Source organism: Anaerococcus sp. Marseille-Q7828, from assembly GCF_949769285.1.
Taxonomy (GTDB): Bacteria; Bacillota; Clostridia; order Tissierellales; family Peptoniphilaceae; genus Anaerococcus.
On record NZ_OX458331.1, the window covers coordinates 173014 to 230684 of the forward strand.

At 34.9% G+C, this 57671-nt stretch carries 58 protein-coding genes, 1 pseudogene, 1 riboswitch and 1 other annotated feature (2 of these 61 only partly in view); of the genes and pseudogenes, 10 read left to right on the forward strand and 49 right to left on the reverse strand.

The features are described 5' to 3' along the window. The 31 genes from QNH69_RS00825 to QNH69_RS00975 form a co-directional block, all read right to left on the reverse strand. Positions 1-580, reverse strand: partial view of an ABC transporter permease gene (locus tag QNH69_RS00825; protein ID WP_282928751.1) — the 5' portion only. 194 nt of this gene lie to the left of the window's left edge; only the first 580 of its 774 coding nucleotides appear in the window; its start codon is at positions 578-580; the stop codon falls past the left edge of the window. Then, complete coding sequence (locus tag QNH69_RS00830; RefSeq protein ID WP_282928752.1) at positions 549-842, reverse strand: thiamine-binding protein; 294 nt, start codon at positions 840-842, stop codon at positions 549-551. Before QNH69_RS00830 ends, QNH69_RS00825 begins: the two co-directional genes overlap by 32 nt. Before the next feature lie 43 nt (positions 843-885). Further along, positions 886-984: riboswitch (TPP riboswitch) on the reverse strand. Positions 985-1033: 49 nt separating this feature from the next. Continuing rightward, on the reverse strand, positions 1034-2824 hold the full coding sequence (gene recQ, locus QNH69_RS00835; protein WP_282928753.1) for a DNA helicase RecQ: 1791 nt from the start codon (positions 2822-2824) through the stop codon (positions 1034-1036). A gap of 33 nt (positions 2825-2857) precedes the next feature. Next, a complete protein-coding gene (locus QNH69_RS00840) occupies positions 2858-4030 on the reverse strand; it encodes a DUF4097 family beta strand repeat-containing protein (RefSeq protein WP_282928754.1) in 1173 nt (390 codons plus the stop codon). Beyond that, positions 4020-4442, reverse strand: coding sequence for a hypothetical protein (locus tag QNH69_RS00845; protein WP_282928755.1), 423 nt, complete (start codon positions 4440-4442; stop codon positions 4020-4022). The genes QNH69_RS00840 and QNH69_RS00845 overlap by 11 nt, the downstream gene beginning before the upstream one ends. Beyond that, a complete protein-coding gene (gene truA / locus QNH69_RS00850; RefSeq protein ID WP_282928756.1) occupies positions 4435-5172 on the reverse strand; it encodes a tRNA pseudouridine(38-40) synthase TruA in 738 nt (245 codons plus the stop codon). The genes QNH69_RS00845 and truA overlap by 8 nt, the downstream gene beginning before the upstream one ends. Further along, entirely contained in the window at positions 5169-5963 is a 795-nt protein-coding gene (locus tag QNH69_RS00855) for an energy-coupling factor transporter transmembrane component T (protein ID WP_282928757.1), read from the reverse strand. Before QNH69_RS00855 ends, truA begins: the two co-directional genes overlap by 4 nt. Beyond that, a complete protein-coding gene (locus QNH69_RS00860) occupies positions 5956-6813 on the reverse strand; it encodes an energy-coupling factor transporter ATPase (protein WP_282928758.1) in 858 nt (285 codons plus the stop codon). Before QNH69_RS00860 ends, QNH69_RS00855 begins: the two co-directional genes overlap by 8 nt. After that, complete coding sequence (locus QNH69_RS00865; protein WP_282928759.1) at positions 6810-7631, reverse strand: energy-coupling factor transporter ATPase; 822 nt, start codon at positions 7629-7631, stop codon at positions 6810-6812. The genes QNH69_RS00860 and QNH69_RS00865 overlap by 4 nt, the downstream gene beginning before the upstream one ends. A gap of 8 nt (positions 7632-7639) precedes the next feature. Beyond that, a complete protein-coding gene (locus QNH69_RS00870; protein WP_349252245.1) occupies positions 7640-9055 on the reverse strand; it encodes a peptidoglycan binding domain-containing protein in 1416 nt (471 codons plus the stop codon). Positions 9056-9067: 12 nt separating this feature from the next. Further along, the gene (locus QNH69_RS00875) at positions 9068-10195 is read right to left on the reverse strand and encodes a class I SAM-dependent RNA methyltransferase (RefSeq protein WP_282928760.1); all 1128 of its coding nucleotides are present in this window, start codon (positions 10193-10195) and stop codon (positions 9068-9070) included. A 95-nt stretch (positions 10196-10290) separates the two neighbouring features. Next, complete coding sequence (locus QNH69_RS00880) at positions 10291-11103, reverse strand: alpha/beta hydrolase (RefSeq protein WP_282928761.1); 813 nt, start codon at positions 11101-11103, stop codon at positions 10291-10293. Further along, positions 11104-12483 (reverse strand): FAD-dependent protein, encoded by a 1380-nt coding sequence (locus QNH69_RS00885; protein WP_282928762.1) that lies wholly within the window; start codon positions 12481-12483, stop codon positions 11104-11106. 118 nt (positions 12484-12601) lie between these two features. Beyond that, positions 12602-14383, reverse strand: a complete 1782-nt coding sequence (locus QNH69_RS00890; protein ID WP_282928763.1) for a G5 domain-containing protein — start codon at positions 14381-14383, stop codon at positions 12602-12604. Between the two features lie 38 nt (positions 14384-14421). Then, a complete protein-coding gene (locus QNH69_RS00895; protein WP_282928764.1) occupies positions 14422-18471 on the reverse strand; it encodes an InlB B-repeat-containing protein in 4050 nt (1349 codons plus the stop codon). A gap of 351 nt (positions 18472-18822) precedes the next feature. Further along, the gene (gene tnpA / locus QNH69_RS00900) at positions 18823-19323 is read right to left on the reverse strand and encodes an IS200/IS605 family transposase (RefSeq protein WP_084593708.1); all 501 of its coding nucleotides are present in this window, start codon (positions 19321-19323) and stop codon (positions 18823-18825) included. Between the two features lie 171 nt (positions 19324-19494). Further along, positions 19495-20040 (reverse strand): TIGR01440 family protein, encoded by a 546-nt coding sequence (locus QNH69_RS00905; protein WP_349252246.1) that lies wholly within the window; start codon positions 20038-20040, stop codon positions 19495-19497. A 161-nt stretch (positions 20041-20201) separates the two neighbouring features. Beyond that, complete coding sequence (locus QNH69_RS00910) at positions 20202-20477, reverse strand: hypothetical protein (RefSeq protein WP_282928766.1); 276 nt, start codon at positions 20475-20477, stop codon at positions 20202-20204. A 90-nt stretch (positions 20478-20567) separates the two neighbouring features. Next, positions 20568-21275, reverse strand: coding sequence for an aldose epimerase (locus QNH69_RS00915; protein ID WP_282928767.1), 708 nt, complete (start codon positions 21273-21275; stop codon positions 20568-20570). A gap of 1 nt (position 21276) precedes the next feature. Further along, positions 21277-21789 carry a ferritin gene (locus tag QNH69_RS00920; RefSeq protein WP_282928768.1) on the reverse strand — a complete coding sequence of 171 codons (513 nt, stop codon included), beginning with the start codon at positions 21787-21789 and terminating at the stop codon, positions 21277-21279. Next, on the reverse strand, positions 21782-22093 hold the full coding sequence (locus tag QNH69_RS00925; RefSeq protein ID WP_282928769.1) for a hypothetical protein: 312 nt from the start codon (positions 22091-22093) through the stop codon (positions 21782-21784). Before QNH69_RS00925 ends, QNH69_RS00920 begins: the two co-directional genes overlap by 8 nt. Before the next feature lie 62 nt (positions 22094-22155). Next, entirely contained in the window at positions 22156-22803 is a 648-nt protein-coding gene (locus QNH69_RS00930; RefSeq protein ID WP_282928770.1) for an epoxyqueuosine reductase QueH, read from the reverse strand. 73 nt (positions 22804-22876) lie between these two features. Beyond that, entirely contained in the window at positions 22877-23269 is a 393-nt protein-coding gene (rpsI, locus tag QNH69_RS00935) for a 30S ribosomal protein S9 (protein WP_282928771.1), read from the reverse strand. Between the two features lie 10 nt (positions 23270-23279). Continuing rightward, positions 23280-23720 (reverse strand): 50S ribosomal protein L13, encoded by a 441-nt coding sequence (rplM, locus tag QNH69_RS00940; protein ID WP_282928772.1) that lies wholly within the window; start codon positions 23718-23720, stop codon positions 23280-23282. A 188-nt stretch (positions 23721-23908) separates the two neighbouring features. Further along, positions 23909-24706 (reverse strand): ABC transporter permease, encoded by a 798-nt coding sequence (locus QNH69_RS00945; RefSeq protein WP_282928773.1) that lies wholly within the window; start codon positions 24704-24706, stop codon positions 23909-23911. Then, the gene (locus QNH69_RS00950; RefSeq protein WP_282928774.1) at positions 24703-25527 is read right to left on the reverse strand and encodes an ABC transporter permease; all 825 of its coding nucleotides are present in this window, start codon (positions 25525-25527) and stop codon (positions 24703-24705) included. Before QNH69_RS00950 ends, QNH69_RS00945 begins: the two co-directional genes overlap by 4 nt. After that, the gene (locus QNH69_RS00955) at positions 25524-26597 is read right to left on the reverse strand and encodes an ABC transporter ATP-binding protein (protein ID WP_282928775.1); all 1074 of its coding nucleotides are present in this window, start codon (positions 26595-26597) and stop codon (positions 25524-25526) included. Before QNH69_RS00955 ends, QNH69_RS00950 begins: the two co-directional genes overlap by 4 nt. A gap of 9 nt (positions 26598-26606) precedes the next feature. Then, the gene (locus QNH69_RS00960) at positions 26607-27641 is read right to left on the reverse strand and encodes a spermidine/putrescine ABC transporter substrate-binding protein (RefSeq protein WP_282928776.1); all 1035 of its coding nucleotides are present in this window, start codon (positions 27639-27641) and stop codon (positions 26607-26609) included. A 1073-nt stretch (positions 27642-28714) separates the two neighbouring features. Continuing rightward, on the reverse strand, positions 28715-30175 hold the full coding sequence (locus QNH69_RS00965; protein ID WP_282928777.1) for a TrkH family potassium uptake protein: 1461 nt from the start codon (positions 30173-30175) through the stop codon (positions 28715-28717). Between the two features lie 2 nt (positions 30176-30177). Further along, positions 30178-31548 carry a Trk system potassium transporter TrkA gene (gene trkA, locus QNH69_RS00970; protein WP_282928778.1) on the reverse strand — a complete coding sequence of 457 codons (1371 nt, stop codon included), beginning with the start codon at positions 31546-31548 and terminating at the stop codon, positions 30178-30180. Between the two features lie 160 nt (positions 31549-31708). Next, positions 31709-32488 carry a hypothetical protein gene (locus QNH69_RS00975; protein ID WP_282928779.1) on the reverse strand — a complete coding sequence of 260 codons (780 nt, stop codon included), beginning with the start codon at positions 32486-32488 and terminating at the stop codon, positions 31709-31711. Positions 32489-32555: 67 nt separating this feature from the next. Between QNH69_RS00975 and QNH69_RS00980 the strand changes: the two genes are divergently transcribed. The 6 genes and pseudogenes from QNH69_RS00980 to QNH69_RS01005 form a co-directional block, all read left to right on the forward strand. Then, positions 32556-32837, forward strand: a complete 282-nt coding sequence (locus tag QNH69_RS00980; protein WP_282928780.1) for a GNAT family N-acetyltransferase — start codon at positions 32556-32558, stop codon at positions 32835-32837. Between the two features lie 244 nt (positions 32838-33081). Continuing rightward, complete coding sequence (locus tag QNH69_RS00985) at positions 33082-34224, forward strand: MFS transporter (RefSeq protein ID WP_282928781.1); 1143 nt, start codon at positions 33082-33084, stop codon at positions 34222-34224. Between the two features lie 90 nt (positions 34225-34314). Continuing rightward, positions 34315-34899 (forward strand): hypothetical protein, encoded by a 585-nt coding sequence (locus QNH69_RS00990; RefSeq protein ID WP_282928782.1) that lies wholly within the window; start codon positions 34315-34317, stop codon positions 34897-34899. A 60-nt stretch (positions 34900-34959) separates the two neighbouring features. Further along, positions 34960-36189, forward strand: coding sequence for a C40 family peptidase (locus tag QNH69_RS00995; protein ID WP_282928783.1), 1230 nt, complete (start codon positions 34960-34962; stop codon positions 36187-36189). Between the two features lie 65 nt (positions 36190-36254). Beyond that, on the forward strand, positions 36255-36794 hold the full coding sequence (locus QNH69_RS01000) for a helix-turn-helix domain-containing protein (RefSeq protein ID WP_282928784.1): 540 nt from the start codon (positions 36255-36257) through the stop codon (positions 36792-36794). Then, positions 36782-37651, forward strand: a pseudogene (locus QNH69_RS01005) (IS3 family transposase); the annotation flags it as partial. The gene QNH69_RS01000 and the pseudogene QNH69_RS01005, both read left to right, overlap by 13 nt. Before the next feature lie 63 nt (positions 37652-37714). On the opposite strand, the gene QNH69_RS01010 reads toward QNH69_RS01005, so the two are convergent. The 4 genes from QNH69_RS01010 to QNH69_RS01025 form a co-directional block, all read right to left on the reverse strand. Then, a complete protein-coding gene (locus QNH69_RS01010) occupies positions 37715-38674 on the reverse strand; it encodes a DUF1002 domain-containing protein (RefSeq protein WP_282928785.1) in 960 nt (319 codons plus the stop codon). 8 nt (positions 38675-38682) lie between these two features. Further along, a complete protein-coding gene (locus QNH69_RS01015; protein WP_282928786.1) occupies positions 38683-39468 on the reverse strand; it encodes an Mrp/NBP35 family ATP-binding protein in 786 nt (261 codons plus the stop codon). Between the two features lie 106 nt (positions 39469-39574). After that, positions 39575-40594, reverse strand: coding sequence for a PTS sugar transporter subunit IIC (locus tag QNH69_RS01020; protein ID WP_282928787.1), 1020 nt, complete (start codon positions 40592-40594; stop codon positions 39575-39577). 70 nt (positions 40595-40664) lie between these two features. Then, positions 40665-41162 carry a transcription repressor NadR gene (locus QNH69_RS01025; RefSeq protein ID WP_282928788.1) on the reverse strand — a complete coding sequence of 166 codons (498 nt, stop codon included), beginning with the start codon at positions 41160-41162 and terminating at the stop codon, positions 40665-40667. A 64-nt stretch (positions 41163-41226) separates the two neighbouring features. Beyond that, positions 41227-41458: a binding site (T-box leader), on the forward strand. A 62-nt stretch (positions 41459-41520) separates the two neighbouring features. Here QNH69_RS01025 and QNH69_RS01030 point away from each other — a divergent pair. From QNH69_RS01030 to murJ, 4 genes are read left to right on the forward strand one after another with little or no spacing between them, the layout of a single operon-like run. Beyond that, positions 41521-43113, forward strand: a complete 1593-nt coding sequence (locus QNH69_RS01030) for an ABC transporter substrate-binding protein/permease (RefSeq protein ID WP_282928789.1) — start codon at positions 41521-41523, stop codon at positions 43111-43113. Next, entirely contained in the window at positions 43094-43828 is a 735-nt protein-coding gene (locus QNH69_RS01035; protein ID WP_282928790.1) for an amino acid ABC transporter ATP-binding protein, read from the forward strand. Before QNH69_RS01030 ends, QNH69_RS01035 begins: the two co-directional genes overlap by 20 nt. A 14-nt stretch (positions 43829-43842) precedes the next feature. After that, positions 43843-44355 (forward strand): hypothetical protein, encoded by a 513-nt coding sequence (locus QNH69_RS01040; protein ID WP_282928791.1) that lies wholly within the window; start codon positions 43843-43845, stop codon positions 44353-44355. Next, positions 44352-45857, forward strand: coding sequence for a murein biosynthesis integral membrane protein MurJ (gene murJ, locus QNH69_RS01045; protein ID WP_282928792.1), 1506 nt, complete (start codon positions 44352-44354; stop codon positions 45855-45857). The genes QNH69_RS01040 and murJ overlap by 4 nt, the downstream gene beginning before the upstream one ends. Before the next feature lie 17 nt (positions 45858-45874). Here the strand turns inward: murJ and QNH69_RS01050 are convergent, their stop codons facing one another. The 14 genes from QNH69_RS01050 to QNH69_RS01115 form a co-directional block, all read right to left on the reverse strand. After that, positions 45875-46207 carry a hypothetical protein gene (locus tag QNH69_RS01050; RefSeq protein ID WP_282928793.1) on the reverse strand — a complete coding sequence of 111 codons (333 nt, stop codon included), beginning with the start codon at positions 46205-46207 and terminating at the stop codon, positions 45875-45877. Between the two features lies 1 nt (position 46208). Then, positions 46209-46499 (reverse strand): DUF2089 family protein, encoded by a 291-nt coding sequence (locus QNH69_RS01055; protein ID WP_282928794.1) that lies wholly within the window; start codon positions 46497-46499, stop codon positions 46209-46211. Between the two features lie 125 nt (positions 46500-46624). Further along, a complete protein-coding gene (locus QNH69_RS01060; RefSeq protein WP_282928795.1) occupies positions 46625-47092 on the reverse strand; it encodes a thioredoxin family protein in 468 nt (155 codons plus the stop codon). Further along, a complete protein-coding gene (gene pepT, locus QNH69_RS01065; protein ID WP_282928796.1) occupies positions 47089-48324 on the reverse strand; it encodes a peptidase T in 1236 nt (411 codons plus the stop codon). Before pepT ends, QNH69_RS01060 begins: the two co-directional genes overlap by 4 nt. Then, positions 48321-49118, reverse strand: a complete 798-nt coding sequence (locus QNH69_RS01070; RefSeq protein ID WP_282928797.1) for a gamma-glutamyl-gamma-aminobutyrate hydrolase family protein — start codon at positions 49116-49118, stop codon at positions 48321-48323. The genes pepT and QNH69_RS01070 overlap by 4 nt, the downstream gene beginning before the upstream one ends. Before the next feature lie 22 nt (positions 49119-49140). Further along, positions 49141-50049: a hypothetical protein gene (locus QNH69_RS01075; protein ID WP_282928798.1), complete on the reverse strand. Its 909-nt coding sequence runs from the start codon at positions 50047-50049 to the stop codon at positions 49141-49143. 39 nt (positions 50050-50088) lie between these two features. Beyond that, entirely contained in the window at positions 50089-51192 is a 1104-nt protein-coding gene (locus tag QNH69_RS01080) for a hypothetical protein (RefSeq protein WP_282928799.1), read from the reverse strand. Positions 51193-51204: 12 nt separating this feature from the next. After that, complete coding sequence (locus tag QNH69_RS01085) at positions 51205-52440, reverse strand: hypothetical protein (RefSeq protein ID WP_282928800.1); 1236 nt, start codon at positions 52438-52440, stop codon at positions 51205-51207. A 10-nt stretch (positions 52441-52450) separates the two neighbouring features. Beyond that, on the reverse strand, positions 52451-53836 hold the full coding sequence (locus QNH69_RS01090; RefSeq protein WP_282928801.1) for an ABC transporter permease: 1386 nt from the start codon (positions 53834-53836) through the stop codon (positions 52451-52453). Further along, complete coding sequence (locus tag QNH69_RS01095; protein ID WP_282928802.1) at positions 53823-54878, reverse strand: CARDB domain-containing protein; 1056 nt, start codon at positions 54876-54878, stop codon at positions 53823-53825. Before QNH69_RS01095 ends, QNH69_RS01090 begins: the two co-directional genes overlap by 14 nt. Next, positions 54862-55584, reverse strand: a complete 723-nt coding sequence (locus QNH69_RS01100; protein ID WP_073997235.1) for an ABC transporter ATP-binding protein — start codon at positions 55582-55584, stop codon at positions 54862-54864. Before QNH69_RS01100 ends, QNH69_RS01095 begins: the two co-directional genes overlap by 17 nt. A gap of 222 nt (positions 55585-55806) precedes the next feature. Then, positions 55807-56253: an NUDIX domain-containing protein gene (locus QNH69_RS01105; RefSeq protein ID WP_282928803.1), complete on the reverse strand. Its 447-nt coding sequence runs from the start codon at positions 56251-56253 to the stop codon at positions 55807-55809. 107 nt (positions 56254-56360) lie between these two features. After that, positions 56361-57614 carry an FprA family A-type flavoprotein gene (locus tag QNH69_RS01110; RefSeq protein WP_282928804.1) on the reverse strand — a complete coding sequence of 418 codons (1254 nt, stop codon included), beginning with the start codon at positions 57612-57614 and terminating at the stop codon, positions 56361-56363. A 6-nt stretch (positions 57615-57620) separates the two neighbouring features. Further along, on the reverse strand, positions 57621-57671 hold the end of the coding sequence (locus QNH69_RS01115; protein WP_282928805.1) for an acyl-CoA dehydrogenase family protein. The gene runs 1875 nt beyond the window's last position; 51 of the gene's 1926 nt are visible here — the last part of the coding sequence; its start codon lies off the right edge, out of view — the gene reads right to left on this strand; the stop codon is at positions 57621-57623.

Sequence of the window (57671 nt, forward strand, 5' to 3'; positions counted from 1 at the left end):
CTGCAATCACTGCATAGGAGCTAGAAATCTTTAGGGATGAGAAAAAGTTTGGGCCAATCATCGGTATCTTTGCATACTTATATTTATCTAAGCTACTAGCTTTCATACTATCGAGCAATACCAAGTAATCTTTGTCAATTTGCTGGAGGGCATCATAAACACCCATAGCTATAGGATAGAAAGTTGTTAGCACTATCAAAATTACCTTTGGTAGCATCTCATATCCAAACCAGATGACTAGAATTGGTGCAATAGCAACCGTTGGTATAGTTTGAGATAAAACTATAAATGGATAAAAGGCAGCTCTTACAAATTTGAACCTATCCATAAGTATGGCAAGAATAAATCCAATCCCTACCCCTATCATAAGCCCCAGTAAGGTTTCTTTGATAGTGACTCGGCTGTGGTCAAATAAAACCTGACTCTCTTTGGCCAAGACCTCAACAATATCACTTGGAGCTGGCAAAATATATCTTTCTACCCTGCCAGTGGCCACAATATATTCCCATACGATAACTAGGATTATAAATAAGGATATGGGTATTAGCTTATTTCCTATATTTCTTTGTTTTGTCTTCAATGGACCAACCATCTCCATCTTTTCTAAAACTTGTTTTGATGTAACAATTTACACCATTCATGTCTTCTTCTAGCATAAGCTCGTGGGCTTTTTTTATTATTTCCATAAGCTCATCAAATTCACCATCAACACTTGTTTCAAAGGCAGAAACTTCATAGTCTAGGCCAGTACTGGCTATATATTCAATCACCTTGTCTACCTTGTTAAAAACATCATCGCGATTTGTATCAGGTAAGACCTGGATAGCTATAGAACCTCTCATATTTACTCCCAAAATAAAAAATCCTAGGCAATAAGCCTAGGTTTAAGAATCAATCTTGCTTCCTTACGTCGGTTTTATCCGCATCAAGTTTAAAGGGTTTGCCTTAAAGACATCTCAGCATTTTGCACCCCTAGCCTTATAAGTATATTATAAATCTTTTTAAAATATTTTCAATTTTTCTTAAGTCAAATTTACCTATTTCTCACCATAAATTCATTGATTTCTGCTATAAATATATCTCCGTACTGAATAAGCTTCTTATCTCCCACTCCCTTGATTTGCAAAAATTTTTCTTCACTTGTCGGCTTGTAGGTTGCCATATCTTTTAGGGAAGCATCAGAAAATATTATAAATGGTGGGACATTTCTTTGCTTTGATAGGTCTAGCCTTACTTTCTTTAGGTGGTTAAATAATTTATCGTCATATGAGTCCAGGCTACTAGTAACTTTTTCTTTGATAGGCTCTTTCTTACTTTGATTTACAAAGATTTTTTTCTCGTCAAAGAGTACATCTTTTGATTTTTCGGTAAGCTTTAATATCGGATAAGTGTTGCCACTTACTCTTATATAGCCATCTGCTACTAGGGTTCCTATGAGGTCTCTGATGTACTTCTCATCCTCTTCTTTCATCAACCCATAGGTTGACACTTTATTTAGATTTTTCTCCCTAGAATTTTTGTTTTTTGATCCCTTGAGACAATCAATGACAGTCTTTTGCCCATATCTTTGGTCAAGTCTATATATACATGATAAGACTTTTTGACTATCTATAGTTGCATCTTCTCTCTTGACCTCGCCTAGGCAATTAGAACAATTATCGCAAGTTTCACGAGCTTCTTGGCCAAAATAATTTAAGATAAAAGCTCTCAGACAGTTAGTAGTATTTACATAATTTATGATAACTTGAAGTTTTTCTAATTGGTAAGCCTTAAAGCGTGGATTGTAACTTTGATTAATCAAAAATTTGTTTAGGATTATATCTTGGGAATTGTACAAAAGTATACAATCGCTAGCTTCCCCATCTCGGCCCGCACGACCAGCTTCTTGGTAATAGGATTCCATATCCTTGGGCATATTGTAGTGGATGACATATCTGACATTGCTCTTATCAATGCCCATACCAAAGGCATTGGTGGCAACTATTATCTTTTTTCTCTCATAGATAAAATCATCCTGACTTTTTATCCTGGTTTTTTCTGCAAGGCCTGCGTGGTACTTTGAGACATCCAAACCAAGCTTTTTAATAAACTTGTATACTTCATCTACTTTTTTGCGAGTTCCTGCGTAAATTATTCCAGAATCTTCCTTGTGATTTAGTAGATAATCTTTGAGAAATCTAAGCTTATCTTTTGGTTTTTCTACCAAAAATGTAAGATTTTCCCTGTCAAATCCTGTAACTTTGACGAAAGGATCTTCTAGTTTTAGATTTTCTATGATATCTTCTCTGACTTCCTTAGTTGCAGTCGCCGTAAAAGCAGCCTTTGGTATGTCTGGCAAATGCTGGTAGATCATTGGTATTAGCTTATAAGACGGTCTAAAATCGTGGCCCCATTGGCTTATACAATGAGCTTCATCAACAGCTATTAATGATACATCTATGTCCTTTAAAAATTCTATAAAGTACTCATTTTCAAGTCTTTCTGGAGAAATATATAAGATTTTGACCTTACCGGCTTTCACAAGAGACAAGGTATCTTTGTATTCTTCAAATGTTTGGCTTGAGTTGATAAATTTGGCACTTATCCCATCCTCGACTAAAGAATCTACCTGATCTTTCATAAGAGATATCAAGGGAGATATAACTAGGGTAAGACCGTCCATGAGTAAGGCAGGTAATTGGTAGCAAATAGACTTACCTCCTCCAGTTGGCAAGACTCCAAGAACATCCTTCTTTTCAAGGATATTTGTAATTATTTCTTCTTGGCCATCTCTAAAAGATTCGTACCCAAAATATTTTTTTAATGTTTGGTATATATTTTCCATAATGCTAAAAAAAATAATTAAGCCCCTAGGAACCTAATTATTATTTTCTTCACCTTCACTTTGTTCTTCATCTATATTTTCATCTGTCGTATCGGTTTGACTGCCATCATCTACATTTTCTTCGTCTGTGGCTTCTTCATCGTCTTCGACATTTATATAATCGTATTTAGATTCTTCTTTTTCCTCTTTGTTTGACTTGTTGGTTATATATTCTTCTTCATCAAGTATTGCACCCTCGCCTTTGTTAAAGATTATATCGCCTACTCTAGTCTTTAGGGTGATCTCTTTTTTGGCCTTATTATCTCTTGCAAAACCATTCTTGATATTTCTATAAGAAACATTGCCCAAGATAAAGTTGCCAACTTCAAGATTTGCTTTGATATTATAATTATCAATGGTGTCAGTTGATTTGATTATAATATCCCCACTTTGGGTTGAAAAATCAGATCTAGCACCTATCTTGCCCTCTTCTATGCTTATATCTCCAGCATTTGTTGCAAGTTTGGTATTCATCAGCTCTGTATTAGTAAGAATGATATCACCAGCTTCATTTGTTACAAAGCCTCCAAAGAAAGAATTGTCAAAAGTTATATGACCGCTTTTTACATTCAAATCCAAATCTTTGACCTCTAGGTCGGTGATTTTCACATCACCAGCCCCAATTTTAGCCTTAATTTCTTCTATTGGCTTGTCATTTGGCAAGAAAATCCTAACAATTTGGATTTTGTTTTTCATATTCAATTCCTTGCCTTGGATGTTGCTCTTAAGGTTTAAGACTCCATTTTCATAGGATACATCAACAGTATAGATATCTTCTTCACCCTTATAAAGGTGGGTGTATTCTATGTATGGATTTGTTGTGGACTTTTGAATTCTAACATCAGCAGTCTTAAGATCTATGTTGATTTTGTTGACTTGGTTTAAGTCGACTCTCATGATATTTGACCCTGTATAAGAATTCTCGTCAATAACTTCACTTGTCTGAAAATCCTTATTTTTGGCTGCTTGGTGATTATTAAAGTAGTAGAGAGCTAGTAAGGCTACTATAGCGACTAGGCCGACAATTAAAATATCTCTCTTTGTCTTCCTAGTCATATGTTTTTTTCGTGCCTTTCTTGGCTTTTTCGTCTTAACTTCAACTTCTTCAACTTCTTCTTCAAGTTCGTCTTCTTGATATTTATTTTCTTCGTTTATATTATCTGTCATTGTTTCCCTCGTTAGGATTCTTCTTCATATTTTCAAGGATAAATAGGAAAGTTGTCAAAATTAGTATCCAGCCTATGTATCTTATGTCTATTTTATCATTTATTATAAAGGGCTTAAATATATATTTTTCAATCTTTGTTAGAGACTCTTGTCCCTTAAAATATTCTAGAAGAGAAAAGATACTAGCTATATTATAAAATGAAATTACTAGGTAATAAATAGCCTTTGATATTTTCAAATTATTTTCCCTTATATATGCCCCAACAATCAATAAAATAAGACTTGCAAGAATCGCAAAAATTATAAGCCTATCTTTAGTAATGAAAGAAAATCCAACTATAACAAATAGAATTAAAGATAAGGCCTTAAGTTCCCTTTTGCTATTTATTTTTTCCTTATTTGTATCAGTCATAATTTATGCTCCATAAATATAAGCCCTGGGGATTTAATGTTGGGTTTGCTTTCTTGCCATTTTCAAAATAAGCTTTTAAATCGTCAATTGAAAGCTTATTTCGGCCAAGCTCTACAAGGCTTCCACACATGATTCTCACTTGGTTGTGCAAAAAGCTATTGGCTGTAAAATAAATTTCAATCTTATTTTTATCTTCTCTTAGATAGCAATCGTCAATTGTCCTAATAGTGTTTATTTCTAGATTTTTATCAGCCCTCATAAAGGCTTTAAAATCGTGCTCACCCTTTAAGGCAAGAAGTCCTTCTTCCATCTTTGATATATCCAGAGGATAGGTTATATGCTCCATATACTTTCTGTAAACAGGATGCATGACTTTTCCTGTGTAGATTACATATTTATAAGTCTTATTTATAGCCGAAAACCTAGCATGAAAGCCTAGATCAACTTCCTCTGCCTCTAAGGCCAAGATATCATCTGGAAAATAGGGGTCAAGGTGAAAGTTGAATGCATTAGGATTTATAGGACTTGCTGTAAGAAAATTTACATATTGACTCTTGGCATGAACTCCTGCATCAGTTCTTCCTGCAGCAATTATCCTATTATTTTCACCAGTGACCTTGTGGATGGCCTTCTTTACTTCATCTTCCACATTCCTATGGTCATTTTGCGATTGAAATCCGTGAAAACCACTTCCATCATAGGCAATTTTGAGTCTAATATTCTTTATCATATGAAGCGTTTGACGATGATTATAATACAAAATCCTATAAATAGGAAAAGTGTCGTATAGTCTGTCCTATCCATATATATTTCGTTTAATTTTGTACGCTCTTCGCCAATCCTATACATACGAGCTTCCATAGCTGTGGCAAGTTCATCAGACCTTTTAAATGAGTTTATAAATAGTGGCACAAGTAGTGGAATCATAGCAACAGCCCTATTTACAATGTTGCCTGACTCAAAATCTGCTCCTCTAGCCATCTGAGCCAAGCGAATTTTTTGGGCCTCATCAAATAAAGTTGGAATGAATCTTAGAGAAATACTAATCATCATTGCAAGTTCTCCTGCTGGAAAGCCAAAGCGTTTTAATGGTGAGAATAGTTTTTCTAAACCATAGGTTAATTCCATTGGGCTTGTGGTATATGTTAGCACAGATGTTGATAAGATTATCAATATTAGTCTAAGTAGTGTAAAGGCAGTTCTGTATATGCCCTCATAAGTGATATTCAAAGGTCCAATATTTGCAATAACCCTACCTGGTGTTGTAAATAAATTAATGATTCCAGTAATAATCATGATAAATAACAAGGGTTTTAGGGACCTAATTACACTTTTGATTGGAATTTTTGCAACTCTTAGCATAGCAATTAGCAAGGCTACAAAGGGTATGAATGTTATAAAATCATCTACAAAAAATATGGTGATTATAAATAGAAAAACTCCTATTATTTTCACCCTTGGATCTAGCCTATGAATGAAGGTATCAAAGGGCAAATATTGACCTATACTTATTTTATTCATGGCTTACTCCTAAGTGTCTAGAAAGCTCCGCAACTGCTGCATCTATAGTGTAGATATCATCTCTGACATCTTCACCCTTTGCCTTGTAGGCTCTCATAAATTTCGCAATTTGTGGTATGTCTAAACCTATGCTCTCAAGATCAGCCTTGGTAAAGGTATCATAGGTTGAGGCATCGCTAAACATCTCTCCCTTATTCAAAACAACAACCCTGTCCACATATTCTGCCACATCTTCCATAGAATGGCTAACCAAAACAATGGTAAGTTCTGGGTCATTATTGTAAATATTTATTATTTCGCTAAAAATTTCTTCGCGTCCCTTTGGGTCAAGGCCAGCAGTAAGTTCATCTAGGACTAGAACTTTTGGGTTCATAGAGATTATCCCTGCTACAGCAACCCTTCTTTGTTGGCCACCTGATATTTCAAAAGGTGAGACATCCTTGTAAGTTTCATAGTCAAGTCCTACCTTTTCCATAGCAACTTTCACTCGCCTATCAATCTCATCTTCAGATAATTTCATATTTTTAGGGCCAAAAGCTATGTCCTTTGCTATTGATTCTTCAAATAGCTGGTGTTCTGGATATTGGAAAACAAGACCCACCTTAAAACGTACATCTCGCCTCTTATCCTTATCCTTGGTGTTTATACCATCTACAATAACATCACCATGGCTTGGTAATAAAAGGCCATTTAAAAGCTGAACCAAGGTTGATTTCCCTGATCCAGTTTGTCCGATTAGGCCAATTATTTCGTGGCTTTTAATCTCTAAATTGATATCTTTAAGAGCATATACTTCTCCAACTACTCCCTCATTGTAAATGTAATCCACATTCTTTAGTTCAATATTCATATGCTCTCCAAAAATTCTTCAATACTAAGAGGTAGATTATCAAAATCTACCCCTTTCTCCTGTAGTTTGTAGGCAACTTCTGTCACTTGTGGAACAGCGAGTCCTAGTTTTTTCATAGTCTCAACTTGGGAAAATACTTCTAATGCCGAACCCTCAAGAGCTTTCCTTCCCTTATCTAGGACAATTATCTTATCAGCCTTGATAGCTTCTTCCATATAGTGGGTGATGTATATGATTGTTTTGCCATAGTTCTTGTTAAGTTCAAGAACTAAGTTTATTACATCTTTCCTACCCTTAGGATCTAGCATAGCTGTAGGTTCGTCAAAGATTATATAATCGCTCATCATGGCTATAACCCCAGCTATAGAAACTCTTTGCTTTTGACCACCAGATAGAGTTGAAGGATTTCTCTTCTTATAGTCATCCATCCTAACTAGAGATATAGCCGAATCCACTCTTTCCCTAAGCTCTGGGTTTGGTATTTGTAAGTTTTCTACACCAAAGGCTACTTCTTCTTCAACCGTAGTAGCTACCATTTGGTTGTCGGGATTTTGGAAAACCATAGAACATTTTTTTCTCACATCCCATATTTTATTTTCATCTTTTGCATTTAAATCATCTATCCATATGTCTCCACTACTTGGAAGTATCTGGGCATTAATTAGTTTGCCAAGGGTTGATTTACCCGAGCCATTGTGACCTAGGATTGCAACAAAGTCACCCTTGTTGATGTCAATATTTAGTCCATCAATGGCCCTGTGGCCCTCATTTTCATCATTTGATGGATAGATGTAGGTTAAATTTTCAATTTTTATCATTATATTTCCTAATAAGTCATAGCTGGTGAATAGTTGGTACTTGATTCATAAACTACAACTGGTGTTAGTGGGTCGACATTATCAAATAGTGTCTGAGCTACAGATGGTGGTAGGTTATAGCAACCGTGAGATCCATTTGATAGGTAGATTTGTCCACCAAATGCTCCTCTCCAAGGCGCATCGTGGAATCCTTCCCCATCCCAACCTGTTGGCATCCAATATTTAACTTTGGTATTGTACTCAGTTACCCTATCGAAATTTTGTCCCTTAAGGTTGGTGTCTCTCACCTTTGCTTGGATGGCACCTACTCCGACGTTGCTTGCCCAACCATCGTGAGGAATTCCTGTAACAATATCAGATTCTACGATTAGCTCACCATTTTTGTAAAACCACATTCTTTGGCGGGATAGGTCGACCTCAACATAAGTATCTCCTATGTCCTCTCCAGTATCTGTACGAGTGTAGGCTTGATTGCTATATACTGGCTCAATATCGCCACTTTGTCTTTGGTTTACAAGCTCATATATCTTATCAATAGTAGCATCTACATCAAGTTTAAAACCATACACTCCAGGGCCAACAACTATTGGTCCTATGCCAGTTGCGTTGAAGTTACGACTTTTACCATAGGTATTAGTTGCCTCTGCCATATCACTTACATAGGCTAAGACCTTGTCGTAATTTAGTTCATAACCCTTATCTGTGAAGTCCATCAAATCTATAAGGCTAGCACCCTCAAGTTTGTAGTCAAAACCATTAAAATTAAATTTGATAGACATATCATTTATTTTTTTAGAATCTGCAACTATATCTTGCAATTCTTTTGAATCCGACCTTACTTTTGGTCCTATATAAAAACTATCATCCAAGGCTATCTTGTTATTTTTGGTATTTATACTATCAATAATTTCTTTTTTTAGCTTAGCCTTGTCAACTTTGTTACCTTCGACTTCTTTTTTAACAACAAATTCATTATTTTCTATAGCAATCTTTGCATCTTCTGGCTCTGTGATGCCATTCATAAGCTTTGAATCATCTATGATTTTGTCAAGCTTGTCCTCGTCATAAAAGACCCTGTATTCAAAATCATAGTATTCTTTCCTGCCTGTTATTAGTGATACTGGCCATACAAAGGGATTTTGATCAATTTTTGCTTGGCTAGGTAGTTCTACCTGATAATCTATATCTTCTGGTTTGATAGTAAGATTTCTATCATCTCTACCTGTGATTTCAAGATTGAAGTTCTTAGGACTAGTAGCCAATGCCTCCTTTTTTGAGGCATAAGAAATATCCCTACCATTTAAGTATGTTCCTGGCAGAGCTATAAATGAAAATATAACTGTTACAATCAAATATATAGCTAATATAAATAAAAGTATTGATAGGCCTATTTTTTTGCCATCATTTTTCTTATTCTCAGTCAAGATTTCCTCCGCTTATTTATTTGTTGGTTTCTTGCCAAAATATTGATAGAAATCAACTTTTTGACCACCATTATATAATTTTCTCTTCTTTGAAAGTTTCTTCTTAAAGCTCTTATCGAAGTTTTCGTCACTTGCTATAAAATACAAGGACCAAGTATCTAAATTCTTAAACTTATCATTGATCTTCTTATAAAGATCGGCTGTATCAAAATCAGAAAGCCTCTTGCCATAAGGAGGGTTTGATATCAATATCCCATAATCATCCCTTAGGGCAACAGATTTTATATCTCTTGTAATAAAGGAAATATCTTCGCCCACGCCAGCATTTATGGCATTATTTTTAGCAAGGCTAATGGCCCTGCCAGATATATCCGATCCAAGGATGTTGAGTTTTACATCGTAATCAATGGCATCTAGAGCTTCTTTTTTGGCCTTTTTGTAGCAGTCTTTATCTATAAAAATAAAGTTTTCAAAGTCAAAGGACCTATCGATACCTGGAGCAATGTTACGAGCCCTTCTTGCAGCTTCGATTAATATTGTTCCTGACCCACAAAATCCATCAAATAAAAATCTTTCTGGATTGTAGAAGGATAGGTCTACAAGTCCTGCCGCTAAGTTTTCCCTAAGCGGAGCCTTTACAGAGTCCTCCCTGTAACCACGTTTGTGGAGTCCATCGCCAGATGTATCAATCAAAACACTTGCCATATCTTTATTTATAGAAACTTCTATTTGAACTCTATGAGAAGATTTGCTAAAGTGACTAATCTTATACTTAGTCTTCATTGATTCAACAATAGCTTTCTCGCTTATAGATTGGATAGTTCTTATAGAGAATAACTTTGACTTATAAGTTCTAGCATTCACATTAAAATTAGAATCTTTTGCTAGAAAATCCGGCCAATTTATCTCTTTTATCCCTTCAAAAAGCTGATCAAATTCTTTTGCCTCAAAAGTCTTAAGGATAAGATAGACCCTGTCAGCTTCTCTAAGATTAATATTAAGTTTTCCTAGATCATCCAGATTTGCATCAAGGATGATTTGCCCATCACTAAGCTTAAATTTTTCATAGCCCATATCCTTTAGTTGCCATTTAACCAAAGATTCTAGGCCAAAGCTAGTTGTAATCATAAATTTAGTCATAGTATTATTATAACAGCTATTTCAAATATTTCACCCAAAATACAGCCTTCTTTTATTTAATTTCACTAAAAAAGCCACATTTTTTGTGGCTAGTTTTACTTATTCTCTTCAAAGAACTCATACATTTTGTCAAATATTATTTGCCTGTGATCGTAGTTGGTAAATGAGTGGTCTGCCCCATCAATTTCTTCGTATCGGCAGTGTGGAAAAGCTTTATTTAGCTTCTCATTTGAATCTCTAAATACAAGCTCGTCTTGGTTACCTCTAAGGATTAGGACATTTCCCTTATATTTTTCTGCTGCACCGTAGATATCATATCTTAAGAAGTCCAACCAAAATCTCCTGTGAAGCTTCTCCCCACCTATATCCATATCTTCTAGGTCTTTGATTTTTTTGATCTTCTCTATTTCACTTAAGTTACTATATTCATCTTCTACTCTGATTTGGACTGCAACCTTTAGATAGTCAATGTTATTCATATCGCTAGCTGGTGCAAGTAGGGCTATGGCCCTTGGGTTAATTTTCTCTCCTATGAGAGTTGATATAACTCCTCCAAGTGAGTGGCCGATTAGATAAATCCTATCCTTATCTACATATGACCTAGTCTTTGTGAAATCATAAATCATATTGGCTTCGTAAAGCTCTCTTGTGACTGTCATATCATAAAAATCACCGTCTGACTCATTAGTCCCAGAAAAATCAAATCTTACTACTAAATATCCTCTTTGGGTGAGATGTTTGGCGTTTTGAATCCTCATCCAAGTCCTGCCATCCCTATTCCCACCAAAGCCGTGGTACATTATTACTGTTGGATATTTCTTATTTTTATCAAAGTCATCAGGAGTATTCACTACCCCTCTTAGGACTACGCCATCTTTTTTTGAAATTTGCTCGTAAAAATATTTCACTTAATTTTCTCCATTTAGGATCCTTGCCATCTCTACTCCAGATGCAGATGCTTGGGATAGAGAATGGGTTACGCCTGAGCCATCTCCTAAGCAGTATAGGCCTTTTTGTGATGTTTCAAATTTATGGTCAACGTCTACTACGGAATTGTAGAATTTGACTTCTATACCATATAATAGTGTGTCGTCATTTGCCATGCCTGGGGCGATTTTATCTAATTGGTAAATCATTTCAATGATGTCATCAAGCTGTCTTTTTGGCATAACTAGAGAAAGATCTCCAGCTGTAGCATTTAAGGTTGGATTGGTAAATGATTTTGCCATACGTCTTTCTGATGACCTACGTCCCTTGACAAGATCGCCAAATCTTTGCATAAGCACTCCCCCACCTAGCATATTTGAAACTTTTGCTATAGATTCGCCGTACTCGTTTGAATCCTCAAATGGTTCTGTAAATCTATTTGTTACTAGAAGAGCAAAGTTTGTATTTTCTGTTCTTAGGTCAGGATCTGTGTAAGAGTGGCCGTTTACTGTAAGAATACCATTGGTGTTTTCAGTAACAACTTGACCATATGGGTTCATACAAAAGGTCCTTACCACGTCGTTATATTGTTTGGTTTGGTACATTATCTTTGCTTCGTAAACATCATCAGTTATATGCTTGAATACTTCAGCAGGAACTTCTACGCGAACTCCAATATCAACCCTGTTTTTCCTGGTTGTTATATTGAATTTGTCGCAGATTTGAGATACCCATTTTGATCCAGATCTCCCAGATGCAAGAACAAGGTCTTTGCAAGTGTAGGTCTTACCATCATCTGTTTTTACAGTATATTCTCCATCTTTATAGCCGACATCTGTGACCATTGACATAAATTTAAAATCTATGTCATCTTTTACATAGTCATAGATTTTTTGTAAGATTACCTTGTTTCTTTCTGTACCAAAGTGGCGAACCTTAGCATCAAGTAAGTGGAGGTCATACCTTAGACACTTAGTTTTAAGGTCGTTTTTATCTGTAGAATATAACTCAAGGTCGTTTCCACCATCAAATTCCATGAGAACTGAATCCACGTATTCCATAAGTTCCATAGCCTTTTTTTCGCCTATGTACTGGTGCAAATCTCCACCAAAGTTGGTTGTTATATTGTATTTACCATCAGATAGAGTACCTGCTCCACCAAATCCATACATGATATTACATGGCTTACAGCCTATACAATGGTCAACTTTGCCCTCTGTTATAGGACAAGTCCTCCCATGAACCTTCCTACCTCCATCAATTACTAGAACTTTTTTATCAGTATTTAGCTTTTTGAATTCATAGGCCATAAAAGCGCCTGCAGCACCAGCTCCAACAACTATCACATCATAATCAGTCATATTTTTCCTCATTTCTATTTTAACCTAAAATATTATACAAGAAAGCCCAGAATTTACAAGTTTTTTGCAAATTTAAAGACCAGGCCTTTAGCCTGGTCTAGTCGGATAAACTTTAATTTTATTTACGTTTCTTGCTAGCAGTTAAGCCAATAATTGATGCGCTTAGAATAGCTGTGATGTGAGTCAAGCCTGCAATACCAGTTTTTGGATTGGAAGCTTTAGTAGCGGACTTTATTGTTTTTACTTCTTTAGCATTTTTATTAACTTTTGGTACTTTTATAGCCTTTACACCTTCTTCTAAAGGTTTTTCTTTAATAGAATCTTGATTTTTTATATCTTTTTTATTTTCTTTTTTATTATCTTTTACTTCTTTTTGATTATTTTCATTTTCCAAAAGTACATTAGAGATTTCCTTAATACCTTCGTTAATTTCTCCTATTAGCTCATCAACTTCCTTATTCTTTTCGTTAATACTTTCTACTTCAGGGACAAGTACAGGTTTTTCGTTAACTGTTGGAATTTCTACTTCCTCAATTTCTTCAGTAGGGATTAGTGGAATTAAAGAATTTTCGCATTTTTCTTTTATTTCTTCTGCTGGAGTTAGTGGAATTAGTGGGAATTCGCATTTATCATCTTCTACTTTCTTTGTTCCATATTCTACAATATGGTTTTGTGCCATGCGCTCAGCAACTTTTTCCCTGCTGATTTCTTTGCCATTACCATCAAGAACGACCTTGTATAGGGTATATCCAGCAGAACCAACTTGGATTATTCTTTCCTCGCCTACTTTTAGTTCTGGATTTGCAATTCTTTCTTCTTTGAAGTCTGTATACTCAAACTTGTAGTCGATAGTTGTTGCGTCTTCAGCGTCTTCGATTGGGGTAAGTGGAGTATCTTTTTTCGTTCCAATCCTCTTGATTCCTTTTTCAGCCTTTGGTGATGGTAATTCTCTTGTTTCAAGAAGTTGGGCAAATACTTGACCATCTTTTCTGGTGTATTTGATTCTTGTCACTCTCTTGCCAATAACTGGTTCTTTTTCGATTACAACCTTGCCTTCTTCTAGGCTATCATCTTCAATTATTTCATAGCCTAGGTTGATATCTTCAGTTTCGGTATCATACCATTCATCTTGTGTTGGTAGAGGACCATCTGTATGTGTTTCACCATCTTTTTCTAGTGCTTTAAAAGAAATTTTTGTACCATTTATGGCATCTGTTTCTAGTTCCGAAACAGTATAGAGTTTGCCATCAACTTCAACTAATGTATAGCCAGCATTGCCCAATTGGTCAATATTAAATACCAATTCTTTGGTCTTAGGATCTTCTATTAGAACATCTCCAGCTTTTGCTGGCTTGCCATCAATATAGAACTTTGGTGTTCTATTTCTATATGGGAGATTGGTTTCAGGGTTCAATTCCCCATCATGAGGTAATTCATTGACAGAATCACTATTGAAATCTACTGAAAATCCTTTATTGGCATCCCAATAAACCATTCCATCAACTTTTCCCTCTCCCTTGTCATCAAGCCAATTGATTTCTAGGTCAGTATCATAAAGTTGGATTAACTCAAGATTGCCATCATTATTTGTCCTTAGTTTTGCTTTTTCCTTGTGGGACTCATCTCCCTTGTCAAAGATTTCTTCATCTTCAGTATGTTCGATTGAAGTAGTGGATTCGTCAATATCAACATCTCTTGTTTCTTCAGTATCCCAATCTTCAATCTCAAGTGGATATTTTTTATCTGGGAGTGCATTCCAGTCAAATTCTGTATGGTTTTCTTTAGTGCTATCAATACCTATTGCCTCTACTGTAGTTTCATCTGCATGGGCTAGGGTGTTTTGGCCAAGTACCAGGCTTGTTGATAGAACTAGGCCCAATACTATGTTTTTCTTATTCATGGATATCTCCTTTATTGAAGAGCTAAGAGGATAAACTCTTAGACTCTTGTCCTAATTGCTTTTGATATTTCGTTATTTACAATGATTTCTATTATTACTTTCTCACCAGCTTCTAGTGGTCTACATAATGAAAGGGTATATATTTCCTTGTCTACTTGCTCGATTGTAGCTTCGATTTCTTCGTCTGAACGTGTTTTTACAAGGACCTTATCTATATTGTGTGAGCTTATAAGAACCATCTTGTCTCCATCAATACTATCTAAGGTAAATCTTAGATTTTCGTTAAGCTTTGGACCCTGTGGTTCTTCTGTTTTGACTTCTTCAAATATTGCGGTGTAAGTTAATCTATCTTCAGAAGCTTTCCATTCTACAAATTTGTAGCCTTCTTTAGCTTCAACTTTTGGAGCTTTTTCTAGTGGATTTTCACCTTCAGCTAATTCTACTGATAAATCACCTGTAGCTATTCCTTTTTCTGAGTCAACTACGAAGTTTATAGTTTTCACTTCTGGTGCTTTTTCTTCCCATATACCGGTGATTGTTACATCTTCTTTTACTTCAAATTCTTCGCTAGCTTCTTTGTCAGCTTGACCATCACCATCAATATCCCAACCTTTGAATTCATATTTGTCTTCTTCTTTTACTTCTGGTAATGTGATTTTTGTTCCTGACCAAACATTTTGTTCAGCTGGGACTTCATTATTTTCAAGGCTTACATTGTGTTTAAATTTTACTGTTACTTTTTCTTCTTGACTATCTCTTAGGTACCAGAGTGGTTCTCTATGGTCTGCTGTTCCTTCGACATATGGTCTGTGGGATACTTTTTCAAAGTCAGTTTTGTTTACATCATCGTAAGCTATTCTTCTAATTGATCTGTCCACATGTGGTGATACAGCTGGTTTTACAATGTATTGGTTGTTGTAATATGTTCCAACCTTATCAATGGTATTTTTTTCGTTTGGTTCTTCTGGGCCTTTGGTTAAGGCAAGACCAATTGCTTGGTAGTCAAAGTCATTTTGATATAATTTTCCACCTGATAGGTCAAGGTCAACTCTTGGTAATTCTTTTTGTTCACCTGACTTAAATCCTGCACCTGCTTTGATTACGAAGTAGTCATTAGCTTTTATAGTCCCTGATAGAGGAATATTGTAAGCATATTCTGGTCTCCACTGTTTAGAAACGTGTAGGTTGATTCCCGCTAGGTCAATGTCTGTATCCGATTTGTTTTGGAGAATCACATAGTCATTTGCATAGTATGATTGTTGCAAACCTCCTCCACCATAGATTTCATAGATGTATAGGCCTTGTGGTAGTTCGATTTTTGGCTCTTCTTTTTCAACTTGAACATAAACATCTCTAGCCATTGTCAAATTGAATGGATACCAGTAAGGATCAATTCTTTCACCTACACTTACTTCTTCTAGTCCACCGCCTTCAACATGTTTTTTTATTGATACAATCTTGTAGCCTTCAGGTATTTTGAATTCAAAATCATAGTCACCCTTGGTTAAACCACCACCATTTGCCCTGTTTGGTGTTAGGAAATAAGGATTCTTTGAATTTTCTCCTGCCAATACTCCTTCAAGTCTAGTATTGTCCCTAGGATTTATTGTAGCAAAGCCAAATCCTTCTGTCAGAGTTTGAAGATTGTCTTTATTTTCAAAGTAATCTCCTTCGTGGAAGTGAACTGCGAACCTGCCATATCTACCTTCCCAGTAGCCCTTTACAGTCATGTCTTCAGTGACTGTGAATGTATCCCCAGGATTTGCATCAGCCTTGTTTGGATAAGCCTTATCAAGTTCCCAGCCCATAAATGAGTAATCACCAAGAACTTCTTCATCTAAACTTGGCAACTTTATTTCTGTTCCTACTGGGACGTTGATTGGATCAGGGAGTTTTGCACCATCAATATTTTTATCAAATTCAAAGTTTACTGTAACTTTTTCTTCTTCTTTTTCCTTTACTTCAACATAGATAGAATCAACCATGGTTAGATTAAATGGTGCTTCTGGTCTAGGTAGTGAAATTGTTGAACCATTTTCTATTTCGATAACGCCGTTTGATCCTGTATCTCTAGCAATTCTTACTATTTCATAGCCTTCTGGAGCTGTTACATTTAGGGTGTAGGTTCCTTTTACAAGACCATTGTTAATACTGATTTTTCCTTTACTAGAAGAATTTTTACCTTCAGTAATTTGGCCTGATTGTTGGTTTTCTACACTAAATCCACCACCTGCAAGTTGGTCATCTTCTAACTTAGTAATCTTATCTCTGTTTTCAAAATTATCGTCTATAAATTGGCCGGTATGGAATGTTAGGCTTACTTTGCCGTAAGCACCTTCCCAAATACCCATAATAGTAGTATCTTCGTCTACTGTGATGGTATCTCCTGGGTTTAAATTAGGTGTTGCATATTTGTTGTTGCCTTTTGCCCAACCTAGGAATGAGTAGCCATCTTTTACTATAGGACTTACTTCTGGAAGAGTAATCTCGCTACCAACTTTTACTTTTTGAGCTTCTGGAACTGTTACTCCTGCAATGTCTTTGTTAAATGCGAAGTTAACTGTAACTTTTTCCTCTTCTTCCCAAACCGCTGTAAATACAACATCAGATTCTGGGTAATAAGATTGGTCAAAGTTTGTTATAAGTCCAGTTACTGGATTGCCTTCTGCGTCAAATAAAGTTCCCTCTACTTTCCAACCTAGGAATTTATATCCTTCACGATTAACATCTTTTAACTTTATTTCTGTTTTTTTGGTAAAGCCTGGAACAGTTATTTCATTTACACCTTCACCAGTTAGGGTGACGGTATATGATTCCTCTACTGGTTTTTTGCCTATAATCACATCGAAATTAACTTCAGGAGCTATAAAGTGTGAGTCGAATTTTATCTCAATCTCAGCTTTATCTTTTTCTTTTAGCTCAACTTTTGTAATAGCTTGATTTTGTGTATATTTTTCTTCTCTTAGATTAACTTCTTTGATAAATTCATTGCTATCCAAACCTTCAACTCTCAATGTATAGGTGTCATTTTTAAGTTGTAGGAGTGACATTTTGTGAGTTTGAGCCTCTCTTTTTACACCATAAGGGAATCTTCTTTCTTCTGTGTCAGTCCCCTTGATGTAAAGCTTATATTGGATTCCACTAAAGGCTGTGCCATCTTCTCTTTTTACATAAGCTTTAATTTGTCCACCTTCCATTACTTTCCAGCGTACTTTTAGAGTGACATCAGATTTTGGATAATAATCAGTGAAAGGATCTGCTCTTTTAATGTAGTCAATCCTGTTGCCATCCTTATCCTCAAGCTCGCCTTCAACATCAAATCCATCGAAGTGGTAGCCATCTTTGTAGAATTTATAATTGCCTTCAAAATCGATATTATAAGCCTCACCATTTTTAACTATCTTTGTTTTTAAATCTTCATTCACTTGTCCACCATTTGGGTTGATGGTGACAGTTGACTCCTTTGGTGTGACTTCTGGCTTGCTTGTTTCTTCTAGCAAATAATCTAGGGAGCTCTCATTTAGGCTGATATAATCAAAGTCTTTTGCGTTATCATCAGTATCTGTATCATTAATTCTTCTTATGGATCCATTGTTTGACGCTGCTACTGATGGTGAAGCTTCTCTAAATAGAGCTGTTCCCACTCCCACAAGGTCAATAGTATTGGCTGCTGATGGCTTTTGACCATCTCTTGTTAGGGCAATGGCAAAATTTTTCGCACCTATTCCCATATCTTTAGCCTCTATATCTTTTCTTGGCAAGGCTTTTGCTGACTTATTAAAACCTTCTTGGGCCTCTACTACATAGTATTGGCCTGGTTTCAAGTTTCCAGTTAGGGCAATCTTATCTTGCCAGGCTTTTGCTGACCCTCTATGAACATATAGTCCATCAAGTTTCAGATTTTCTGTGCTTATATTTTTAAGAATAATGTAGTTATTTTTAAATGTTGCTCCACTATTTCCACCACCTCCATACACTTCATATATAACAACAGTATCGCTTGCTGCTTCTACAGTCTGTGTATTGGTTAGTGTAAGTGCAAGTATCATTGCAAATAACACTCTTACAAAATTTTTCAGTTTTTTCACAAGCTGAATCCTCCTTTATACTTTCTGATTCTTATAATAACTAGTATTTATCAAATATAAATTCGGAAAATGTAAAATCATCTTTAAGAAGATCGTTTTTTTGTAAAATTTTATTAATATTTAAAGTTTCATTAAGTATTTTGATTTATGGATTCAGCTCATTATTTTATAAGTTTTTTAAAATTTATTAAATTTATCTTAAGACTAAGGCCAAAAATTTACATAATCAGAACTACCAGCTTAGCTGGTAGTTTCCACAGCGCCTAGAAGGCGCGAATACCGGCACGCCCCTATTGGGGCTCCGAGTATTATCTCCACATGCACCACTTTCTCAGCTTCTGCTTAAGCAGTTTATTTATTGCTTCTTTTTACTGACTCTCCCGTAAACGGGTCATAGTATTCCTTGATACTTATTTGATCCGCATAATAGTCTTCTTTTAGTTGATTTTGTATATATTCTTTTATCATTTTCTCATTTCGCCCTACTGTATCTACGTAATAACCTCTACACCAGAAATGTCTGTTTCCATATTTATATTTTAAGTTTGCGTGTCGATCAAATATTATTAGTGAACTTTTTCCTTTTAGATATCCCATTATTTCTGAGATACTATATTTTGGTGGTACTTCTATAAGCATATGGACATGATCTGGGCACAGCTCCGCTTCTATTATGTTTATTCCTTTTCTTTGACATAGTTCTCGTAGTATTTGACCTATGTCTTTTTTTAGTTTCCCATATATTTCTTGTCTTCTAAATTTCGGGGCAAATACTATATGATATTTACATCTCCATTTTGTATGTGATAAACTATTGTTGTCCAATTTATTCTCCTTGTTTTTATTGTGCATGTGGTTATCACAATTATATTACAAGTGAGAATTTTTTGGTCTTGAAGCTAAAGCTTAATCCCTCCACCTGCATAGCAGGTGGTTTTTTGTTTCGCTCACATTCGTTCGCTCAACTCACTTAAGTGAACGCAAAAATAAAAACACCTTAGAAAAATCTAAGATGTTTAAAATCTACTTATATATTGCACGCTCTCCTCCAATTAGTTTTGGTCTGGATTTTAGGGCTGTTACCCTGGCTTTTCCAATGTGTTTTTCTTTTAGCCTTAGTGGAACTTGAACAAATTTTACGTGCATGCCAATTTCTGTATCGCCAATATCAATGCCCGCATCAGCTATAATGTGTTCAACCATAACCGGGTCATTAAACTTCTTATAGGCGTTAACTGCAAGTGAGCCACCTGCATGAAGGGCTGGAACGACTGATACAATCTCAAGCCCTCGTGTCTTAGCAAGTTCTCTTTCAACCACAAGGGCTCTGTTTATATGTTCGCATCCTTGAACTGCCAAGTTAATTTTTCTTTCATTTAAAATTATCAAAAACTCATCTATAACAGCTTCTCCAACTTCAAGTGAAGAATCCTTACCAATAGCACCACCTACAATCTCACTAGTAGATCCACCAAGAACTAATATATCATCCTCGCCAATACCAGAAGCATCGATAACTTCTAAGAGGGCCTTATGTACTTGTTTATAAATTTTATCCAAATTTTCCAATTTATTCACCTCAATATAATCACTATACAACAAAAAATAACTTTATAAATCATAAATAAAAAGTGAAATCTAGGCAAAACGAATCTTTATTTTTTGCCTTTTCACCCTAACTTAGGCATATAAAAAACCGCCACAATTTATAAACTGTAGCGGCTATTATCTTACTTGTACCAATATTTACCTTGACCAGCAAATTTTTGGTAAAGGAAGTATCCTGCTCCTCCCAAAAGTATTATTGGTAGTAATTTTATTACAAGGCCTAGGCCTAAGCCTAGTATTGTTAAAGGTATTAACAAAATGCCAGCAATTATTAAAAATGGTAGTAGTAGAACACCACCAACTAGTCTTAGGACAAAGCCTAGAATAGCAAATAAAATTCTAAAAACAAATGCACATATTAGTCCACCTGCTATTAAAAACAAAATTGTTGTAAGCATTTCATTCTCCTTCGATTGTTTTAAATTTCTTAATAGTATTATACCACATTTTAAAATAATTCAATAGATATTTGAAAATATTTTATAATATTAATCAAGAACTTTAATTTCTATTTTTAATTCGAAATCAGATCCTGGACTTAATTTATATGTTCGCTTACTTTGATTAGAAAAGGCAGTAGAATTATATGTCGGTTCTACGCATATATAATCGCCCTTAAAATCTGTCCAAAATACAAATTCATTTACATTTCTAATCCCTTTAACCACGATGTGATTGTCATTTGATGAAAATTCTTGATAGTCAGATTTGTTATAGATGCTATTTGGCAAATCCTCTTTGTTTATTTGTATATCATTGATTACAAAATCTTTGTGGTCAGAATAAAAATAAGGATGAAAAGCTGGTGCAATAATCTTATCACTTTGACTTTGATTTTCTATTTTTATGCTGGCAAATAGTGACTTATTGGTAACTTCATAGATAAGTGTGAATAAGGTATCTTCATACCCTCCCTCACCTTCTAATGAAAGTTTAATGCTAGATCCACTTGATTCTTCTATTTTCCATTCTCTATCCCTACAAAAACCATGAGCAGGCAAGTTCTCATCAATTGTAGAAACACCAAAATTAGGGGCACACACATGCATGCCCCCTCTAACTTTCAATTCATCGCCAATTTTTACCATTAGCTTTGGGAAAAAAATCGGCTTGTCTCCTAGCTTAAGTGAGTCGATATATCCACCATTGGTGTTTACCCCTGCTATTAAGCTAGAATTAGAAATTGTTTTTTTCATATTATTGTGGATTTACATCAGGAGCTTCTGCTGGGCCTCTCTTGCCTAGTTCATTATCAAGCATATAAACTGAATGCCAGTCATCTCCAACTCTTTCAAGTCTTGTTAACATCTTTGTGAAGTTTTCTTCTTCTTCAACTTGTTCATCGATGTACCATTGGATAAATGAGAATACACGATGATCACTGTCACGTGCTACATCAGCTATGTGGGTGATTCTTCTTGTTACTTCTTTTTCATGTTCTAGGGCAGATTTTATAACATCAGTTACATCGCTATATTCAGATTTTGGTTCACTAATTGCTGCATAATGTGGCTTATATCCTACTGATTGAAGGAATTTTCTCATGCCTTCACCATGTAAAATTTCTTCTTCAACTTGGATGTCAAGCCATGATGTGAATCCATCTAGGTCCAAATCATCTGTATAAGCGCTCATTGCCTTGTAAATATAAGCAGATTCATACTCAAAGTTCATTTGTTCATTTAATAAATCTAATACATTTTCACTCATTTTTATCTCCTTCATTCATTTCTAAAAAATTGTCATACAGAACGTATATTCCATAAAAAGGTAAGTTATTATCCAATAAAATTTTTGCTATTTCGGGTATATTTTCCAAAAGAACCTGTATTGTAAAGGTATTTTTGCCCAAAACAAGAGAGTCCTTGGAAAGCAAACTCTTATCTTTAATTTTGGAATAAACTTCTGTTATCCCATCTCTGTCGAAAGAACATCCTATATCAATAGTTACAGGATAAATCTCGCCAGAATTTTCTCTATATTCTATTTTCTTAATTAAAGATACATTTTTCATGACAAACTTCCTCTTCTTATGTTATTATACAAATACCCATATAAAGAAAAAAAACACAGATTTTATTCATCTGTGTCATTTTTTATATTTTCTTTGTATTCTTGCATCTCCTTGTAGGAAAATACACATCCGCAATAAGATTGCCTGTACAAATCGTATTTTTTTGATAAATCTATGGACATTTTATAGCCATTTCTTTTTTTGAAATCAGCATATAAGTATTTGACTTTATATTTTTCTTCCAAATCTTTGCCTATTTCATTGATCCACTTGGAGTTTTTGTATGGTGAGATAGACAAGGTTGTGCAAAAATAATCGTAGTTATTTTCTTTGGCGTATTTGGCTGTTTCTTCTAGCCTAAGCTTATAGCAATCATAGCAAGCCTTACCCCCTTCTGGAGTGTCTTTTCTGACTTTTGCTATATCAGCAAAGTCTCTCACATCGTTTTCTGGTACTATAAGCTTACCATCTAGACCCATGCGCTTAGCAAGCTTATCCACTTCCCTTGTTCTCTTAAAAAGCTCGCTTGCTGGATATATCATAGGATTATAATAATACATATCTATATCAAAATCCTCCTTTATCCTATACATAACAGTTGTAGAACAAGGGGCACAGCATACTTGCATCAAAAGTTTTGGCTTTATTCCATCTTTTTTATTCTTTTCTATTATCTTTTCCATTTCGAGGTTGTAGTTTATGTTGTTCATAGTTTAAATTATACCATTATTTTTTCCCATAAAAAAAGCACATAACTTGTATGTGCTTGTGATTTTTGTAATATTATCTCTTTGAGAATTGTGAAGATTTTCTTGCCTTCTTTTGACCTGGTTTGTATCTTTCTTTTTTACGTGGGTCACGTGTAAGAAAACCTGCTCTTTTTAGAGCTTGTCTATAGTCAGGGTTTACTTCTAGTAAAGCTCTTGCAATAGCATGTCTGATTGCTCCAGCTTGACCATTGTATCCACCACCATTAACATTAACTTTGATATCATAGCTGTTTTCATTTTCTGTTAGTTTAAGTGGTGATTTTACTATAACTTTTAATGTTTCAAAGTCAAAGTAATTGTCTAAGTCACGTCCGTTTACAACAATATTTCCGCTGCCTGGTCTCATTGTTACTCTAGCAACAGAAGATTTTCTACGTCCGGTTGATTGAATAATTGTATCTGCCATTTAAATCTCCTTACTTTAATTCCAATTTTTCAGGCATTTGAGCTTCGTGATTATGCTCTGGTCCTACTACTACTCTAAGTTTTTTAGCCATTTGGCGACCTAGTTTGTTGTGTGGTAGCATACCAACTACTGCATGTTCAACGATTCTTTCTGGGTGTTTAGCCATCATATCTTGGTATTTTGTGATTTTAAGTCCACCTGTGTAACCTGAATATCTTTTGTATTCTTTTTGGTTTTCTTTGTTACCAGTAAGTCTGATTTTTTCAGCGTTTACTACAATTACGTAATCTCCTGTATCCATATTTGGAGTAAATGTAGCTTTGTGTTTTCCTCTTAAAATTGCTGCAACTTGGCTAGCTAATCTACCTAGCACCATGTCTTCTGCATCTACGACATACCATTTTCTATCAATGTCTAATGCACTTGGTGTGTAAGTTTTTTGATATTTCATCAATATTCCTCCTATAAAATTTTCGCCTATCACATTTGGACACCGCAACTGATAGGTGGCGGCTGTACTCGTCCTGACATTTGTTTTTAAAATCGCTTACAGGAAGCGCGATTTGATCGAAAAGTTTCATAAGAAGAAACTTTATAATCGACTGATATATATTACTATATATCAGGCATTTTGTCAAGCTAGGCTGGCATAAATGAAGGATTTTCTTTATTCTTGCCAAAGATAGCTTTCCTATTTTGTAAAAACAAAAATATGAATACTATGACAAATATTATTGCTGATAGGGCATTGATAGATGGGTTGATTCCTCTTCTTGCCATGCCGTATATGGTCATAGATAAGTTAGATACACCATTTCCTGATGTGAAATAGGATATGGCAAAATCATCTATGGATAGGGTAAAAGATATCAAAGCTCCAGCTAAGATACCATTTTTGATATTTGGTATCAAAACTTTTCTTATGGCATATGACGGTGTCGCTCCAAGATCTAGGGCGGCTTCTATGATATTTTTATCCATAGCTTCTACCGCTGGCAGTACTGTCAAAACAACATAGGGTATACAAAACATAATGTGGGATAAAATCATGGTAATATAACCAAGTTCCATCCTTAGGAAACCATATAGGCCCATAAGAGATATAGCTGTGATGATATCTGGGTTTAAAACTGGTAAGTAGTTGATATTTAATATCATGTTCTTGCGTTTGCCACGTAGTTCTGATATGCCAATAGCTGATAGTGTCCCTATGATTGTAGCAATTATTGTAGCAGCCACTGCTACAATTAGTGTAGTTCTTACAGCTCCTATAATCTCTGGATTAGAAAATAGGTCTACATACCAATCAGTTGTAAAACCAACCCAGCGGCCACGTAGTTTACTGTCGTTAAAAGAAAAGACAATCATCACTACAATTGGTGCGTACAAAAATAAAAATACAAGGATAGTGTAAAAGCGTTCTAGAAATTTTCTCATACTATATCCCCCTCTAAGTCTCTACCAAATCTTCTTTGAACTGCAAGGGCCAAGATTAGAATGAGCATTAGAATTATCGCAGTTGCCGATCCAAATCCCCAATTGCCAGTAAAAGTGAATTGTTGGTCTATGAGGTTTCCTATCATATAAACTTTTTGTCCACCCAAGAGGTTTGATACAACAAAGGTTGATATGGCTGGTATAAATACCATTATAATTCCTGTATAAACTCCTGGAAGTGAAAGTGGAAAAGTTACTTTTTTAAATACTGTCTTTCTATTTGCTCCTAAGTCCAGAGCAGCTTCTATAAGGTTTGGGTCAACTTTTCTAAGGGCATTGTAAATCTGTATAACCATAAAGGGCAAAAATTCATAAATCATGCCCAAAACTACAGCTGTTGGCGTATACATTATTCCAAGCGGGTCCATGCCAAGGCTTGCTAAAAACCTATTTAATACACCATTTCTGCCCAGAAGTGTAATCCAACCATAGGTCCTTAAGAGTAAATTTATCCACATAGGCATTATAAAGACAAAGATTAATGATGAAGCCACATTTTCATCCATTCTAGAAATTATATAGGCAACAGGATATCCTATCAATAAACATCCTAGTGTCGCTAGAAAAGCTATGAGTAAGGTTATTCCAAGCATTTTTAGGTATATAGGCTCAAAAAATCTCTGATAATTTCTAAGGGAAAATGTGAAATTGTCAAAAGCTATAGATTCTGACCCGTTGAAAGAATACATAAGTATCAATATCAGCGGCAATATTATAAAAACTCCCGCCCATACTAGGTAAATATTTAAATATTTTTTCATGATGGCTCCTCAACTAATGGGTTATCATAAGGATCTGCCTCTATTGTAGGCTCTTCCATAACGTGTATAGCATCAGGGTCTATGGCAACTCCTACCTCACTGCCTATTTCTACATTTTCTGGATTGTGGACATTTATAGAAAAATCTTCTCCACTTACTTTGATATTGTAATAAGTTCCCTTAAACATTGTATTTTCAACAATGCCCCTAAGGCTAGCGTCATTTGATAGGTAGAGGTATTCTGGACGAAGCATAACACTTACGTCCTTGCCTGGCATAACCTTATCTACACATGGGAATTCGTGGTTTAAAAATCTTACCTTTGACCTATCGACCATCTTGCCCCTAAAGATGTTTGAATCTCCAAGGAAATTTGCAACAAAGGCATTTACTGGCTCTTCATAAATGTATTGAGGTGTTCCGTATTGCTCAATGATTCCCTTATTCATTACCGCAATCTTATCTGACATAGAAAGAGCTTCTTCCTGGTCGTGGGTTACGTATATAAAAGTAATTCCAACTTCTTTTTGAATATTTTTTAGTTCAACTTGCATCCTTTTTCTTAATTTTAGGTCCAAAGCTCCCAAAGGTTCATCAAATAGTATGATTTCAGGTTCGTTTACCAAGGCACGAGCAATAGCAACTCTTTGTTTTTGCCCACCTGAAAGCCTTGATATATCACGGTTACCATATTTAGCCAAGTCAACTAAGTCTAGGGATTTTTGAACTTTTATTTTGATTTCTTTTTCAGGAACTTTTTTTATCCTAAGGCCAAAGGCAACATTGTCGAATACATTTAGATGAGGAAAAAGGGCGTAGTTTTGGAAAACTGTATTTATATTTCTCTCATTTGGTGGAAGCTTTGATATGTCTTTACCTTCAAAGATTACCTCTCCACTATCTGGCTTTTCAAAACCTCCAATAATCCTTAGAGTAGTTGTCTTGCCGCATCCTGATGGTCCTATTAAAGTTAGGAACTCTCCTCTTTCTACCGATAGATTGATGTCATCTAAGATCTTTTTTCCATCAAACTCTTTGTTAATTCCAACTAAATTTAGTACTTGACTCATTTCCCCTCCTTAATAGCTTGCTAGGACTTCCACCCATTTGTCGTTATAGACTTGCATAAATCCTTCTAGGTCCTTGAACATCTCAAGTTTTGGCAATTTATCAAAATCGGGATATGCAATATCAGAATCAGCAATATAAGATGGTAACTTTTCTCTAACACCTGATACAACTGACGTGAAGCCTTCCATCCACTCAGCATTCTTTGCAGAAACATCTGGGTCTGTAAAATAATTTATAAAAATCTCAGCATTTTTTTTATTTTTTGCTCCCTTTGGAATAGCCATAGAATCTACTTGTAGGTTCATTCCCTCTTCAGGAATCACATACTCAAGGTTTTCATTTTGACTTTGCATTAAAAGCGCATCCCCAGAATACATAACAGTAATCGCCGCATCACCTTGGACAACCAAGTCCCTAGCCTCATCGGTAAGATAAGCGTAAACCAATGGCTTTTGTTTGATTAACTCCTCTTTAGCTTCTTCTATTTCATCCATATTTGTAGTATTTATAGAATAACCAAGTTTTTGTAGGGCAACCGACATAGAAAGCCTTGGCAAATCGTACATTATAATCTCACCCTTATACTTGGGGTCCCATAAATCTGCCCATTTTGTTATAGGTTCTTTGATGATATCCTTGTTATAAACTATGCCAAAATGTGATGAAAAATATGGCACTGTGTATTCATTATTAGGATCAAAATCAAGGCCCTTGTACTTATCCTCTACATATTTAAAATTAGGGACATTAGAAAAATCAATTTTTTCAAGCATGTCATTTTTCTTAAGTTTTTGAACCATATAATCTGACGGAAAAATAACGTCATAGTTATTTGATGATTGGGATAACTTTATAAACATCTCTTCATCAGAAGTAAAAGTTTCATAAACAACATCAATCCCCGTTTCCTTCTCAAACTCAGAAATCAAATCCAAATCAAGATATTCACCAGCATTAAAAACAACAACCTGGTTTTTTTCTCTTGATGAGCAAGATGATAGTAATAATATTAAAGCTAATATTAAAAAGCTCTTTTTCTTCATAATCCCTCCTTTTAAAGTTTAAAATATTTTTTTTATTTTGTTAATTGATTAATTATCTTTTGGTTTATTTATAGTTTAAGGATATGCCGTTGCACCTCGGGGGATAGGAATTAGGGGTAGCGGAGACCCCTTTTTCCTTTCCCCCGATCCCCCTATACCTTATACACCCCCTCCGCTCCTGCGGAGAGCAATGAGCAGTAGAAGTTCGCTCCGCGAATTCTTTTGTTTTGATTGTATTGTGTTACTTACTGCACCATAAAGCTTAGAAATACAAATATATAGGCTTAGGGGTGCGAAAATTGCTTTGTTTTCAAATTGAAGAATTTCGTTAAGAAATCGCACTGTTTGAGCGTAGCGAGTTTGCGATTTTAGAAATTCAAGATTTAGAAAACACCAATTTTTGAAGTCTATAAGATGGTTTCACCCTATCATATAGCAAGAATTTGCACAGCAAATTCTTACACATTCCAGCACCACGCAGTGGCCGTTTCGAGGGGGTAGCGGAAATGGGGGGTTAAGGGGGAAAACCAGTTGGGGAGAATCGGAACTCCCCTGGGTTTTCCCCCTTAGGTCGAAGGAACAACCTTAAACTACAACAAAATAAAAGACATATTAATACAAAAAAGTATTTAATTAAATTTTATAAATATTCCACAATTAACTAAATAGGTCCCTTTAGGTCGAAGCTATGCCCTTAAATAGCGAAAAAACATAAGATAATCAACCATTTAAAACAAAAATTTTAGTCCAAGATATTTAAAAAAATATCTTCTCCAACCCTTTTTGGGCAAAAAAATTCCTTGCACATTATTTTGAACAAGGATTTTATTATCCTACCTATTTACTCATTATTTAAACCCTATAGGTAGGAAGTTTATTATTCGGATTTGGCAATTTGCCCCCTGTGGTTGTGAGTTTTAGCCATATAAATGAGTCTAAAGTATGGATAAATGTGGATTTCTCCACCAGTTCTTACCCCACAGGTGTTCTTAATGTTTTTTATTTTTTTATTTTATTGTCACTGCAATTATAGTTATTATAGTTATAAAAGTCAATTAAAAAATCAAGTTTTTTTATTTTTTCTTAATATTTTTGTAGGTCATTGGAGATACTAATAGTAGCATTGGATATAGTTCCAATCTTCCAAATAGCATAGCAAGGGTCAATGTGAATTTTGATAGATCGCTCATCCTTGCAAATGTGTCCATTGGGCCTAGTTCTCCAATGTATGGTCCTATGTTATTTATTGTGGCCGCCACTGCTGTAAATGCTGTTTCAAAATCACTAGTATCTATTGAAACTATTATCATAAAGATTACAAATAAAATCGTATAGATCAAAAAATATCTATTGGTTGAACTTTCGACATCATCATCTACTTTTTTGCCATCTAGTCTATTTACTGTGATCCTCTTTGGGTTAACAGCTGTTTTTATTTGATTTATCGCAGATTTAAACATCATAACTACTCTTGAGACCTTTAGACCACCAGCTGTTGATCCTGCACATCCACCTATAAACATAAGTAAGGTTAGTAGGTGCCTAGCAAAAAATGGCCAGTTTCCAAAGTCAGCTGATACATACCCTGTGGTTGTAATTATCGATGATACTGTAAAAAACGCATTTGATCCAGAATATAATGGATCATTATAGATTGGTCTTATGCTTATGAATATGAGGACTGTGGCAACAAATATTACTCCTACATATGTCCAAAGTTCTTCTGATTTGAAGCTTTCTCTTACAGATTTTATTATTGCATAATAATATAAATTGAAATTTACTCCAAAGAGCATCATTGCTACTCCAAGGATAATTTCTATAGACCTAGAATCATAAAAGGCTACACTTGTCCCATGGTTTGCAAAACCACCTGTTCCAGCAGCTCCCATGGCGAATATGATACTATCAAATAAGTTCATTCCAGCTAGCAATAGTGCTATTGTAGTTATAAGTGTCAAGGCAAGATATAGTATGTATAAGACTCTTGCTGTTTCTGCTAGCTTTGGAGTAATTTTGCCAAAGGTTGGACCTGGGACTTCTGCTTGCATTAAGTTTGTCGATTCTTTGTTTTGTTTTGGCAAAATCGCAAGGGTGAATACTAAAATTCCCATACCACCTATTAAGTGGGATAAGGATCTCCAAAATATGATTGAGTGAGGAAGTACATCTACATTTGTAGCAACTGATGCCCCACAGGTTGTAAAACCACTAGCCATTTCAAAAAAGGCATCCAAAAATTTGGGATAGTTTGTTGGTGTCAAGTAAAGAGGAATGGCTCCAATAATAGAGTACAAAACCCAGCAAAAAGCTGTGGTAAACATGGCTTCTCTAGTAAATACATGGCCTTTTGTACTTCCCTTTTTTACTAAGAAAGTCCCTAAAAGTCCTGATAAGATAATTGGAAATACGAAATATAATTTGTCATTTGTGCCTTCTTTGTAAATAAAAGCAACTATCAATGGTAAAATCATCAATAAAGCTAGTACCTGCAATAGCCTTCCAATAGCGTTATTTATAATTTTAATATTCATACTTACTCCAATATATCGTCAACTTGAGCCATATTCTTACTTTTTGTAATGATTAGGACCCTATCACCTTTTTCTATGACAGAATTTCCTGTTGCAACTTCAATCGATCCGTCACGATTTCTATGTTCAATTATTGCCACTAGGGTGTCATCTTTTACCTTTACTTCTTTCAAACTATGATTAAATAGCAAAGAGTTCTCGCTTACTTCAAATTCTAGGACTTCTACTTGATCATCTTCTAGCTTGTAGAGGTTGTTTAAGGTTGATATATCCTTAGAATCGACCTTTGACCTAATGACCCTGTTGATATAGTTTGACGCTACAGATTTTGGTGTAAAGGTTGCATCTAGGTCTAAGATTCCGGTTATCTTTAACAAGCTTGTTCTATTTACCTTGGCTATAATTTTTTCAATTCCATATTTTTCAGCTATTAGGGCAATTAAGATATTTTCTTCGTCCATACCTGTGAGGGCTACAACAGCATCGAAGCTCTCAACTCTAGCTTCTTCTAATATATCAGAATCTGAACCATCTGCATTTATTACTATGGCTTCGGCATATTGCTCTTGGAAATTAATCGCCTTTTCTCTATCAATTTCAATTACTGTAACATTAAAATTTCTTTCTAGTAGGAGTCTAGTTAGATGAGAACTCAAGGAGCTTGCACCTATTATAAGCACATCTTTCATTCTAATATTTTCAGGAATTTCCGCCTTATAGAAGGTATCTACATCTTCTTTTGTTCCCATTATATAAACTTTTTGACCTTGCTCGAGTATAAAATTACCCCTAGGTATACTGATTTCCCCGTGGTCATTTACTATGCCAATTAACACATCAAATTGGTTAAGGTATGAATCAGCCTCACTAAGTCTAAGACCAGCTAGCCTAGAATTTTCTCCAATAGTTATCTCTAGCATCATTGACCTATCTTCTAGGAAACTTTGTACATTTCTAGCGTGGGAATATTTGATTGATCTCTGAATTTCTTTTGCAGCAAGATATTCCGGATTGATTACTAGATTAGAACCAGTGAGTTGTACTATATTATCCAAATTGTTGACATACTTAGTATCCCTTAACCTAAGTATTATATCCTTTGCTCCCAAATTTCTTGCTAGGGCCGCAGAGATAATATTAGTATCATCATTTCTTGTTAGGGCTATGAATATGTCACAATTATCAACATTTGCTTCTTTCAACACGTCAATATCTGTTCCATCTCCGACAAGCGCCATGACATCATTTTGTTCAAGTAATTTATTTAAAATATCCTTATCTTGGTCGATTACCAAAATATCGTGATTTTGTAAAGATAATTCTTCTGTAAGATAAGAGCCGACCTTACCAGCTCCCAGGATAATAATATTCATCTATACCTCCTAAGCCTAACTAGTATAGCATTTATATATTTAAATTCAAGTTTAAAACATAGATAATTTACTTCATTATACCACATAGATACTTTACAATAAGACTTATAAGCAAAGAAAAAAGCCAACCTAAAAAAGTCAGCTTTTTACTCTTATATATTTATTCAAATACTTGCTTTTGATAAGTTTCGTCTGTATTTTTCTCCTTGTAATCTAGATAGTTTAATGAAAGTTGGTTTAAGAAAAATACATAAGCGACAACTATATAAACAATGAAAACAAGGCTTAGTATCCCAGCAAAAATACCTGCTCCAATATTAGCTCCACTTGACGCTCCAAACAAAGCTACTATCAATACTATATATATAATAATTGGGGCTAATATCCATTTTAAAAATACCTTTAAGGTCTGCCCAGCCAAATCCTTACCAACAACAAATACTTTTTTAAAAAGATCTCCAAAAGCCTTATTGGGATTATCTGCTATGACAAAATATTGGTAGGCAGTAAAAATATAATAAATCATAGACACTATCAACATAAGTATTATCAGTATTAGCATTGATCCCAATCCAGTGTAGCTTCCAGCCAAAAGATTCATTGTTAATGAACTTGCGAAAACTGTTCCTGTCAAAATCATCGCTATAGTAGGGATTACATTTATCAATAGGCTAAGACCAAAATTTGTTGGCTTTATCACATGATATCCATCTAAGTACTCTGATACAGAACCCATCCTATTAAATAATAAGCCATGTGCTAGGATAATATTTGTAACAATACTAACAATCATTGCTAAAATCGAATAAATCATTGAAGGTTCTGATTCAGTCCCACCCACGGATGCTCCCTTGAACAATTTTCCTAATAAAAAAATAATTAAGGTCATAATAATGTGTATAATCAAAACACTCGATAATTTAAAATCTCTTTTTTGCATTTCTACCTCCTCTTTTCTTTATATATATTTACCCTTTTTTCGGGTATAAATGCAGTGAGGTGAAAATATGATTATAAAATTTGTTAAAGAAGAACATGAAGCTCAAGCTCTTGATGGCGAAAACAAGGCTGGCTACTGCCAATACGAAGAAAAAACAGATGGCACTTGGGCTATCACTCATACAGTTGTTGATGGCAACTACCAAGGTCAAGGTCTAGCAGGAAAGCTACTTGATGAAGTTTGTGAAGCTGCTAGAAAGGAAAATGTAAAAATCGTTCCTATTTGCTCATATGCAGTCAAGAAATTTGATCAAGAGCCAGAAAAATACGGAGATGTGGACGCTAGATAATAAATTAGGAGTGCTGGGCATGGTCAAGCAAGCACTCTTTTTTTTTGCCCTTTTTACAAAGCTTTTTATAATATTTTTTATTTTTCATAATATTTATTACAAAAGTCAAAAATTTGAACTTATTCTCTTAGTATCACAGATGAATTGGCTATTTTTAGACATTTGTTATTTGATACGCTAATGTGATATTATTTACCTTTTATTTATCATTTGATATGATATTTTTATGAAAAGAGGTATTTCTGTGAAAAATGATTTAAGGAAAAAAATAGCAATACTTGCCTTATCTATATATGTTGCCAGCAATAGTGTAGTATCCGGCACCCTTGCTTTTATGCAAAGAGACTTGGGACTTTCTATCACAAATGCTGAAATGATGATAACTCTTGCATCTATTGCATCAATTGTAACTATATTATTAAATGAAAAGATTACCCAAAGAATAGGTATGAAAAAGTGCGTGGATACCGGTCTCTTTTTAGTGGGTTTAAGTGCGATTACACCAGTAATATTTAAGTCGTATCCATCTATTATAATAAGCCGTCTTTTGATGGGTGCTGGTGTTGGCCTATTTAATGGACACAGTGCCAATTATATAAATGTATTTTTTGAAGGAGACGAGGCAGATAAGCTCCACGGCATAAGAATTTCAGCTGAGTTTATAGGACAGATGGCCCTATTGTTTATTGCAGGACTCCTAATCAAAATTCAGTGGCAACTTGCATTTTTAGTTTATAGTTTTGCTTTTTTGATAATGTTCAATTTTAATAGGACAATTCCAGAAGTTGACATAAATGTTGAAAGTACAGATGATAGTAAATTTAGAATAAGTGGCCAATTAATATTTTATGTAGTTTTTATAGCAATTATTATAATGAATAACACAGCAATAAGTGTAAGATTTCCAACAATTGCAACCCTAGCAAAGGGTCTTGATGCTGATGTAAGCCTATATATGTTAATTTTGCCAATCTCTGGTATGGTTTTTGGCTTTATGTTTGGAGCAATCAACAAATTGTTGAGAGAAAAAACTCTATACCTAGGCTTGAGCATTTATGTAATCTTTAACATGGTTATAGCCCTATTTGGTTACAATATGTATATTTACTTAGCCTCTATGTTTTTCCTAGCCTTTTCCCAATCCTTGTGCACCCCATACTTATTTGCAGAAGTTGCAAGATTTGCCAAAGGATCCCAGGCTCGTATAGCAAACAACTTGCTTTTCATAGGTTGTAATGTGGGTGGCTTTTTGGCTCCATTTTTCCTAGAGGGAATAAATAGAGCATTTAATACAACTTCTTTGACCCTAGCTTTTTCAGCCTTTAGTGTGATTTATGCTTTGATGCTTATTTTAAACATTTATGAAGAAAGAAAAATAAGAATGTGATTTGAGAGCGAATTTATCGCTCTTTTTTATTTATAATATTAGCTTTATTTAATCAATGTAAAATGATAAAATAATACAAAAGGAGATTTTATGAGAATAGTTGATATAGTTTGCAAAGACGAATGGATCAAAGATTACGAATTTTTTAATGAATTTAAAGATACAAAATATTTTGATATACTTCTAGATACTTGTGAGAATTTAAATACTGACATTCTTTTCAAAAGCAATGTCCACGGTCAAGACCACATAGAAAGAGTTATTTTCTTTGCCCTAGTCCTTGCCTGGAAATATGATCTTGATAATAAAGATACCGATATAATCCGCTATGCGGCCTGCCTACACGATACAAAAAGAGTTAATGACACTTGGGACGTTGACCATGGCAAACGAGCAGCAAGTGAATCTATTAAATATGCTAATATAAATAAGGACGATACAAATATCCTCCAAGCAGTAATTGCTGCCCACTCCACAGATGATAAATATATGGAGGATATAATCAGAGAATATAAGGTCACAGACTTTGACAGGGCCTTGTTTTTGGCAAAACTATTCAAGGATGCTGATGGCCTAGATAGGGTTAGGATAAAAAGGTTAGATCCAGCCTACCTACGCAATGATTTTTCCAAAGACCTGGTAGATTTCGCCTACATTTTGTATGAAAAGTACTGATTATTTGACAGAAAATTTATTATCTAATAAAATTATTATGTAATAAATTAGGAGAATTGAATGTCTGTAAGTATAAAGAAAATATTTATCACATCTTTAATCCTTTCTCAAATTTTCATTTCAAACACGGCTTTCGCTGATTCTATTATTTTAAATAAAGAAACAAGCCCTGGTGTTAATGTACGCAGCAAAAAGGATACAAATAGTGAAATCTTAGGTGGTATAGAAGATTTTACTATGTATGAAATTAAAGATGAAGATGAAAATTGGTACCAAATTGATTTTGACGGAAAAACTGGCTATGTTGGTAAAACTTGGTTTTATAGGCTTAACCAGACTAATATTATAGATGCCACAAATCTAAAAAGTGAAGCTAATAGCCAATCTTCAAACGCTGCTCCCTACAAGCTCTTGGAGCAAACTAAAGTCACTATCTTAGAATTTGTAAAAGATTCTGAATTTGTGAAAGTTTCTTATGATGAAAATTATAAGGATAACAGGAAGATTAACGTAACTGATATCGAAGATTTATCCAATAATGACTTGCTTTTTAGCCTATCAGATGATAAAGATTCCGGAGTAAAGACAGTCACTTTAAATGATTCAATAAAGGATATACCAGAAGTAGTTACCCTATCCGAGAGTCCACAAACAGTTGAAATTGGTAAGGATGCAGATAAACTAAAAGAACCTGTAACAGGCTATGTCAAACTATCCTCCCTTGCTGTTTCTAAAAAAGATAAGGAAGACTTGGAAGGGTTAAAAAATACATATGAGGATATGAATAAGCATATCAAAGAAACTTTGGAATATGAAGAGTCTATCAGAAATCAAGTTATCCAAACAACTCATTATGAAACAATAACTACTTATGAAACTTCTCAAAGCACTGATACAAATACATCTGTAATCGAAGTACCAGTTACTGGAAATCCAGTTGGTGTAGAACTTTATAAATGGGCTACTCAATTTGTAGGCCGTCCTTATGTCTTAGGTGGAGTATCCCTTACAAATGGTATAGATTGTTCTGGTTTCACCATGCAAATCTATAGACAAATCGGTATAGAATTGCCACACTTTGCCCAAAGCCAACAAAGATATGGAGTAGAAATTCCATTTGGTCAAGAACAAGCTGGGGACTTGGTATTTTTTGGAACAAGCCTAAATAATATCACCCACGTGGCTATGGCTGATGGCAATGGCAATATGATCCATGCATCTAGTCCTAGAGTTGGAATTATAATAAGTCCAATTAGAAATCCAATCTCTATAAAAAGAATAGTACAATAGAAAAAATCCAGACCTCCTTTGACCTGAACCCCAAAATCCGGAATACGGATGGAGGGGTTTTTTGTATGCCAAAATACACAAATGAATTTAAAATAAAATTAGTAATGGAATACTTATCAGGTAAATCAGGTGGGCAAGAGAAAGTAGCTGAAAAATATAATGTTCCCAAAGATACCTTAAGAGAATGGATAAACAAATATAAATCTGGCGGCTTTGACAACTTATCTAAAAAGTTAAAAAACAATAAATTCTCTAGTGAATTTAAGCTGTCTGTAATACAATATAGGCAAATCAACAATACTTCGCTCAGAGAGACTGCACAGCATTTTAATCTTGTTAATGGATCTATGGTATATAGGTGGGAGAAAGCTTACGAAGAACGTGGTCTATCTGGGCTAGAAGACAACAGAGGAAGGCCTAAAAAAGATATGACCAAATCAAATAAGAAACAAAAGAATAATACTCCAATAAACGAAAGTGAAAGAGAAGAATTAATAAGACTAAGAGAAGAAAATAGACTTCTCAAAATGAAGATAATCTACGAAAAAAAGCTACAAGCCTTGCTACTAGAAGAGGAAGCAGAAGCAAGGAAAAGACAAAGATAATCCTCAATCTACAAAAAGAATATCCACAAAGTAAAATAGGTGAATGGCTAAGCATAGCTAAATTACCAAAATCATCATACTATGAGTGGAAGATAAAGTTACTTAATCCAGTAGATAAAGACAAAAAAGTTAAAGATGAAATTAAAACCATAGTAGAAGCGTCAAAAGGTAGATATGGCTACAGAAGAGTAACATTAACATTAAAAAATAAGGGATTTAAAATTAACCATAAAAGAGTTCTAAGAATAATGAGAGAGGAATCCTTGCTATGTACTAAATTCAAAACTAGATCAAGAAAATACTCATCATACAAGGGACAAATAGGCAAAGTAGCAGATAATGTTGTAAAAAGACAATTTACAGCAAGTAAACCAAATGAGTTATGGTTAACAGATGTAACAGAATTTAAAATTAAAGGTCAAGAAAAGAAACTGTACCTATCACCAATATTAGACCTATACAACAGTGAAATAATTAGCTATACACTAAGTAACCACCCAACAATAAACTTAACCAATACAATGCTAGAAAAAGCACTAGAAGAAAATAAAGACATTAAATATTTAACTATACACTCAGACCAAGGATTTCATTACCAACATAGTTCTTGGACTAAAAAACTAGAAAAGATGAATATAACCCAAAGTATGTCAAGAAAAGGCAATTGTCTAGACAATTCTCCAATGGAGAACTTCTTTGGGATATTAAAACAAGAAATGTATTATGGAGAAGATTTTAAAAGTTATGATCATTTGAGAAATGAGATTGAAAAATATATTAAATGGTACAATGAAGATAGGATTAAGACAAAATTAAACGGAATGTCTCCTGTTATGTACAGATTACATTCCGCTTAAAATATTATTAAATTATTCCGTGTTTACGGGTTCAGGTCACTTTGAGAGTCTGGATTTTTTTGTTTAGTTATTTGATGAGAACAAATTTGCTATAGAGTCTACAATTGATCTTAAAAAGTCTAGAATTGAGTCAAGCAGACCGCTTTCTTGGGCTTGGTTTACTGCATCGTCAATTGAATCCTTGTTATTTTCATAAAATTCGTTGGCATTTTTTGCTAGTTCATTGCCAAATTTGATAAGATTTTCTTTTACTTCTTTACTATCAATAGCTGAAGAGCCTTGGTACTTATCAAAGTAGTTGATTAGTATATTTATATTGTTATCGCTTAAGATATTTTCAAGGTTGACATTTTTTAAGGCATCGTTAATATAATTTCCTATTTGTTCACTAGATGCATTTTGGCCAGTTTCTTCCTTATGTTCGGCTAATTTTTGTTTTACTTCTATTATTAGCTTATCCAGCTCTTTTGGATCAAAGTCAGTTTTGTCCTTGTTTTCTTCTGCAATTTCTGTTACAGTTTCAAGCTCTTCTTGAGCAACTTTTGCCCTTTGTGGGTCGATTTCTTGTCCCTTTTCTTCAAGTGCCTTGTAAACCCCTACTAGGGCAGATTCACCAGTAACTGGTGTTGGACTTGCTACAAATATATCTGCATCTGTAATACCTGCTGTAATGGCTGCATTTGTGTATTGGCCATTGGTAATTTGGGTAATATTTGCAGGTGTGCTTATATTTACCTTAATTCCTGAATTAGCTGGCAAATATTTTATATAGACAGAGGAAATCATATTTCCATCTGGAGCTTCATAGCCCAGATATTTTTCTAAATCTTTGCCATTTACAGTTGAAAAATTAGTGTTTGCATCTCCAGCTTTTACTCCAAACACATCATTCATTTGTTCTTGCTTTTTATTATCTAGAGCAACTCCGTATATTACATCATTCTTATCTTTACCAGCTGCAAAGGCTAGGCTTGGTATCACTAGGGCAAAGGCACACAAAAGTGCCATTAATCTCTTTTTCATAACCCCTCCTATAAACTTGTGATTTTAGAAACTATTGGGTCAAGTTCGCTTGGATTCTTATCCTCGATTAGACCCTTATCTATTAGTTCTGCTATTTGTGGGTCTATTGGAAGTTTGGCTACAGTATCTATGCCATGATTTGCTGCAACTTGGTCAATATTGCTCTCGCCAAAAATCTTGTGGACACTGCCACAATCAGGACATTTGAAATATGACATATTTTCAACTATTCCTATGACATCCTTGCCCATCATTTTTGCCATTTTTAGTGATTTTTCAACAACCATCTCAACTAGGCCTTGAGGTGTTGCAACAGCTACTATTCCATCTATTGGCAATGATTGGAAAACTGTAAGTGGCACATCGCTTGTTCCTGGTGGCATGTCGATTAGTAGATAGTCTAACTTACCCCAATCTACATCTGTGTAGAATTGTTTTATGACCCCAGTTACTATTGATGATCTCCACACAACTGGATCTGTCTTGTTTGGCAAGATCATATTTACAGATATGACTTCAATTCCATCACGGCTGATGCCTGGATACATCAAACCTTCCTTGGTTCCCCTAACATTGTCATTGATGCCAAAGGCTTGAGGTATTGATGGTCCTGTCACGTCTGCATCAAAAACTCCAACTTTGTATCCTTCTTTGTTTAATTTATTAGCAAGCATACTAGTTACTGAGGATTTTCCTACCCCACCCTTACCAGACATGATTGCTATAACATGACCAACTGATGATCCTTCGTTTAGATTTACTTTAAATTGGTCAAAATTTCTTTTTGTTTCCATTATTAACTCCTTTGTATTTAAAAAAAGCATCCTATGATGCTCTTTTTATGATTATATCTAATTTTTATTAAATTTCCATAAAGAAGACTTCAAATATTTTTAATCCCTAGAAATCAATCTTCATATCTCCATCTTTTATAAGGTCTTTTTTAGCCATTATTTTATAAATGATAAAAGACAAAAGGCCTGGCAATATAAAGTGTAGGAGAAGTACTTGCAAAAGCAAGATGCTTACTGGTCTAGCCCCTGCCATTGTATTAATTGTGGCAATTTGTCCTACAAGTCCACTAGTTCCCATGCCTGATCCAAGGGGAGAATTTTCCATTTTAAAAACCACTGTGGCAAGTGGGCCAAGGATTGCACCAGCAAGGGTCGGTGGCAACCATATCCAAGGATTTTTGATGGTATTTGGCACTTGAAACATAGAAGTTCCAAGTCCTTGGGCAAGGAGTCCTTCTAGGCCATTGTCCTTATAGGAAATTATTGCAAATCCAATCATTTGTGCTGAACAACCTACTGTTGCAGCTCCACCAGCAAGGCCTGATAAAGATAACATCATACAAATAGCAGCAGACGATATAGGCAAAGTTAGGGCAAGGCCTACAAGGACTGCAACCACCACTCCCATCAAAAATGGCTGAAGCTCTGTTGCCTTCATTATGACATTGCCAAGGCTTGCCATAAATCCTGCTACCCCTGGCCCAATAAAGTCCCCTACTAGGATTCCTACTAGGATAGTGAGTGCCGGTGTAATTATGATGTCAAGTTTAGTTCTTTTTGATACCAATTTACCAAATTCTACTGCAAAGATTGTCGCTACATAAACCCCAACTGGACCGCCAAGTTCATAGGCTCCATTTCCCACAATGGTAACTGCAAATAGGATTAGGCTAGGAGCCTTCAAAGCATAGGCTATAGAAACAGCTATAGCAGCTCCTGTGGACTTAGTAACAAGTGGCCATATACGCTCTGTAAGAAAGTCTATGCCAAAGCTAGTGCCTATAGAATTTAAAATAGTTCCAACTAATAGAGATGCAAAAAGACCAAAGGCCATGGCCCCAAGTGCATCGATAAAGTAGGCCTTGGCTGAAAGGTCGATGTTTTGTTCTTGTAAATATTTTTTCATGCTAATTCCTTTTCTAATGCTTTTCGTTAAGTATAGCACAAAAATATTTAATTGTATATACACTAAGAAATTAATTTAGGTAACCTTTATCTGCCAAAGCTTTTTTTATTCTTTCAAAGTCCTCCTCACTTTTAACTTTTATGGTGTGGTAGTGGATATCTTCTGTCAAATTCTTCAAAGGAATAGAAGTAGTCATATTTTTGACAAAATTTGTAACGCCAGATCTAGAATGTATGTCCAGATCCTTTTTAATCACCCCGTAGACAGGATGGTTTATGAAGACATCAACTACGATTCCGCCATTGTCAACTATTGTATTTAGCTCATCTCTTATATCCTTATCCTCATGGTGAGATTCTAGGATATAGGTCAATGAGCCTTCGTCATCTATTTTGTAACCCCTATTTGTAGATATGATATTTATCCCAAAAGCTTTTAAAACTCCAATATCTTTTACTATAATCTGTCTTGAAACACCAAATCTTTGGGCCAAAGCAGATCCACTTTGGGAATGTTCTTCTTCTTGTAAAATTTTTATTATCTGATTTTGCCTATCACTAATTTTCATTTATTACCTCTTTTCTCTAATATACCTTTAAAGCTTGACATTTTTAAATTATAATGTATTATAAGTAAAAACGAAGAAGAGATGAGTAGCTAGATTTAAATTTTATAGAGAGTCCCTGACGGTGGAAATGGGATAAAGGCTTGTTTAGTGAATAAAAACTCGGAGTACCTTTGGGGATGTCTTGATCTAAAGGCGGGATTGCCCGTTATAGCAATAGAGTATGTATGTACTTGATGAGGTGTATATCGCGAGGTGTACATAAATTTGGGTGGTAACACGGCACAATCGTCCCATGGGATGATATGAGCGCGTGTATTTTTTTACACTTTTTTAGCCCAGAAAGATTAGGAGAGAAAATATGAAAAAAGTAAGAAAGATTATCTTGACCTTGTTAATCATCATTCTAGCCTTTGCTAGTACAAGTTTTGCAAGCTCAAGTGAAAAAAAGGTCCTAAGAGTTGGTATGGAGGTCAACTACGCTCCTTATAACTTCTCAGAAGTAGACGATAGCAATGGAGGGGTTCCTGTAAAAAACTCCTCAGGAGAATATGCCAATGGTTATGATATAGCCATAGCAAAAGAAGTTGCCCAAAGCCTTGATATGGATTTGGAAGTTTATAAAATAGATTGGGATGGTCTAATCCCTGCCCTTACCAGCGGAAAAATAGACGTTATAATAGCTGGTATGAGCCCAACAGAAGAAAGAAGAGAACAAATAGATTTTACCGACTCATATTATGATGCTGTAGTTGGAGTAATCTTAAAGGAAAATTCGAAATATAAAGATGCTAAGTCTATAAATGACTTTGCCGGCGCAAAACTTACTGGCCAATTGGGAACCTATCACTATGACTTGTTAGATCAAATGCAAGATATAAAAAAGGAACAAGCCCTTGATTCATTTCCAACAATGATTGCCGCAACTAAGGCTGGCACCATCGATGGCTATGTTTCTGATAAGCCAGGAGCTGAAAGTGCCATGACTTCCAATAAAGACCTTATATTTGTTCAATTTGGCGAAGGAAACGGCTTTACAGTCGACTCATCACTTACATCACTTTCTATAGGTGTCAAGAAAAATTCTGACCTTACTCCAATGCTTAACCAAGCTTTAGAAAATATTACCAATGACCATAGAGAAGAATTGATGAAGGAAATTGTCCTACTAACTAGCGCAAATGAAAGCAGTGAAGAAAATCCAAGTTTCTTTGAAGAAATGCAACAAATCTGGCAAAAGTACTCTTCTCTATTTCTTAGAGGTATAGTAAACACCCTATTTATTGCCATACTATCAACAATACTAGGTTTTTTGATAGGACTTTTAGTTGCAGTTATTAGAAAAATCGAGATAAATAAAAGCAAAAATAAATTTTCTTATATACTTCATAAGATAATAAACTTTATCTTATCAGCTTATGTAGAAATATTCCGTGGCACACCTATGATGGTCCAATCTGTAATAATATTTTATGGTCTCAAGCAATATTTTGACATTGACCTTTCAACAATGTTTGCAGCAATCCTCATAGTTTCCATAAACACAGGAGCCTACATGTCAGAGGTAGTAAGAGGTGGTATAAATTCAATTGATAACGGCCAATTTGAAGCTTGTAAGGCCCTAGGAATGACCCATTTTCAAACTATGACCAATGTTGTTTTGCCACAGGCGGTGAAAAACATCTTGCCATCCTTGGGCAATGAATTTGTAATCAATATCAAAGATACATCTGTACTAAATGTAATATCTGTAACAGAATTATTCTTTATGTCTAAGTCTGTAGCAGGATCAACCTACCAATACTTCCCAACATATTTGATTACAGCAATAATCTACTTTGTACTAACCTTTGTTATTACAAGGATAATCAATCACTTGGAAAGAAAAATGAACGGAAGAGAATACATCCACGAAGCAACTACAGGAGTAAAAAATGCCAATATTAAAGGTTAAAAATTTGGAAAAAAAGTTTGGAGAAAACTTAGTTCTCAAAGATATAAATTTTGAAGTTAATAAAAACGAAGTCGTTTCAATCATAGGATCTTCCGGTTCTGGTAAGTCCACCTTGCTTAGATGCCTAAACTTACTAGAAAGGCCAACTAGCGGCGAGATTTACTATATGGATAAAAACATCCTAGCTGAACACTTTGATGAAAGACACTACAGGTCTGAAGTAGGTATGGTTTTTCAAAACTTTAATCTTTTTGAAAACAAAAATGTCTTGGAAAATTGTACCCTGGGCCAAGAAAAAGTTTTAAAAAGATCAAAAAAAGATGCCCAAGAATTGGCCATGAAATATTTGACAGATGTTGGCATGGATAGCTTTAAAAATTCTAAGGCAAGCCAACTATCCGGAGGTCAAAAGCAAAGAGTAGCCATAGCCCGTGCCCTTTGCATGAACCCAAAGGTCCTATTGTTTGATGAGCCAACCAGCGCCCTCGACCCAGAGATGGTAGGCGAAGTTCTTGAAGTTATGACCAAGCTTGCCAAAAGCGGGATAACAATGATTGTAGTAACCCACGAGATGGATTTTGCAAGAGATGTTTCTACTAGGGTATTATTTATGGATAAAGGTATAATCTTAGAAGATGGAAAACCAAATGACATTTTCACAAATCCGACCCACGATAGAACTAAAGAATTCTTATCTAGGTTTTTAAATAATTAATACGAGGAGAAACTATGACAGACTTAGTAGAAATATATTCCACAAGCGAAGACTCATTTGCCGTTGGCTATATAATCTATAAGGAAAATAACAGACTATTTACCCATCTTGTAGATGACCAAGGTAAGCTTGATGGCTACCTATTGTTTGATACAAGGATGATTGATGGAATCGAAACAAAGACAGACTACCTTAAAAAGATCGAAAAATATATGGACTTTTGGGGCAATATTTCTATAGGTGATAGCGATAATGAAATTTATAAGTCCAAACCTGACTTCATAGATTTGATTAAATACGCCAAAGACAACCACAAAATAATCACTCTTTCAACAAGCTTCGATTACTTTGATTCTATAACAGGCTTTGTAAAATCCTATGATGATCAAATAGTTCTTGTAGATGCACTTAATCAAACAAATGCCAAAATCTTTGACCAATTTGAAATTCCTATAAAAGACCTTGTAACCTTAGAAATAGAATCCATAGACAATTTTCTCTTAGGATACGCACACAAAAAATCATGAATAACACTTTACTATTAATAATATTAAACTTTGTAGGAAAAATCTTCTCATTTGTTCGTGAGATGATTTTTTCTTTTACTTATGGGACTGGTGATATTACCGATGCTTTCAACACTTCTACCACAGCAGCGACCTTGATATTTTCAGTAATTACCTACGCCCTATCCAAAACATACATACCTACTTACAATGAGGTTATTAAAAATGGCGATGAAAAATCCGGAGACCACTTTACCAATAGACTTCTAGATTTTATGCTTTTTCTAACTACCCTTATGATGATATTAGGTCTTGTATTTGCACCATTTATAGTAAAACTTTTTGCAGCAGGCTACAGTGGTGAAAAACTAAAAATCGCCTCTCTATTTATGAGAGCGGTAATCCTTACCATTTACCCAAATGTCTATGCAGCAATATTTTCTGCATATTTGCAGATTAAGGGAGACTTTCTCACTCCTGCCTTGCCTCTTGTCATCATGAATATATTGCTAGGACTTACCATAATGGTATCCAAGGGCAATGTTGTCATAATGGCAGTGGGTATATTTTTGGCCTATTTCTTACAATATGCAATGTTTCCCCGTGCGACAAAAAAAGCTGGTTTTAAAAGAGAAAAGATTAGCTTTGGCCTTGATCCCAATGTCAAAAAACTAATCATTCTTTCTTTGCCAACAACCTTTACTATGGCAGCTGTCTACATATCAACCATTGTAGACCAATCATTTGCATCAATAGTTGCTCCAAATGGAGGAGTTTCCATAGTAAACTATGCCCTAAAGATTTTAAGGATAGTAAGTTCAACCTTTATTATTCCCTTCCAAATCACAGCATATCCAATCATAGGAAAACTTGTTGCCAATGGAGATATCAAGGGCATGAAGGATTTGACAGGACAAAGCTTGGTAAAGATTATGACCTTATTTATCCCATCAATAATAGGCCTTATGGTTTTATCAGAACCTATAATTACCTTTGTCTACTACAGGGGTGAATTCACCTACCAGGATATGATAGCAACTAGCCAGGTCCTATTTTACTATAGCCTCTACCTTATAGGTCCAGCCCTAGCCGACCTATTATACCTATCATTTTTTAGCCACCAAAACACCAGAGTACCAACAATAATTGCCTTTATTCAGTTGGGAATAAATATAATTTTGGACTTTGTCCTATCCAGAGCCTACGGCTTAGTCGGTCTTGCCCTTGCCACAACATTTAGCCAATTCGCAGCAGTATTAATGGCCCTTATAGCCTACTATAAGCATTTTGGTAAGCTAAATTATCCTTATATCTTAAAAAATATAGGAAAGATTATAATGGCAGGAGGAGTCATGGGAGCATTTGCAAAATTCTTCTTTGCCATAAGACCATCCAACCTCTGGTTACTAGTAACCATTGCCCTTGCCGGACTAATATACGTGGGACTAGTATATATGCTAAAAGTCGACGAATTCGACCAAATATTAGCAGCCTTTAAGAAGAAAAAGAAAAAGCTTGAGTAATTCTCAAGCTTTGTTTTTTATAAATCTTTGATATTCATTTTATCAAGTTCTTTTTTCATATTCTTCTTTTCTCTGATACCCAAATAAATAAAAACTAATATTATAGTCGGAATATTAGCAACTAGAAAGGCAATAAATAGTGCCATATAATTTTCCACTTGACTGAATGAATCAAAAGCTGCAATTCCAGCAACATTCGCCAAGGCAAAGATTAGTGAAATAACTGGAAGGATTAAACCTAAATACTTATTTTCCTTTTTGCAAAGATAAACTTGTAAATAAATTATTGCTGCACATATAAACAATAATAAAATAAGCAATATTATTGTATTGATCATAGATATTTTCATCTTAACTCTCCTTTGTCTTTTTGTATTCGTTAATTAAAATTTTAGCAGTATCAAAATCGATTTTTTCATCCAAGGCTAGTCTTTTAATTGTGAGAATATAAGGATCTTTGCCCTTTTGTTCATTAATTTCTATCTTTTGAATAAGCCTATCAAGTCTAAGTCTTACAGTAGGATAGGTCACATCGTAAATCCTTGCAACTTCTTTTAGTGATCCCGACGCCAAGATAAAAGTTTTTATAAAAGAAATATCCTCATCACTAAGCTCAGCCATCCACTCAGGAAGTATATCCATAAGTTCCTCCTTTAATTATCTTCAATATACTCTTTAATATTATTAAAGTCAATAGTTTGTTTAAGTTTAATTTTATTCAAATAAAAACTCAGCCACTTTTTTAGGTGACTGAGTAAATCAAAAAATTATAGGCAATCCTTATTTTTAATAATCCAATCCTCGAAATTTTCATCTTTTTCTATATTTTCTTGGCCAAATTTTTCAAAAGTTCCGTCTTTTTTTACTAGTAAGAAGTCTGGTACTTGTTCTATTTGGTATTTGTCTACAATTTTTTTATAAGATTTTGAATCTCTATATTTCTTTGTATCAAAGTATCTGATTTTGATGTCATTTTCTTTTGATATTTGTGTTAGTACTTGTGCTAATGCCTTGCAGCCTATGCAATCTTCACGTCCTATGTAGACAAAGGCGTTTAAGGAATTGTCAGCATTTAAAAACTCTTGGTCAGATATCTCATCAAATTGGGAAACATCGTAGGGGCTATTGCTGATTTTTGCCAATTCATCTTCTAGCTCTTGGCTTTTTTGGCTATAGATGCCAAAGGCTACAAAGAGCGCTATTACTATAGTCAAGATTATATTTCTCTTGTTCATATGCCCCTCATCAATTCTACGGTCACTTTAAATGACTTATAAAAGCTATTCATTGGCAAGAATTCTTTGTTAGAGTGGAAGTTGTGGGCACCTGTGAAGTAGTTTGGAGTGAGTATTCCCCTTGTTGATAGGTATGATCCATCTGTTCCACCTCTCATTGGAATGATTTTTGGATCTATCTCTAATTTTTGGTAGATATCTTTAAGATTTTCTATGGCAACCTCGTTATTTTCATCGACACTGTCTAGGATATTTGCGTAAGTATCTTCTATGTCAATTTCAATTTCTGCAGACTTGTATCGCTTTTTCAAGATTTCTATTGCATCAAGTAGGTAGGTTTTGGATTCTTCAAATTTTTCCTTATCGTGGTTTCTTATATTGAAATCTATCCTGCAGTTAAGGACATCTGATTTGATGTCGGTTATCCAGACGTATCCTTCTCTATTTTCGGTATTTTCTGGCATCTTTGCCCTATCTAGCATAGATATAAAATCATGGGCAATCATAATAGGATTGACCAAAACTCCCTTGGCTGACATTGGATGGGCGCTTACTCCCTTTATCTTTATGACTCCACTTGCTGCATTGAAAGTTTCATAAACTAATTCACCAAGGGCACAGCAATCAATTGTATAGGCAAAATCGACAGGAAATTTTTCAAAGTCAATTTTCCTCACTCCCCTAAGGCCAATTTCCTCATCTGGGACAAAGGCTATGTAAATATTGCCGTGGTTAATATCTGGATTTTCTTTTAGATACCACAAGGCTGTGATGACATTGGCTATGGCTGCCTTGTTGTCAGCTCCAAGTACAGATCTTCCATCTGTAACAATTATGTCATCGCCCATATAGGATAAGATTTCCGGGTTTTCTTTGGTGGAAAATACTATATTTTCCTTCTCATTTAAAACAATATCCTTGCCATCATAATTTTTGATTACTTGTGGATTGATCTGATCTGAGAGACCTACATCAACTGTATCGAGATGGCATACCCAGCCAATATTATAGGTAGTATTATTTGCTGGAAGTTTTGCTTGTAAAACTCCAAATTCATTGATGGCGATGTCAACTAGGCCCAAATCTTCTAAGTCTTTTTCTAACTTTTGGACCAATAAAAGTTGTCCCACAGATGATGGGACATTGGGATTTTTTTCATCAGATTGGCTAGGGATAGCCAGGTAAGATAGAAAGTTTTCTTGTAGTTTTTCTTTTATAATAGCTTCATTCATTTCATATTCCTTATAAAATCAGCAAAGATTCTTCTGCTGTATTCATCGTCACTATAGCTAGCTTCTGGGTGCCATTGAACCCCTATCATATATGAGTAGTAGGGATTTTCTATGGCTTCAATAAGCCCGTCTGGGCTTTCTGCTCCGATATCTAGGCCATCGGCTAGCTTTCTTATTCCCTCATGATGGAAGGAATTGACTTCTATTTGATTTTCACCAATAACTTCTCTAAGATAGGAATCATCTCTTATATTCACATTATGGTAAGAAAAAGTTTTATCATCTCCCCTATGGATAATCTCTGTAGAATATTGGCTTTTTATATCATCATATAAAGACCCACCATAGTAGATGTTCATAAGCTGCATGCCCCTACAAATGCCAAGAATCGGTTTATTTTTTTCTATAGCATAGGCAAATATATCAAGACTTTTTTCATCATCTTCCTTAGAATAATCTTCTACCAAATCGGGATTTCCTCCATAAAGTGAAGGATCAAAGTCATTGCCACCAGCAAAGACAACTCCATCAGCCTCATCCACCATTTCTTTTATATCTTCTAAGCTAAATTGGCTGGTATCAACGTCCATCAACATAATATTGTTTGAGCCAAATGGATACTCAACTTTCGATATATTTTGATTGTTGTGGACAATAGCAACTAACTTTTTAGGGAAAAACCTATCTCTTATTACTACAATTGCTAAAACCGCAATTATTAAAACTAGGCCTAATTTAAAAATTCTTAAGGGAGAGCTTTTATTTATTTTTTTCTTGGCTTTTCTTTCCTTCAATTTACTTATCCTCTTAAAATAACTAGTACTTGCTTGCTCCTTTATCGCTTGCAACAACTATTGTATCGCCCTCAAATCTTATGCCATAGGCATTGTCTACTTTTGTAAAAACAGTTCTAGTTCTCTTATCCATAAAGCTTAGAGACATATCTTCGCCATCCTTGTCTATGCCAATTACTGTCGATGGAGTGAAATAATTGGCCTCATGCTTGTCCCAGGATTCCTTTTGGGAATATATCCTATCCTTGTCTGAAGCATATAGACTTATTATCTCCTTTTCCCTGTATAAGTCCTTGGATAAGTATAAGTCAGAAGTCTCATAGCCAACTGATATAAGCTCTGGACTATCTCCTTTTTTGCCAGACTCTATAGATTTTTTGTAAAGTTCGTAGTAATTTTCGCTTGCCTTATAAGTAGTATAGAAAATATTATTAGGGCTTACTATGCCATCTTTGATATCGCCGTGGATATTTTCAATTTGGGTGATAGTAAAATCGCTTAGGTTTAGGAGGCTTATAGTAGTCTTATCTCTATTTTCCTGATCATTATCATAAAACTTATTGATGAAATATAAGTTGCCATCCATAATACCTATAGGTATGATCTCTTGGCCACTGTCAAAGTCAAAAATAGTCTTAATCTCTGTCTTTTCTATGTCAACTAGCTTATATTGGTGAAGCTTGCTATCTCCTATAACAAACATAGATCCCACCCCATAGATATCATAGGCAAGGGAATTTTCTTCGGCATATATTATTTCTTTTGTGTTTCCATTTGGGTTAAATTTTAGCAATTTTTTCACTATAGGATTGTAATAAATTTCTTCCTTATTTACATCCAAGTGCCTTATACTCAGCGAATCATTATTTTTAGAAGCACATCCTGTAAAAAGTAAAACCGCTAAAATCAACCATATTCTAATATTTTTCATACTTTAATTATAACACGGATTTGCCAAAAGTTCGGCTCTTTACTGAAAATCGATTTCAAATTCACCTATGTTATTGTCCTCGTCTATATAATATAGGGTATTTTGTAAATATTTCTGGCCTCTAATGTTTTCATCAAAAACCATATCGCCATCGTAGGCATGATAAATTTTTAGATTTTGTTCATAGTCACTTGGATTTTCTCCAGTGGATTTTGTGTAATACAAAACGTACTTGCCCTTTATATCAACCAAACCATCTGCCTTTGCTGGAATTTCCCATACTTGATCACCGATATGGATGCCTTCTGCATCAGCTTTGAAATATTCATTTACAGTTTCTGGTCCATCTTTGTAGCTAGTAGCATAGATATCGTAGGAGTCGTAATCTTTTTCTACTAATTCTGGTTCAGCTGATAGATCAGATTCTGGCGAAAAAGCATAGAGGTTATTTTTGCCAGATTCATTATTTATAAAATAGACCTTGTCTCTAGTATTTGCTATAGATGTAACATTAGTTGAAAACTGACCTGTATAATCTTTTAGGTCTTTATTTTCTATATCAAAGTATCCTAGTGTATTTTTACTATCTACAACATTGCCATCTTCGTCCAATACAGTTAGATAGTGGTAGCCATAAATCTTATTGCCAATCATCCCAATTGGATGGAATTCTTCATTTTGGGCAAATCTAAATAAAAGATTTAAGTTTTTGCCGACTAGATCGTAAATGCCATATTCATTATTATCAGTTGACCTGCCAACAAAGAGGGTAATGGCGCCAGGAACTTTTTCAAAAAACATAGATCCATTTTCAAATTTTGTATTCCCATCAAGGTCTACCAGCTTATCATTTCTGTCAAATTGAACCAGGTAGAAGTTAGGAATATAAAAGACATTGTCTTTATCAATCTTTACATCCTTATCTATTAAAAGTTCCTGATTTTCTACATTGGCTTCTTTTTTACTTTCATCTTCTTTTTCATCTTCTTGCTTGCTATTATTGCTATCTTCATTGGCTTTGGAAACTTCTTCTATTTCAGTATTTGTACTTTCTTTATCTTCTATATTTTTATCACTTTTTCCATTGCTAGCGCATGATGTTAAAAACAAGACTAGCGCTAGCACGGATAAGATCTTTTTCATAATAAGCCCCATTTATAGCTCTATATCTACTGATTCCAATTGGTTATTACTGGTTAAATAATATAGTTTGCCATCAGCAATTTTTATGCCACGAACTACTTCTTCTAGTACTGTTTCTCCACTTGTAAGGTTTAAAATCTTTAGATTTGTTGATAATCTATCTCCCTCACCTTTGGCATCTACTTGGAAATAGAAAATATTATTTCCTATAATTTCTTGGTGGCCTGTTTCAGCCCACAAAAATGGGAATTTTTGGTCATTGGCATAGATATTGTCATTGTCAGCCCTTAGTATCTTCCAGACTGGCTTGCCATCTACAAATCTTTTTTGGCCAAATAAGTATTGGAGATTGAAATCTTTTTCTACTAACTCCGCCTCTTGGTCTAGGCCCTTTGATAAATCTAGTTTGTATAGGTCATAGTTATAGGCATCTTCTTTGTTATCGCCAGGTTTTGTAAATTGAAGTTCTCCGTCTATTACTACTGCACCACCTGTCATAACGTCTATTGTATCTTCAAAATCGTGAACTTCACCTGTTGCAAGATCTACGTATCCTATGGCATTTTTTTCATTTTCTAAGGTTTCTGTTCCATTGATATCAGACTTAGCATAGTAATTATGGAAGCCATAAATCTTATCTCCAACTAGACCTAGAGGACGAAATTCTTCATCTGAAGGAAATTCATATAGGCTAGTGACATTCTTATCATTCATCCTAACAACGGTTACTTTATCATCTAAATCTTCTACATTACGTTTTGTTCTAATAAAAATATTATTTGAATACTTCACATAATCATAATTATATGAGTCATCGCTTGGGGATACTATTCCATTTTCATCTACGATTTCCCCATCTTCGTTTACACTTCTAAATGTTGAATATGGTAGGAAGAACAAATCATCAGCGGTAACTTCACCTTGTTTTTCTTGATCAACATTTTCTTCTTCCCCAGGCTTATCTTCTTTAGATTCTGTTTCTTCTTTATCTTCTTCGCCTTCTTCTTTATCGTTTATATCTTTGTCAACTTTTTTGCTTTGGTCTGTATCTTCTGATGCATTTTCTTCAGAATTTTTATCCTCAGACTCCTCTTCACTTTCCTCTGGTTTTGATACTTCTATGACTTTCTTTTGATCGTCTTTATTCTCTTCTTCGATTTGATTGTTATCCTCTCCTGCTGGCGCACTGGAATTAGTACACCCCATAAGAGCTAGGGATAGGACTGCTATTGGTATATATTTTTTCATTATCTTCTCCTTAATTTGCTCTTAAAGCCTCGATTGCTGAAAGTTTTGTAGCTCGTCTTGCTGGTAGATATCCTGCTAATACACCAACTAGGGCTGAAAATCCTACTCCAACTATGGCTAGCCAGACTGGAATAATTATTATATTTCCGCTAGTGCCAAACATTGAGTTGGGATCTGCTCCCAGAGTGCTATTTAATAGCTTAGCAACGAGCAATGAAATGACAAGACCAAGTATGCCTCCAAAAAATCCTATAAATCCAGACTCTATAAGAAACATAGTCTCAACATCTCTAACTGAGGCTCCTATTACTTTCATTACCCCAATTTCCTTTTGTCTCTCATAAATACTCATTAACATAGTGTTTATGATACCTATGGCTGATACTATAAAGGCGATAGAACCAATACCTCCAAGAATAAGCATAATTGTCCTTGTTTGGTTTTGAATTTCTTCGTTAGTTTCGGCCATTGAATGAGTTTGATAACCTAGTTGTCTTATTTCTTGTTCGACTGCTTCTACATTTTTGACATCATCTACTATAACTTGTAAATTGTCATAAGTTATTTTGTCACTTGTTTCAGGGATTGGATTTCCTTTTTCGTCAAATGATTGGTTTAAGCTAGGAGACATTATCTTAGCATCTTCTTTTTTTAACATTTTGAAGGTTGCTTCAGATATATAGGATCCCCAGCCAGATAAAAATGAGTTTTTGTTTAGTTTGCCTGCTATTTCTATTGGTACATCTGTATATTCTGGTTTTTGTTCTTCTTTTTCTTCAGATCCATTTTGAGGATTTTCATTGCCAAAATTGACTCCATCGTCCTCTTCTTCAAAGACATAGCCTAAGCGGATGAAGTACTGGTGGGCATTAAAGTCAAAGTCCTCTACTGGCTCCATATAAAAACTACCGCCACCTTCTGCTATTTGTTTGGTTGCTTGGGTATTTTGTCCTAGAAGAATTTTATTATCATCTTTGGCATTTGGTGGATTTCCAAAATCCATCATATCTTTATCAATCATTGAAAACACATTGTCAGGAATGATATTTATAGACCCGTCAATTTCATAATCTTCAGTATCAGACATCTTTATTTGGACATATACATTCTTACTAGGCACCACTGCCTTAACATGGCTTACACTTTTTAAGTCGTTTAGCACCTTATCATTTATAGTAAGATTGCCTTGACCAGATCCGTCCATGACATCTATAGTGGTAAGGCCTTGGAAGGATTCTATCATCTCTTTTTGCGAATTGCTAATGCCTTCAGCAAAGGCAAGCATTAGGATAATAGAGGTTGAGCCTATAACAACTGATAAGATAGTAAGAATAGTCCTAGATTTACGACGCCAAAGATTCCTTAGGGCCATTATAAATCTATCAGATATCTTCATCTTCTATTATTAGCTCCTTCTCTTTTTTATCTTTTGATCTTTTTCTTAGTAAGACAACTACAAGGGCTGCGATTATTGCTAGTCCAACCCACAAGAATGGAGATGATAAGAGGCCTCCGCCTGCGTTTTGGCTAGGATCTTCTCCCATGCCGCCATCAGCTGGTATCATTTCACCAGTTTCTGGGTCTTGGATCATACCACCTTCCATGCCATCCATGCCTCCCATATCCATAGAGGTTACATTGGAATTGAAATTTTGTGTTTGTGTGTGGACATTGCCTGCTGAATCTTCGTAGGTTAGAAGAATCTTGCCTTCAACATCTCCCTCTCTTTCCGGAGTGATATTAAAGGTGAAAGTTTCAGTTGTTCCTGTATTAAAATTACCTATAAATCTTCTGTCATTATCTATTGTAAATCCCTTGCCTATGACATCACACATAAAAGTATTTAGGTTGTCCTTGCCTGTATTATAGATGTTTACAGAAACTTGAGTTTGCTGACCAACTATTAAATCTTCGTGCTTTACATCGCCAATGGTTACATTTGCCCTTTGGACAACAGGGATACCTATAGACTCCTTGGTGGTGTATTGGTTGCCCCAGTAGTCTTCATATTCCAAGGTTAGGCCAATCACATAGTTGCCTGCAGCAGCATTTGGATTTACATTCATGGTGATGTACTTATTGGAAGTATTCCAAGGGTAAAGAGCAGCTAGATAAAAGGAATTTGATTGGTCAACAGGACTAAAGACTGAACCATCGCTTACAAGGGCATTGTTATCTCCGCTTGCTTGGGGTTGGGATTGGAGTTGTGACTCTATAGTTACCTTAAGGTTATAGATGGTGTTTTTGGCGTTGGTATTATACAAGGTAAAGCCAAGGTTAAAGGAATCTCCAGCCTCTACAGTTTGTGGATTCAAGCTATAGTTTGAAATTATAAGCTTCGGTTGGTTTTTCATTTGTACTTGGTTTGTTGTATCATCTCCTGAAGCGTTGCCATTTGAAGAATCATTTCCATTTATTTCATCATAATATGTCGTCATTTTCTAATACCTCATCAATAGTTAAATTCTTATGTATATTTTCTATCTTTCCATCTCTCATAAATAAAGTTCTATCAGCAAATTCTGTCATCTCATCATCATGAGTTACCATAATAAAGGTCTGTTTATTTTTCTTGGTGATGTCCTTTATGAGCTGCATTACTTCAAAACTTGTCTTAGTATCTAGGTTTCCCGTTGGTTCATCTGCAAAGATAATCTTTGGTGTTCCAACAAAAGCACGGGCTATGGACACCCTTTGCTGTTGACCACCAGAAAGCTCATTTGGCTTGTTGTTCATCCTATCTTCTAGACCTACTTGTTTTAAAATCTTGTAGGCTTCTTTTTTCCTCTCTTCTACTCCGATTCCCTTAAAGGTTAAAGGCAGGGATACATTTTCCCATGCCGTTAGGTAGGGCAATAGATTGTAAGATTGGAAAACAAAGCCAATATTTAGATTCCTAAACTTGGTTATGTCAGTTTCCTTTAGCTCATTTAAAATAATATTACCATACTTGATGGAACCCTTGGTCGGATACTCAAGACCAGCCAGCATATTTAAAAGAGTTGACTTGCCAGAACCAGATGTCCCAAGCAAGGCTATAAATTCACCTTTTTCAATGTCTAGGTCTATACCGTCCAGAGCTTTGATGATATTATTTCCAATCTTATAGTATTTTTTTAAAGATCTTACTTCAATTAGCGACATCATTAACTCCAATTTTTGGTTTTTTTCAAAATGTAAAATATATTACAAAATAGTGTCATACTATTAGACACACACTCTGTTTGCATTATTATATCATTTCAAATGATTGTTGACAATTATTTATTTAAATAATATTTATATTCATTTACATCACAGAAAAAGAAACATATATTAAAATAACCTATAAGATTTTTAATCTCATAGGTTAGAAATTCAAATTATTTAATTTATATATGTAATATTATCATCTCTGATATCCCATATTATCTCCTGGTAGGTCCCATCATAGATCTTTAGAATCTTATCCATAGAAAGGCTCATCCCATCCATTTTCTTGAAGTCCTCAAAATCTATCCAAGAAAGCGTCCCTTCTCGATTATCTCTGATAAGCTTACCACTATACTTACTTGTCTCATAAAGAAGACCCACATCCTTATAGTCATCAGAAATCCAAGTTATAAATCCACAAAATGTCAAATCAGAAATGTCTAGACCAGTTTCTTCCTTGGCTTCCCTTATAGCAGAATCATAAAAAGATTCATTTTCTTCTACTTTGCCCCCAGGAAAAGTCAGTCCTTCCCAGCCTTCTTTTTTCACCTTATCCAAGATGACAACTTCATTTGTATTAGGGTTTATAATTTTTATCATATTCATTAGTCTAGTTTTCATATAAATTCCTCTAAATTATTAATCATACATTAGTACTTTATTGGTATTTATAATTTTTACTAGTTATAGGCATAAAAAAACTGGCGACTAGCGCCAGCTTTTTGAATTTATTTCTTGCCTTTGTTTTGAGAAGCAGATTTTGCTTTTTCTTCTCTACGTTTTTTCATAGAATCTTGGATTCCCTCAACTATTGCGTCCATTTCTGGTTCTTTCATACGTTTTAATGAACTTGTGATTTCTAGTTGTTCTGGAAGAACGTCCATAAGTCTCATTTCTTCATCTAGGTATTTTTCCATTTTTTCTGCAGCTTGTGGTGCCCAAGATCCATTTCCTATGATAGAAACTGCTCTGTTTTGTACGTTTAGAGCCTTCATATCTTCTATGAAGTTTTGCATTGGAGGATATACTCCAAGGTTATAGGTTACAGATGCAAGAACTATGTTAGAATATTTGAATGCTTCTGCTATTAGAGTTGATACGTGTGTACTTGATACATCTCTTAGGCTAATATCTGTGATGCCTGCTTCACAAAGTTTGCTTGCTAATGCTTGAGCAGCATATTCTGTGTTGCCATACATTGATGCATATACTATTAGTACACCTTCTTCTTCTGGTTCATATGTTGCCCAGTGGGTGTATTTATCGAGGATATAGCCAAAGTTATCTCTCCATACCAAGCCATGTAGTGGACAGATGTATTTGATGTCAAGTGTTCCAGCTTTTTCAAGAGCTTTTTGTACGAAGGTTCCGTATTTTCCTACGATATTTGTATAATAACGTCTTGCTTCGTCTAGGTAATCACGATCCCAATCAACTTCGTCTGCAAATAGTCTACCGTTGTTTGCTATAAATGATCCGAAGGCATCTGCTGAGAATAATACACCATTTGTTGTATCATAGGTCATTAGAACTTCTGGCCAGTGAACCATTGGTGCTTCCACGAAAGCTAGGGTATGTTTACCAAAGTTCATAGAATCGCCTTCTTTAACTTCGATATATCTATCGTCTACGTGATAACCAAATTGTCTCATAAACATTACTCCTTTTTCAGAAGAAATGATTTTAAGATTTGGATATCTTTCTAACATCAATTCGATTGATGAACAGTGGTCTGGTTCCATGTGGTTGATAATCATATAGTCTAGGTCACGTCCATCAAGAACACGGCTTACATTTATGATATATTCACGAGTGATTGCCCAGTCTACTGCATCTACTAAAACTGTTTTTTCATCCATTAGTAGGTAAGAGTTATATGATACACCTTCAGGAATTGGGAATATATTCTCAAATAGGGCAAGTCTTCTATCATCCCCACCTACATAGTATAAATCTTCTGTTACTTTTCTAACTGTATACATATTTACCTACTTTCTATCTTCTGGGAATTCTACTTTGATAAATTCTTCTTTTGCTTC

Excerpts from the sequence above, each read along its gene's own strand:
- QNH69_RS00830 (WP_282928752.1), bottom strand. The coding sequence starts at position 842 with ATGAGAGGTTCTATAGCTATCCAGGTCTTACCTGATACAAATCGCGAT.
- recQ (WP_282928753.1), bottom strand. The coding sequence starts at position 2,824 with ATGGAAAATATATACCAAACATTAAAAAAATATTTTGGGTACGAATCT.
- QNH69_RS00840 (WP_282928754.1), bottom strand. The coding sequence starts at position 4,030 with ATGACAGATAATATAAACGAAGAAAATAAATATCAAGAAGACGAACTT.
- QNH69_RS00845 (WP_282928755.1), bottom strand. The coding sequence starts at position 4,442 with ATGACTGATACAAATAAGGAAAAAATAAATAGCAAAAGGGAACTTAAG.
- truA (WP_282928756.1), bottom strand. The coding sequence starts at position 5,172 with ATGATAAAGAATATTAGACTCAAAATTGCCTATGATGGAAGTGGTTTT.
- QNH69_RS00855 (WP_282928757.1), bottom strand. The coding sequence starts at position 5,963 with ATGAATAAAATAAGTATAGGTCAATATTTGCCCTTTGATACCTTCATT.
- QNH69_RS00860 (WP_282928758.1), bottom strand. The coding sequence starts at position 6,813 with ATGAATATTGAACTAAAGAATGTGGATTACATTTACAATGAGGGAGTA.
- QNH69_RS00865 (WP_282928759.1), bottom strand. The coding sequence starts at position 7,631 with ATGATAAAAATTGAAAATTTAACCTACATCTATCCATCAAATGATGAA.
- QNH69_RS00875 (WP_282928760.1), bottom strand. The coding sequence starts at position 10,195 with ATGACTAAATTTATGATTACAACTAGCTTTGGCCTAGAATCTTTGGTT.
- QNH69_RS00885 (WP_282928762.1), bottom strand. The coding sequence starts at position 12,483 with ATGACTGATTATGATGTGATAGTTGTTGGAGCTGGTGCTGCAGGCGCT.
- QNH69_RS00890 (WP_282928763.1), bottom strand. The coding sequence starts at position 14,383 with ATGAATAAGAAAAACATAGTATTGGGCCTAGTTCTATCAACAAGCCTG.
- tnpA (WP_084593708.1), bottom strand. The coding sequence starts at position 19,323 with ATGCACAATAAAAACAAGGAGAATAAATTGGACAACAATAGTTTATCA.
- QNH69_RS00910 (WP_282928766.1), bottom strand. The coding sequence starts at position 20,477 with ATGCTTACAACAATTTTGTTTTTAATAGCAGGTGGACTAATATGTGCA.
- QNH69_RS00915 (WP_282928767.1), bottom strand. The coding sequence starts at position 21,275 with ATGAAAAAAACAATTTCTAATTCTAGCTTAATAGCAGGGGTAAACACC.
- QNH69_RS00920 (WP_282928768.1), bottom strand. The coding sequence starts at position 21,789 with ATGAGTGAAAATGTATTAGATTTATTAAATGAACAAATGAACTTTGAG.
- QNH69_RS00925 (WP_282928769.1), bottom strand. The coding sequence starts at position 22,093 with ATGAAAAATGTATCTTTAATTAAGAAAATAGAATATAGAGAAAATTCT.
- QNH69_RS00930 (WP_282928770.1), bottom strand. The coding sequence starts at position 22,803 with ATGAACAACATAAACTACAACCTCGAAATGGAAAAGATAATAGAAAAG.
- rpsI (WP_282928771.1), bottom strand. The coding sequence starts at position 23,269 with ATGGCAGATACAATTATTCAATCAACCGGACGTAGAAAATCTTCTGTT.
- rplM (WP_282928772.1), bottom strand. The coding sequence starts at position 23,720 with ATGAAATATCAAAAAACTTACACACCAAGTGCATTAGACATTGATAGA.
- QNH69_RS00945 (WP_282928773.1), bottom strand. The coding sequence starts at position 24,706 with ATGAGAAAATTTCTAGAACGCTTTTACACTATCCTTGTATTTTTATTT.
- QNH69_RS00950 (WP_282928774.1), bottom strand. The coding sequence starts at position 25,527 with ATGAAAAAATATTTAAATATTTACCTAGTATGGGCGGGAGTTTTTATA.
- QNH69_RS00955 (WP_282928775.1), bottom strand. The coding sequence starts at position 26,597 with ATGAGTCAAGTACTAAATTTAGTTGGAATTAACAAAGAGTTTGATGGA.
- QNH69_RS00960 (WP_282928776.1), bottom strand. The coding sequence starts at position 27,641 with ATGAAGAAAAAGAGCTTTTTAATATTAGCTTTAATATTATTACTATCA.
- QNH69_RS00965 (WP_282928777.1), bottom strand. The coding sequence starts at position 30,175 with ATGAATATTAAAATTATAAATAACGCTATTGGAAGGCTATTGCAGGTA.
- trkA (WP_282928778.1), bottom strand. The coding sequence starts at position 31,548 with ATGAATATTATTATCCTGGGAGCTGGTAAGGTCGGCTCTTATCTTACA.
- QNH69_RS00975 (WP_282928779.1), bottom strand. The coding sequence starts at position 32,488 with ATGCAAAAAAGAGATTTTAAATTATCGAGTGTTTTGATTATACACATT.
- QNH69_RS00980 (WP_282928780.1), top strand. The coding sequence starts at position 32,556 with ATGATTATAAAATTTGTTAAAGAAGAACATGAAGCTCAAGCTCTTGAT.
- QNH69_RS00990 (WP_282928782.1), top strand. The coding sequence starts at position 34,315 with ATGAGAATAGTTGATATAGTTTGCAAAGACGAATGGATCAAAGATTAC.
- QNH69_RS00995 (WP_282928783.1), top strand. The coding sequence starts at position 34,960 with ATGTCTGTAAGTATAAAGAAAATATTTATCACATCTTTAATCCTTTCT.
- QNH69_RS01000 (WP_282928784.1), top strand. The coding sequence starts at position 36,255 with ATGCCAAAATACACAAATGAATTTAAAATAAAATTAGTAATGGAATAC.
- QNH69_RS01010 (WP_282928785.1), bottom strand. The coding sequence starts at position 38,674 with ATGAAAAAGAGATTAATGGCACTTTTGTGTGCCTTTGCCCTAGTGATA.
- QNH69_RS01015 (WP_282928786.1), bottom strand. The coding sequence starts at position 39,468 with ATGGAAACAAAAAGAAATTTTGACCAATTTAAAGTAAATCTAAACGAA.
- QNH69_RS01020 (WP_282928787.1), bottom strand. The coding sequence starts at position 40,594 with ATGAAAAAATATTTACAAGAACAAAACATCGACCTTTCAGCCAAGGCC.
- QNH69_RS01025 (WP_282928788.1), bottom strand. The coding sequence starts at position 41,162 with ATGAAAATTAGTGATAGGCAAAATCAGATAATAAAAATTTTACAAGAA.
- QNH69_RS01030 (WP_282928789.1), top strand. The coding sequence starts at position 41,521 with ATGAAAAAAGTAAGAAAGATTATCTTGACCTTGTTAATCATCATTCTA.
- QNH69_RS01035 (WP_282928790.1), top strand. The coding sequence starts at position 43,094 with ATGCCAATATTAAAGGTTAAAAATTTGGAAAAAAAGTTTGGAGAAAAC.
- QNH69_RS01040 (WP_282928791.1), top strand. The coding sequence starts at position 43,843 with ATGACAGACTTAGTAGAAATATATTCCACAAGCGAAGACTCATTTGCC.
- murJ (WP_282928792.1), top strand. The coding sequence starts at position 44,352 with ATGAATAACACTTTACTATTAATAATATTAAACTTTGTAGGAAAAATC.
- QNH69_RS01050 (WP_282928793.1), bottom strand. The coding sequence starts at position 46,207 with ATGAAAATATCTATGATCAATACAATAATATTGCTTATTTTATTATTG.
- QNH69_RS01055 (WP_282928794.1), bottom strand. The coding sequence starts at position 46,499 with ATGGATATACTTCCTGAGTGGATGGCTGAGCTTAGTGATGAGGATATT.
- QNH69_RS01060 (WP_282928795.1), bottom strand. The coding sequence starts at position 47,092 with ATGAACAAGAGAAATATAATCTTGACTATAGTAATAGCGCTCTTTGTA.
- pepT (WP_282928796.1), bottom strand. The coding sequence starts at position 48,324 with ATGAATGAAGCTATTATAAAAGAAAAACTACAAGAAAACTTTCTATCT.
- QNH69_RS01075 (WP_282928798.1), bottom strand. The coding sequence starts at position 50,049 with ATGAAAAATATTAGAATATGGTTGATTTTAGCGGTTTTACTTTTTACA.
- QNH69_RS01080 (WP_282928799.1), bottom strand. The coding sequence starts at position 51,192 with ATGAAAAAGATCTTATCCGTGCTAGCGCTAGTCTTGTTTTTAACATCA.
- QNH69_RS01085 (WP_282928800.1), bottom strand. The coding sequence starts at position 52,440 with ATGAAAAAATATATACCAATAGCAGTCCTATCCCTAGCTCTTATGGGG.
- QNH69_RS01090 (WP_282928801.1), bottom strand. The coding sequence starts at position 53,836 with ATGAAGATATCTGATAGATTTATAATGGCCCTAAGGAATCTTTGGCGT.
- QNH69_RS01095 (WP_282928802.1), bottom strand. The coding sequence starts at position 54,878 with ATGACGACATATTATGATGAAATAAATGGAAATGATTCTTCAAATGGC.
- QNH69_RS01100 (WP_073997235.1), bottom strand. The coding sequence starts at position 55,584 with ATGTCGCTAATTGAAGTAAGATCTTTAAAAAAATACTATAAGATTGGA.
- QNH69_RS01105 (WP_282928803.1), bottom strand. The coding sequence starts at position 56,253 with ATGAAAACTAGACTAATGAATATGATAAAAATTATAAACCCTAATACA.
- QNH69_RS01110 (WP_282928804.1), bottom strand. The coding sequence starts at position 57,614 with ATGTATACAGTTAGAAAAGTAACAGAAGATTTATACTATGTAGGTGGG.